The organism is Streptococcus sp. STC1396, from assembly GCF_058933875.1.
Map to the genome: position 1 here is coordinate 1 of NZ_JBZYCU010000019.1, position 42,174 is coordinate 42,174.

Below are 42,174 nucleotides of genomic sequence, written 5' to 3' on the forward strand. Positions count from 1 at the left end.
ACTCATGCTCAAGGCGATATTTTGGGGTACTCGTCGGTAGAGTGGATTAGTTTGTCCCGCGAAAGTGATATTCAAGAAATTATCAACCACAAAGCCCTCACTTAGATTATACTTCTAAATGAGGGCTGTTGTCTTTATTTTCGTGTTTCTGTGGGTGACGGCTATGTCGTCATGGCTGTCTGTCCCACTCTCACTTATATTGTACAAGGACTAAATGAATCTAAAATGAATTTTGAGGAAATTTAAAAAATAATTCGAAAAGTCTTTTATTTTTTCTCCAGCTGGAAAGTCAGGATAAAGCGACTTCCCTGGCCAAGCTCTGACACTAGCTCTATCTGGACCTGGTGCAAATCGGCGATTTTCCGAACCAAGGCTAGTCCCAGACCGCTTCCCTCTTGACTGTTTTTATTTCTAGCTTGGTCAACTTGATAAAACCGATTCCATATTTTATCAGTCTCGGCTGGAGCAATACCAGCACCATTATCCGCCACCGTCAGCTGACAGACACCATCTAGCTTGCACAAAGAGAACTCAATGCGGTCTTTGGTAGATTTCAAGGCATTGCTAATCAGATTGTCCAAAAGCCGGTGAAGCAGAAGCTCATCAGCAACAATCCAGCAATCTTCATCTATGGAAGCTTCTAAAACAAGCCTCTTATCTTGGCTAAGCTTTTGAAAATCGATCAGCTTGTCTGTCAGTAAAGCAGATAATGATATCTTCTGCATAACCAGAGCCGGCTGATTCTCAAGCCTGGACAAATCCAAGATATGGCTAATCATCTCCTTCATGCGCTTGGTCTGACGATTGATGATTTCAAAAGATTCCTTGGATTCATCCAAATTTTCTGCATAATGAAGGCCATATTCACTCTCAGACAAAACGACTGCTACCGGTGTCCGCAGCTCATGGGAGACGTCATGGTTAAACTGCTTTTCCCGCTGGAAGGAAGTCTCAAGCGAGTCCAGCATGAGATTAAAAGCCTTTCCCAGACGATGCAGCTCATCATCCTTATCTTTCAGAGCCAGCCGCTTAGAAAAGTCTCCGCTCTCGCGAATTTCCACTGCCGTCTGCGATAGCTGATCCACCGGCCTCAGGGCTTTCTTGAGAATCCCATAACCACCAGCAATAATCAAGATCAATAGAAAAGGAGAAATGAAGGCCAGAGCTGTTAGATAATCAATCCATTCATGATTGCTATGACTGCTCAGAGTTACCGCCCGCAGCCACTGACCGCCATTTTTCATCTCGATATCAAAGTAAAGATAGGTCTTTTGAGCAACTGTCACAGTCGTCACAACCGATTGGTTGAAGGGAAGGGTCTCATCAAAGCCTGATGGCAAACTTTTTCTAACAAGGCTTCCCGAACTATCATAGATAGAATAAAAAATTCCATCATCCATAGCCTCATACTCACTAGGCTGCTGGCTGATTTCCGTGGCTGACTCAATCAGCTCCCGCTTGGCTGCCGCATCTGCCAGATTGCTGGATAACAGAAAGGCTAGACCCAGCAGCACTAGAATAAAGACAAAGAGAAAACTGCTGTACCAAAGAGTAATGCGTAGAACAATGCTGCCTTTTTTCTCCTTATTCCGAGCTCCAGATAACATAGCCTACTCCCCTCTTGGTGTGAATAATGGACTGCTTCTTATCCTGATCGATCTTGCGGCGAATATTTTTAATCAGAACATCAATGATATTGGATTCTCCTTCATAATCAAAATCCCAGACATGGTCCCGAATCTGCTCCCGCGATAAAATATGATCTAGATTGCGTGCCAGGTATTCCAACACTTCGTATTCCTTGGCTGTCAGATCTAAGACTTGATCATCTTTCAGGACTGCCTTCTTAGTCAAATCCAGGACTAGATCGCCTAGGTCAATTTTCTGACTAACCAGCTCACGCTGCTGTCGCCGAAGAAGAGCCCGCAGCCGGGCCAAGAGTTCTTCAAACTCAAAAGGCTTGACCAAATAATCATCTACCCCCAAATCCAAGCCCTTAATCTTGTCTTCCAAGCTATCACGCGCCGTTAGGACCAAGACGATAACTTGCTGTCCGGCCTGTCGGATTTTCTCTAGAAAGGCAAAGCCGTCCATGCGAGGCATCATAATATCTAAAATAATCAAATCGTAGTTCATCATTTCCAAAAATTCTAAGGCTTCCTCCCCATCAAAAGTACTATCCACACTAAAATGCTCTTTCTTGAGAAGCTTTGTCAAACTGCGGTTCAGATCCGCTTCATCTTCCACCAATAATAACTTCATCAGGACTCCTTTCCAATCTTGGTCCTCTGTTTTTTCAGTGCGTCCAAAGAGTAACAATCACAGCTTTTAAAAAATACTAAGCCGATTGGGTTTCTAGCAGCTAGATAAAAATCTATCACAATGCTACTACATCTCCTCTGATTGTAACATAGATCCAGAAAAAGGAAAACTTCTGTCATCCTCGATTAGTCAACAAAAAACAGCTGCCTGTAAGCAGCTGTTGTTCTACTATTTAAAACTTAAAGCGGAGAGCTCTCACTCATTTCTACTTGCTCAGCCGCAAAAAATTGAGCTGCTGCAACGGCTTTTTTCCAGCCCTGATAGAGTTTTTCTTTCCGCGCCAGCTCCATCCGCGGAGCAAAACTCTGGCCGACAGCATTTAACTGTTTCAACTCTTCTAAGTCTTTCCAGTAGCCAACTGCCAGACCCGCTAAGAAAGCTGCTCCTAGAGCTGTCGTCTCCAGATTTTGAGCACGGGCAATTTCAATTCCTAAAATATCCGCCTGAAACTGCATGAGATACTGGTTCATGGCAGCACCACCATCTACTTTTAGGAGTTGAATAGGGGTCTGAGTGTCCTTTTCCATCGTCTCAATGATGTCTCTGACCTGATAAGCAATCGACTGGAGGGTCGCCTTGACAAAGTCTTCTTTAGAAGTTCCCCGAGTCAAGCCAAAGACAGCCCCTCGAGCATTCTGATCCCAGTAGGGAGCCCCAAGGCCAGTAAAGGCCGGCACCACATAGACCTCATCCTCATTCTGCGACTGCTGAGCACACTGCTCAGACTCTGCTGAAGTAGCAATCAGCCTCAAGCCATCTCTCAGCCACTGAACCGCACTGCCCGCAATGAAAATCGATCCCTCTAAAGCATAAGTGATTTTCCCATCAATACCATAACCGATGGTCGTCAGGAGATTATTCTGAGACAGACGCATATCGCTGCCAGTGTTGAGAATGATAAAAGATCCGGTTCCATAAGTGTTTTTGACCATACCCGGCTCAAAAGCCAGCTGCCCAAACAGGGCTGCTTGCTGATCTCCAGCCATGCCCGAAATGGGCACTGTTCCGCCATAGAAGTGATAAGGTTTGGTGTATCCGTAAATTTCTGAATTAGAGCGAACCTCCGGCAGCATCGCCAAAGGTACCCGGAGAAGCTCCAAAATTTCCTTATCCCAAGCCAGATCCTTAATATTATAGAGCATGGTTCTAGCTGCATTTGAATAATCTGTGACATGGGCTGCACCATCTGTCAACTTCCAGACCAGCCAGGAATCAATGGTGCCAAAGAGCAACTCACCTCGCTCTGCCCGCTCTTGAGCCCCCTCCACATGATCCAGTATCCAACGAACCTTGGTAGCTGAAAAGTATGCGTCGATGACTAGACCTGTCTTGGCATGAAAAAATTCCGTATAACCCTGCTGCTTAAGCTCTTCTGCCAGCGGAGCTGTCTGCCGTGACTGCCAAACGATAGCATTGTAAATGGGCAGACCCGTCTCCTTATCCCAAACCACGGTCGTTTCCCGCTGGTTTGTAATCCCAATAGCCTCAATCTGACTTGGCTTAATCCCGCTTTCAATAAAGGTATTCGCGATGACCGATTGAACCGAGTTCCAAATTTCATTGGCATTATGTTCCACCCAGCCCGGTTGAGGAAAAATCTGCCGAAATTCCTTTTGACTGGCACAGACCTGCTCACCCCGATGATTGAAAATAATAGCTCTGGAACTAGTCGTCCCCTGATCAATAGCCATAATGTATTTTTCTTGCAGCATAAAAAGCCTCCATTCTGTCTTTGCTTCCATTATACAAAATAAAGCGCTTTCTTGCTATTCTTTTAGAAGGTTTTTGTGAAGAAATCACAAAAAACCTCCCCGAAGGAAGGTTCCATGCTGCATTATAGGCGTGCATTCAATTCTGCACCAAGCTCTTCAAAGCCTGGTTTGCCCAGCAAAGCAAACATATTTTTCTTGTAAGCTTCAACACCTGGTTGGTCGAATGGGTTGATGGCATTCAAGTAGCCTGAAAGAGCGATGGCCAATTCGAAGAAGTAAATTGTGTAGCCAAGAGTAAAGGCATCTTGCTCAGGAAGGGTTATATACATGTTTGGTACGTCACCGTCTGTGTGGGCAAGAAGAACACCGTCAGTCGCTTTTTTGTTTACAAAGTCAACGTCTTTACCTTGAAGGTAACCGAGTCCGTCAAGGTCTTCTTCCAAAGTAGGAATAATCACGTTCTTACGTGGTTTGTCAACACGGACAACAGTTTCAAACATGATACGAGTTCCTTCTTGGATAAATTGACCAAGTGAGTGCAAGTCAGTTGAGAAGTTTGCTGAAGTTGGGTAGATCCCTTTTTGGTCTTTCCCTTCTGATTCACCAGCCAATTGTTTCCACCATTCTGAGAAGTATTGAAGTGATGGCTCGTAGTTTACCAAGATTTCAGTAGCATAGCCTTTGCGGTAAAGGATGTTACGAACGGCTGCGTATTGGTAAGCTTCATTTTCAGCAATCTTGTCTGAAGTATAATCTTTACGAGCTGCGTTAGCACCTTCCATAAGGGCTTTGATGTCAGCACCTGATGCAGCGATTGGAAGCAAACCAACTGCTGTCAAGACTGAGAAACGTCCACCGATGTCATCTGGAACCACAAATGTTTCCCAACCGTTGGCATCTGCTTCAACTTTCACAGCACCTTTGACGCGGTCAGTTGTTGCATAGATCCGTTTGTTGGCTTCTTCTTGGCCATATTTCTTAATCAAGAGTTCTTTGAAGACACGGAAAGCAATCGCTGGTTCAGTTGTTGTACCTGATTTAGAAATCACGTTTACTGAGAAGTCTTTGTCTGCTACGTACTCTACCAAGTCAGCAAGGTAAGTAGAGGAGATTGAGTTCCCAGCATAAAGGATTTGTGGGGCCTTGCGTTCTTCTTTTGTTTGCAAGTTAGCAAAGTGGTTGTTGAGGAAGTCAATAGCCGCCTTGGCACCCAGATAAGATCCACCGATACCGATCACGACCAAAACATCGCTCTCACCTTTAATCTTTTCTGCTGCTGCCAAAATACGGGCAAATTCTTCCTTATCATAGTTTTCTGGCAAATCCAGCCAACCCAAAAAGTCGCTGCCTGCTCCAGTTCCCTTACGAATCAACTCATCTGCTACAGTGACTTGAGACTGTAAGTAGTCTACCTCGTGTGGTGCAACAAACTTGTTCAACACCTTTGAGTAATCAAATTTAATATGTGTCATGGTGATCCTCCTTTATTCTTCACCTCTATCATATCGCTTTCATACTTTTTTAGCAAGTAATTCCTTCGATGAAAACGCTTTTAGTTGATATTTTGTTAAAATTTTTACAATTTTGCAAATCCTAGACCAGAAGCGAACGCAATCGTTTGCGCAATCTGCTATTTTTACCAGAAAATTCCTGCCCCCAATTTCATGAGCAAGTTGAGATTTTCAGCGTCCTTTAGGCTTGATTGATTCAACATTGGAACCTAGTTCTCGCTTCGCTCAAACTACGTCAATGTCTCTAAACTCATCTTCCTCCTTCGGAGTTGATTCGTTAAGAGGCATAGAAAAAGAGCACACAGTTCAAATCGCTTAGGGCTGCTGGATTCCTCCCCTGACCCGCTTCACGCAGAACTGTTGCTCCACTAACTAGTATAACACAAACTTTCTTTTTTGGCTAATTTTCTTCACTTTTTCCTGCGATTTCTGAAAAAGTTCTGCATAATCGCCGCGCATTCTTCCTCCAAAAGGCCGCTTTCAACCTCTACGCGATGATTCAACCGCTCATCCGTAAGAATATCGTAAAGACTACCCCCAGCTCCAAATTTCTGATTTTTCGCCCCATAGATCACCTTGGGAATGCGAGCCAGGCCGATGGCGCCACTGCACATGACGCAGGGCTCAATCGTGACAAAAAGCGTCGTATCTAGCAGGCGCCAGCTATTTTCCTGCTGATTGGCCTCCTCAATCGCCATGATTTCCGCATGCATGACCGCCCGCTGCAGCTCCTCACGCGCATTATGCCCGCGTCCGATAATCTGACCATCCTTGACCAAGACACAACCAATCGGTATTTCATCATTGGCGAGAGCAATCTCTGCCTCCTTCAGAGCCTCCCTCATAAATATCTCTTTTTCCTCTATCGTGTAATCCATCTCTTCCCTCTTCCTTTTAGTTTCTTTGTTCATTATACCACAGGCAGCTTATGACTCACAAAAAAAGCCGCCGATTGGGCGACTCTTATGGGAGATTATTATGAAAAAGTTTAGGAGGTTTAAACAAAGTTAGGAGGTCTTTGTTCATGCTTCTAGTATAGCTGGTCTATCTTAAATAAAGCTTAAGCTTTCTGAATATTGATGATTTTGGAAATATCGCCACTTAGAATCTCAAAAATATCAGACAAAGTGCTGGCTTACTACTCTTTGTCGCAGAAGCAACTATTGTGATCTCTCTCATTCTTTACGTAATTCAAGGATTTGGTCATAGCGCTCTTCTTCATCAATATGATGGGCTATTTCCAGCACAGTAATCGGTAAAGAAAAGATTAGGTCTCTAACCAGACGACTATTTTTTTCATCCAAAGCTGATGTAACTTCGTCTGCTAATAAAATATCCTTCTCACGTAAGAGAAAACGAGCTAACTCTAATCTGACACGTTGACCTCCTGAAATGTTTTCACCATTATTATGAATCTCTACATTCAAAATATCCTGGAATTCATCTATTAAGCCAACTCGGTCCAATACCTCCAATAATTCATGATCCTGAAAAGGCTGACCAAAAGTTAGATTATAGCGGATAGTATCGTTAAACAGGAAGGGATGCTGACTAATTAAACCGATATTCCCTTGGAAATGGCTCGTTACCTGATTTCCATCATACTGAACGAAAATGTCTCCCTCATCACATGCTTCTTCTCCTAAAATCAAGCGAAAAAGAGTCGTCTTCCCAGATCCACTCGGCCCTTTTATCAAGACCTTCTGACCTACTGAAATCGTCGCCGTCAAATCAGAAAAAAGTTGACGTCCAGCAAAGCTTTTTGAAATATGATTTAAGTGCAACGATTCAAGATTTTCGACAAATTGATCCTTTGTCTCTTCAAAATCAGGTTCTTCTTCGATAATTTTAAACAGACGGTTCGCAGTCGGCAGGGCACCTTGGAGATTGGCTGCACTGTACATCAGAGTTTGGATCGGTTCGACCAACATCCCCGCAGCCACATACATAGAGATGAGGCTTGTGATGGAAATAGATTTCCCCTGTAAACTCAAATAAAATCCTAAAGCAAGAGGAACAACCTGACTAAAAAAGACCATAAAACCATTAAAGAAAAAAATAGTATTATGTGTGAAACAAAATCTTTGGATGGCTTTTTGATATTCTCCGTTTACATCATTCACTCGCTCTTCATTCAGCTTCATGGCCTGATTAATCCGTAAGGTTTGACTGCCTTGCATACTATCTGAGACAAGCCCATGTAATTTTGTTCTAAGTTTGGACCAGCTGTCTCCTGAATCTTGTAAACGACGATTCATGATGAACTGCGGAATGGGTCTCATAATCGTAAAAATCACAAAAATAAGTCCTAAGAGAAAATTTTGTGAAACAATATAAATGGCTGTAACAAGGGCAACAAATCCCCAACTCACCATAACATTTATATTTTCTAAATAATTATCGCCCACATATTCCATATCTTGAGTTAGCAGACTAACTTTTTCATCATTGGAAAATTTAGGATTTAATATGACCTTCTTAAATAAAAGGGCACGGACACTTTTGTTAATTTCCCTTCGAAATGTATTGTGCGAATGGTTTGAAAATAGCATCAGACTATAGATAACAAGATAGACGGACAAACCAAATAAAGCAAAATTGAGAATCTTTTCATAAGAAAGGCCGTCTTGATCCAACTTCAAGGCCTTCGTTAAAATCAGAGGTTGCGCCAACACCAAACCACTATTCACAATACGCCCTAGAAAAATAGGAAAAAGGTACTTCTTATCTATGTACTTGTAAATATTTCTCATAATTATCACCTACCAAAATAGAAAAGTGCAAATTCTAATAGATATCGTGACAAATTCACATCATCACTTTTTTATATGTGCAATTTATTTATACTCATTATACATTTTTTGAAATAGTAAATCAAGAATATCTAAAAGATTAGCCGATAAAAGCTGCAATATCGCTAACTTCTTGGGCAATATAGGTGGCGCCAGCTTCTTCCAATTCTTCCCTGCTACCAAAGCCATAAAGGACACCGATAGAATCAAGCTTTTGCGCTTGAGCGCCAAGCACATCGTGCTCTCTGTCTCCAATCATGATGGTATGTGCCAAATCTGTAATCTGATTTTGCTCTAAGGCATACTGGATAACATCGCTTTTTTTACTACGTTTTCTGTCCATGGTCGCGCCAGCTACAAAGTCAAAATAGTCATACAAACCAAAGTGTTTGAGAATTTGAATGGAAAATTCTTCAGGTTTTGATGTAGCTACAATCAACTGTTTACCAGCCTGCTTCAAAGAAGCCAGCAAGTCTGGAATACCTGGATAGACCTCGTTTTCATAAAGGCCTTTTTCGGAAAAGTACTCATGATAGTAGTCAATGGCCTTTAAGCATTCTTCCTTAGAAAATCCATAAAAGCGCTCAAAAGAATCCTGCAAGGGCGGACCGATAAAAACTCTCAATGCTTTCTTGTCTGGCACCTCAATCCCGTATTTTCCTAAGGCATAGGCTACCGAGTTGGTAATCCCTAGTTCTGAATTGGTCAAGGTACCGTCTAGGTCAAATAAAATCGTTTGATACATTTTTTCCTCTTTCTGTTTTCCAAAAGAGGCTGGGACAGAAATCGGTAATTCGTTAGAATTCGATTTCGTCGTCCCACCTCCGCACAGTTGAGTAGGGCTGTAAAAGCTGATGAAATCAGCGTAGTAGAGCCCACTCAACCACTGCGTCTTGCTCGACAATCAAAAGACAATTGAGAGGCTAGGACTTTTGTCCCAGCCTCTGTCTTCATTTGCTTATAAACTAGACCAAACACTTTCCAAGATATTGGTTTGCTCGCGACCTGGTCCGACTGAGAAGGTCGAAATGCGGACTCCAACCAGTTCGCTGACACGGCGAACATAATTGCGGGCATTTTCTGGCAGGTCTTCTAGACTGCGAACACCTGTAATGTCTTCTGACCAGCCTGGCAATTCTTCATAGATTGGCTTGCAACGCTTAAGCTGCTCTAGACTTGCTGGGTAATGGTCGATTCTTTGACCGTCCAAATCGTAGGCCACACAGATTTTGACTGTATCCAGACCACTCAAAACGTCAATGGAGTTAAGGGAAAGGTTGGTAATTCCTGATACGCGGCGGCTGTGGCGCATAACAACTGAGTCAAACCAGCCCACACGACGCGGACGGCCAGTCGTTGTACCGTATTCATGACCCACTTCGCGGATGCGTTCGCCCACTTCATCAAAAAGCTCCGTTGGGAACGGTCCATCACCGACACGGCTCGTATAGGCCTTGCAGACACCAACTACCTTGTCAATCTTGCTTGGACCAACACCTGAACCAATCGTCACCCCACCAGCAACTGGGTTGGACGAAGTTACAAACGGATAGGTTCCCTGGTCAATATCCAGCATGACGCCTTGAGCCCCTTCAAAGAGGACACGCTTGCCTTGATCCAGAGCGTCATTGAGGATAACAGATGTGTCAGTCACATACTGCTTGATTTGCTGACCGTATTCATAGTACTCTTCAAAAATATCGTCAATGTTCATGGCTTGACCATCGTACAATTTCTCAAAGAGGCGGTTTTTCTCAGCTAGATTACGCTCCAAGCGCTCTCTGAAAATGTCTTTATCCAAGAGGTCTGCAATACGGATACCAACACGCGCAGCCTTGTCCATATAGGCAGGGCCGATTCCCTTGATCGTGGTACCGATTTTATTGTCACCTTTAGCTTCCTCTTGCAGGCGGTCCAGCTCGATATGATAAGGCAGGATGACATGGGCACGGTCTGAAATACGCAAATTATCTGTGGTAACACCTTCTTGGTGCAGATAAGCCAACTCCTTGACCAGAGATTTAGGATTGACCACCATCCCGTTTCCGATTACTGAAATTTTTTCTGGGAAGAAAATTCCTGACGGAATCAAGTGCAATTTATATTTTTTCCCGTCAATTACAATTGTATGGCCAGCATTGTCACCGCCCTGATAGCGAGCAATCACTTCAGCATTGGCCGAAAGGAAATCGGTGATTTTCCCTTTCCCTTCATCTCCCCATTGGGTTCCTACAACAACAACTGATGTCATAATTTCGTCTGAGCTGCGAGAGCTCTTCCTTTCTTAATCTACAAGGCAGGAGTTTCACCTGCAAACGTATCTTACACTTCATTATAAGAAAATTTTGAGTTTTTTTCAAGATTGAACAGTTTTTAAATTTGGATTTTCACTTTTGAAAGCGAATTACTAATTTTAAAAATTTCTATTTTCCCCAAATAAATAAAGCCGTTAAAAGGAAAAGTTCGGAAATTTCGTAGAAACGTAGCGAATAGTTGTTTTCTGACTTTTTTTATAATAGACTGAAGGTACTATATCAAGAACGGAAGAGAATGATGACAATTGATCGGTTATTAGAAAAGCTAGACCCAGCCAGCCCTATCTTACAAGCAACTTTTGGCCTGGAAAGAGAGTCGCTGCGCGTGACAGAAACAGGAAAAATGGCTCAGACTCCCCATCCTAACTGTTTGGGCTCTCGCAATTTTCATCCCTATATCCAGACGGATTTTAGCGAGCAACAGCTCGAATTGATTACCCCCATTGCCACTTCGACTCAGGAAGCTCGTCGTCTGCTGGGGGCCATCACAGATGTGGCTGGACGCTCCATTTCCAGAGAAGAACTCATGTGGCCCTTGTCCATGCCACCACAAATCCAAGAAGATGAGATTGATATCGCTCACCTTGAAAATGTCTACGAGCTCCGCTATCGCCAAGGTCTAGCAGAAAAATACGGCAAACGGCTCCAGACCATTTCCGGCATCCACTACAATATCGAGCTAGGGAAAGATTTGATGACTGCGCTATTTAAAGTTAGTGGCTTTGAATCACTAAAAGATTTCAAAAATGCTCTCTATCTCAAATTGGCTCGAAATTTCCTGCGTTTCCGCTGGTTGCTGACTTATCTTTACGGAGCGGCTCCTCTGGCAGAAGCTGGATTTTACGATAATTCGCCCGAGGCTCTTGTCCGTTCGCTCCGCAATAGCCATTACGGCTACGCCAATGAGGAACATATCCATGTGTCATTTCGCTCGCTGGAAAGCTATATCTCAGACATCGAGGCCTATGTCGAGTCTGGCGACTTAAGTGCTGAAAAGGAATTCTACTCGCCCGTACGCTTTCGCGGTCAAAAACGAAATCGAGATTATCTGGAACAAGGAATTACTTACTTGGAACTTCGCTGCTTCGACCTCAATCCATTTGATGCCTTGTGCATCAGTCAGGAAACTTTGGATACAGTCCATCTCTTTCTCTTGGCCCTGTTGTGGCTGGATGATGTGACGGATAGTGACGCGCAGCTACAAGCCGCCTATGCTCTCAACGATGCTATCGCTTTAGCTCACCCCTTGACTCCTCTACCTGCAGAGGCCGACAGCTCTGCTATTCTCCAAGCTATGGAAAATGTGATCCAGCATTTCAATCTGCCTGACGCCTACCGTCAATTGCTAGCGCAAGTCAAGGCTGCACTAGCTGATCCCAAACTGACTCTGGCAGGCCAATTATTGCCTCATATTGAGAAGAATTCCCTATCAACATTTGGACTTGCAAAAGCGCGAGAATATCGGGATTATACCTGGACTGCCCCCTACGCTCTCAAGGGCTATGAAAAGATGGAGCTTTCCACTCAAATGCTTATGTTTGACGCTCTCCAGAAAGGCCTCCATCTCGAAATCCTAGATGAAAACGACCAATTTCTCAAGCTCTGGCATGGTCCCCATGTAGAGTATGTCAAAAACGGCAACATGACCTCCAAGGATAACTATGTCATCCCTCTGGCCATGGCCAATAAAACAGTCACCAAAAAGATTTTGGCAGCAGCTGACTTTCCTGTCCCTGCTGGATCGGAGTTTTCTTCTCTGGAGGAAGGCTTGACCTATTACCCTTTGATTAAAGACCGACAAATTGTTGTCAAGCCCAAGTCAACCAACTTCGGACTGGGTATCTCCATCTTCCAAGAACCAGCTAACCTAGAAGCTTATGGCAAGGCTTTGGAGATTGCTTTTTCAGAAGACGCCGCCGTCTTGGTGGAGGAATTTATCTCTGGAACGGAATACCGCTTCTTTGTCTTAGACGGTCAATGTGAGGCGGTTCTCTTGCGCGTGGCGGCTAATGTGGTCGGAGACGGCCAGCATACCGTGAGAGAATTGGTTGCCATCAAAAATGACAATCCGCTGCGGGGTCGAGATCATCGCTCACCGCTTGAAATCATTGAACTAGGGGACATTGAACTGCTCATGCTGGATCAGCAAGGCTATGGACCAGACGATATCCTGCCTGCTGGAGTCAAGGTTGACTTGCGGCGCAATTCTAACATTTCTACTGGCGGAGACTCGATTGACGTCACAGACAGCATGCACTCATCTTATAAGGAACTCGCTGCGGACATGGCAAAGGCTATGGGAGCTTGGGCCTGTGGCGTTGATCTAATCATCCCTGACTGCTCTGCTATTTCCACCAAGGAAAAGCCCAACTGCACCTGCATCGAGCTCAACTTCAACCCCTCTATGTATATGCACACCTATTGTTCTGAGGGGCCGGGACAAAGCATTACTCCTAAAATACTGGCTAAACTTTTCCCAGAAATGGACTGATAAAACAAGAATCGCAGGGGATTCCTTGCGATTTTTGCTTGTCTACTTGCAATAAACAACGAACCTTTCGCTCGACAAACAAGGCTTGCTTTCGTGATAGGAAGCAAATCTCTTTCTTGATGAGGCAAGCATTCTCAATAAATCTAAAAACGTATCTGAATACATAAAATCATTGCACTCTTTATCCTTCAAAAATCAGCTTTTATGTTAAAATAGAGATAACATATTGAGTAGAAAGAGAAAGGTTCATGTCGAGGAGAAATGATGATTCTAACCAGCAACCGGAATGGTTTAGCTGGTTTTGGGTACTTATATTTGTATTTGGTTCTGGAATAGTGGCCAGTTATCTGCTCCCCATTGCTATTCTGGGAGCTGTTGGATATGGGATTTATCGTTACCATAACCAGAGAAAAGATCGTATTGAAGCTAAACAAAACAGCATCGGTCGTATTGAATATCTGAAATCAGAGATTGGGCAAGCCGACCGCCGCATTAAAAAATTGGAAAGCTACCAAAAAGATGGCGACCAAGAAAGCTATCAAGATTTAGCTCTACAAATTCTTCCCCAGCTCACCTATATCAAAAATACTGCTAACGACTTACGGGGAGAAATTCCTGCCTCTGTCTACCAGCGAATCCAGACAAAAATTCGTACTGTAACTGCTGAAATCGATGAGCAACTGCAAAAGATAGAACAAGAGAAGAGACAAAAGGAAGTACAACCCAAGAAAACTAGCCTAGAAGAGCTAGCTCCAGAATTGGTCGCTACGGTTCGCAATATTCAGATTGACCATGAGGCCATTCTGCAAAAAATCTCTCAATCCGAAAGCAATAATAAGGAGGAGCTGACTGCCATTCATCAGTCCCAGATGGAGCACTACGAAGATATTTTGGAAGGCTACCTCAAAATCAAAGCTTCTCCCAAAGATTTTTACAATGCTGAGGAGCGGCTAGCCAAGGCCAAAGTAGCTATAGAGCAGTTTGACTTGGACCTAGACGAAGCGTTGCGTCAGTTAAATGAAGCTGATTTGAGGGATTTTGACATTAGCCTGCGTATCTTAGACAAAGAAAAGCAAACAGACCCCGGCTTTTAAGCTAGATAAACCAAAGGAGAAACTATGAGCCAAGAATTTCATTTTGACATTGATAAAATTGCTAACAATGCCATCAGCAAAAGCGACAAAACAACGGAAATCATCGAAGCCAACACGACTCAAGGAAATGGTCAGCTCACTTTTCTAGAAAAGCTGACTCCTGAGCAACAGAGTGCGATTACGGCTAAAGCCCCTCAGCTTGTTGATAATTTCGTATCGGACCAAAATGCCTTGCTGGACTTTGGCCAATCTGCTGTCGAAGAAGTCAACGGTACTGTCAATCGTATCTTGGCCGAGCAGAAAAAATTACAAATTCCCCAGGTAGATGAGCTCTTAAAAAACACCAACAAAGAACTCAATGGCTTTGTCGCAAAATACAAGGATGCTCAAGTAGCAGAATTGGACAAAAAGCCTAATTTCCTGGAAAAACTCTTCAAACAGAGCAAAAACACTCTTCAAGAATTCTATTTCGACTCACAAAATATTGAGCAGAAAATGGACGGCATGGCTGCGACAGTCGTCAAACAAGAAGATGTCCTGGCTCGCAATATTGTTTCTGCTGAAATACTGATTGAGGATAATACCAAATCGATTGAAAACCTAGTCGGAGTTATTTCCTTTATCGAAGCTGCTCAGCAAGAATCTGGCAATCGAGCGCTCAAGCTGCAGGCTGAAGTCGCTCAGCTAGATATGACAACTGTTGACTATCAAGTCAAATCGCAAGAATTAGCCCGAATGACAGAGGTGGTCAATACCCTAGAGCAGCAACACACTGAATATGTCAGCCGTCTCTATGTGGCTTGGGCAACCACTCCTCAGATGCGCAATCTGGTCAAGGTTTCCTCTGATATGCGCCAAAAGCTTGGAATGCTCCGTCGAAATACTATTCCAACTATGAAACTGTCTATCGCCCAGTTAGGCATTCTCCAGCAATCCATGAAGTCTGGTCAGGTAGCTGACGCCATCTCGAATGCCAATAACGCTGCCCTGCAAATGCTCGCCGAAACGAGCAAGGAAGTCATTCCTCAGCTGGAGCGGATTTCCCAAAGCCCTACTATTGCTGTTGAGTCTGTCACTAAGCTGGCAGAAAGCCTTGTCGCACAAAACCAAGGCATTATCGAAGCTATTGATAAAGGGCGGGAAAAACGCGCTCTGCTAGAAGCCACTGTTATCCAGTCTGCAGAGACCATCAACAACTCTGTCAAACTGCGTGATCAAAAGATTATCCAAGCCTTGCTGGACCAAGGCAAGGAAGCCCAGAAAGAATTAACTACGGAATAAGTAAAAGAGCCTAGGTGGCTCTTTTAATGTTTTACTTTTTAAATGATAAATACAGTCCTGTCTTCCGATTGTCCCTTTAAAACAAGCAACTTTCCAACAGTTCTTTATTGCGCAGCTGGGCTAGCCAGTTGTCAGGAATCTCGTCCAAACCATAGATAATACCAGCCAAGCCGCCAGCAACTGCTGCTACTGTATCAGTGTCATCGCCCAAATTAACAGCTTTCAGGACAGTTCCCGGATAGGAAGCGCTAGTCAGTAAACACCAAAGTGCTGCTTCCAAGGTATCCACCACATAGCCACTAGAGCGAATGTCATCTTTGGTCAGCTCTGCTAAAGTTTGCAAACGAGCATAGGTCGTGCTAGTCTCTAAGTCTGATAGTATTTCCGATAGTTGCTGGCCTTTTAAGAGCCTACGAGCAATAGCCACATAAAGAAGGCAGGCCTCCACAGAAGTCGCATGGGCATGAGTAATACTGGAAACAGCTTCAATATCAGATGGACTGGCTTCCGTAAAGGCTAGGGGCAGAATCCGCATCAAAGAGCCATTTCCGTTGGAATATTCATCAGATAGACCGTGTCCTCTTGTCAAGGCTTCGCGAGTCGCATTTCCTACATCAAAAGTCCAACCATCTGGTGTATAAGCTCCCTCGAAGAGCCAATGTTTAAACCGCTGCTGCATATCGGCAGGGTCAATCTTGCCTTTTTCCCTGATAGAATCACAGGTCGCCAAAACAAGGCTGGTATCATCCGACCATGTCCCAGCCGGCTGCTGATGACTGCCGTATCCAGTCATACCGGTCGCTTCAAAGCTCCCTCTTTCTTGAAATTCATAGGGCACTCCCAAAGCATCCGCCACTGCTAGGCCATAAACTGCCGCTTTTAAGTCTTGATTCATCAACTCGCTCCTTTGTGTTTTAACTTGATTATACCATGATTAGAGAAGAAATCTTCGATAAAAACAAGCACAAAGGCTACGTTTGTTTTTATTTTTGTGTTAAAATAAAAGGTATGGACAAAATTATCAAAACTATATCAAAAAATGGGGCTTTTCGGGCTTATGTGCTGGATAGCACAGAGACGGTTCGGACCGCTCAAGAAAAACATCAAACTCAAGCAAGCTCTACCGTTGCACTTGGCCGCACACTGATTGCCAGTCAAATTTTAGCTGCAAATGAAAAAGGCCAGACCAAGATTACCGTCAAGGTCCTCGGGACCAGCTCACTAGGCGCGATCATCACAGTGGCAGATACCGAGGGCAATGTCAAAGGTTATGTACAGAATCCCGGTGTCGATATTAAAAAGACAGCCACTGGCGAAGTTCTAGTTGGCCCTTTTGTCGGCTCTGGTCAATTTTTGGTTATCACGGACTACGGCACTGGCAATCCCTATAATTCTATGACGCCACTCATCTCTGGTGAAATCGGCGAAGACCTAGCCTTCTACCTGACCGAAAGCCAGCAGACACCTTCCGCAGTTGGCCTCAACGTCCTTTTGGATGAGAATGATAAAGTCAAGGTTGCCGGCGGTTTCTTGTTACAAGTTCTGCCGGGTGCAAAAGAAGCTGAAATCGCACGCTTTGAAAAGCGGATTCAGGAAATGCCTGCTATCTCTAAGCTGTTAGAATCCGAAGACCATATCGAAGCTCTGCTGGCTGCTATCTATGGTGATGAGCCATACAAACGCCTGTCTGAAGAGGAAATCCGCTTCCAGTGCGACTGTAGCAAAGAGCGCTTCATGAATGCCTTGGCTACCCTGCCAAAGGCTGACTTAGAAGAGATGCGTGACCAAGACCACGGAGCTGAAATCATCTGTCAATTCTGCCAGACAGCCTACCACTTTGACCAAAATGACTTGGAGGAACTGATTCGTGACAAATCTTAATACCCCTTTTATGATTGGAAATGTTGAAATTCCCAATCGTACAGTTCTGGCGCCCATGGCTGGTGTAACCAACTCTGCTTTCCGAACCATTGCAAAAGAGCTGGGAGCAGGTCTCGTCGTTATGGAAATGGTCTCTGACAAGGGCATCCAGTACAACAACGAAAAAACCCTCCACATGCTCCACATTGATGAGGGCGAAAATCCTGTCTCTATCCAGCTTTTCGGCAGTGACGAAGACAGCCTAGCCCGCGCAGCGGAATTTATCCAAGAAAACACCAAGACAGATATCGTTGATATCAACATGGGCTGCCCAGTCAACAAAATCGTCAAAAACGAAGCTGGCGCTATGTGGCTCAAGGATCCTGAAAAAATCTATAAAATCATCAACAAGGTCCAGTCCGTTCTGGATATCCCTCTGACAGTCAAGATGCGGACTGGCTGGTCCGACAGCTCACTGGCTGTAGAAAATGCTCTAGCCGCCGAAGCGGCTGGCGTTTCAGCCTTGGCTATGCACGGCCGTACGCGTGAACAGATGTATACCGGTCATGCCGACCTTGAGATCTTGCACAACGTAGCCCAAGCCCTGACAAAGATTCCTTTCATCGCCAACGGTGATATCCGCAGCGTGCAAGACGCCAAGCAGCGTATCGAGGAAGTCGGTGCTGATGCTGTCATGATTGGCCGTGCAGCTATGGGAAATCCCTACCTCTTTAACCAAATCAACCACTACTTTGAAACAGGCGAAGTATTACCCGACTTGACATTTGAGGACAAGATGACGATTGCTTACGAGCATCTCAAACGTTTGATTGACCTTAAAGGAGAGCGCATCGCTGTCCGAGAATTTCGTGGTCTAGCGCCACACTACCTTCGTAGTACTGCTGGAGCAGCTAAGCTCCGAGGCGCTATTTCTCAGGCTGAAAGTCTAGCTGAAATTGAAGAACTCTTGCAAATTCAAAAATAAAAACAAAAGGAAGCCATTTGGACTTCCTTTTCATTATATTTAGTGCTGAGATACCACAACGCTTGTTACTGATCCATCTGCTCCTGTTGTAATCTGCAGATTGGCATTTCCTTGTCCACTTAACTGAGCATTGTATTTTCCGTCATCCAGAGTATAAGAGTAGGACGCAATGGAGTAATTACCAGTCTTTCCATCAGCAGACTGGACTGTAAACTGGCCGTTGCCTGAAACGGTCACCGTGTTTCCGTTGGCATCTTTCCAAGTACCAGCTGCTGCTGAGAAATCTCCATCTACCATGGTCAGAACTCCCTTGTAACGAGCGTTACTTTCTGCCTGTTTATTCTGAAGTTGGCGGTTACTTTCTGGTGCTTGGGCTGGCTGAGTCTGTTGAGTCTGAGTGCTTTGTCGGCCTGAAGCCTGCTGAGGCTGCACTTGTTGGGGCTGACTTACCTCGACAGCTGGCTGTTCTTGACTCGCAGGGATTTCAGCTTGGCCAGACTGGCCAACTGCTCCTGCTGAGGAAGCGCTACTGCTAATCTTAGGGGCACTGCTGATCTTGCTAGATGATGCAGTTTTCGAGCTAGAAGAGGTCTGAACGGTCTTGCTAGAGCTAGTACTTACAGTGCTTTCTTCTTTCTTACCACATGCTCCTAAAAGCAAACTGGAAGCCAGAACCGCAACAGTCATTAATTTTCTATAAGTCCTTGTTTTCATCTTTGTTCTCCTTGTAATAATTTGAAATCCTTTTGTAATATTATTGTAACATTCTAGGTTTGCTTTGTCAATTATTTAGATAAGAGTGTTCCAAATCTTTTCATCTATGCCGAATCACTTCCTTTCAACTTTCTATTCTTGGCATGGTTGATAGGCTTCTACTTATATATTCGTAATTAAAAACGAAAAACAGGACATTTCTATCCTGTCATTCAAATAAATAATCAGCATTCTTTTAGTCTGCTTTTTCTACTTTCAGCTGATCAACTTTTCTCGGTATTTTCTTGGGCACCCGCTTGACTCTAGTCTCCGCTAGGTATTCTCCAAATTTGACCAGAAAATGATAGCTAGTAGATGTCCAGCTTGTCTCTGTCCTTGACAGTGATCGGATTAGCTACCTTAGGAGCCATTTCTCCGTTAGCCTTGTACATCCAGTTGCCCCCCTGACTTCACCCATTAATGGAAGTAATAAATCATCTTTTCCTTCGACCTTGTCAACCTTCTAGCACAATGCGGATGCTGATTTGGCACTCTTTTTTGATAGAATCATTAGCCAAAACGGTTGACAAAAAATGGTTTGGATAAAATGACGAACAAACGCAGTCACGCTTTTTTGCTCAATATTCTCTGGAGCTGTCCCATATTCTTATAAGCTGAACAAACCCTTTAAATACCTGAATCTTGCTCAAGTATCCAGTCGAATCAGTTCTGTTAGTCCCTGATCTCGGTAAAGCAGGTCATTTCTGACTGAAAATCCCAGCTCCTGCCAAAAACGGTTGCCCTGTTGGTTTTTTTCAAAAACGACTAGCGATACTTTATGGATGCCAAGCCTTTTAACTGCTGATAAAGCCTGATTAACCAGCGTCTTTCCCACTCCTTTTCTACGAAAGTCTGGCTGGACAGCTGTATGATAAATGTAAGCCCGACGTCCGTCTGTTCCAACTAGAATAGCACCGATAAAGCGTTTGTCCTCCAAGGCAACTAAACAGGTCTCAGGATTACGCTTCAAAAAGCGGGCAATCCCTTCTTTAGAGTCATCCAAATTATTGAGCCCCAGACCGGCACAAGACAGCCACAGCTGATAGACAGAACCCTAATCCCCTTCTGTCATCACACGAATTTCTATTGCAAACATCCTTCCCTAGGCCACTTCAAACTTGAGCTGGCCAGCCTTGACTCCAACCTTAAGCGTTTGACCCGCCGCCAAATCTCCAGTCAGGAGCAACTCAGACAGCTTGTCCTCCACCTGCGTCTGCAGGGTGCGGCGCAGTGGTCGCGCTCCCATTTCCGGATCATAGCCTTCTTGAGCCAGTAGTTTCAGGGCATTAGCTTGGAATTTAAGAACGATGCCTTGCTCTGCCAGACTCCTAATCAACGGTTGCACCATAATCTTGACTACTTCCTGCATATCCTCAGCAGACAGACTGTGGAAGACCACTTTTTCGTCAATCCGGTTGATAAATTCAGGCCGATAGGTCTTTTTCAATTCTTCCAGAATGCGTTTTTCCATATTGGCCTGATCAAAGCGGATATCACGCGCCCCAAAACCAACCGTCTTATCATCCCTCAGGGCCGTAGCCCCCAGATTGCTGGTCATGATAATAATGGTATTGGAGAAGTCCACTTTACGCCCCTTGCTGTCAGTCAGCTGGCCATCATCCAAAACCTGCAAGAGGACATTGAAAATATCTGGATGGGCTTTTTCTACCTCGTCAAAGAGGAGGACAGAATATGGACGGTTGCGAACCTTCTCAGTCAACTCGCCCCCTTCCTCATAGCCTACATAACCCGGAGGCGCTCCGTTGAGGCGACTCGCAGCGAATTTCTCCATATATTCGCTCATGTCAAAGCGAATAAGGGCTGATTCATCATCAAAGAGAACTTCTGCCAAGGCCTTAGCCAACTCTGTCTTTCCGACACCCGTTGGTCCCAGAAACATAAAGGAACCTATTGGGCGTTTGCCAGTGCGGATGCCCGACTGATTGCGACGGATAGCTCGGCTGACAGCCGAAACGGCCGCATCCTGTCCGATGACCCGCTTGTGCAGTTCTTTTTCCAAATTGAGATATTTTTTAGCATCTGTCTGAGTCAATTTCTGCACAGGAATACCAGACAAGCGGCTAAGTGTTTCTAAGATATCTCCTTCTTCCACCTTCAGCTTGTAAACAGCCGGCTCCTGCTCTTTTGCCAGTAGCTGGCTGACTTTTTTCAGCTTTCCAGCCATCAAAGCCTGATCCACAGGCGTTAAATCAGACTGCTTATAATCCTGCGGTCCCTTATTTTGCACAGTTGCACTGGCCTCATCCAAAAGGTCAATGGCAGAGTCTGGCAAATGCTTGCTGGTCAGATAGCGATGAGCATACTTGACTGCTGTTTCAATCGCTTGATTGCTGATGACAACCTTGTGATGCTCTTCGTAGCTCTTTCTCAAGCCCTGCAAAATAGCAATGCTGTCAGCCACCGTAGGCTCTTCAATAGTGACCTTGGCGAAGCGACGAGATAAGGCGGCGTCTTTTTCGATATGTTTCTGATACTCTTCCTGGGTCGTAGCTCCAACTGTCCGCAAGGTTCCACGAGCTAAGGCTGGTTTTAAAATATTGGCCGCATCCAAGGTCGAATCAATCCCACTACCAGACCCCATGATGGTATGCAACTCATCGATAAAGAGAATGACATGCCCGTCTTCTTCGATATCATTGATGATGTTGTTCATCCGCTCCTCAAAGTCTCCGCGAAAACGAGTTCCAGCAACGACATTCATCAAGTCTAGTTCCAAGACGCGCATCTTAGCAAGTTCTGCCGGAACTTGACCAGCTGCCACGCGTTGAGCCAAGCCTAAAGCCAGAGCCGTCTTACCAACCCCAGCATCTCCAACCAGTACCGGATTGTTTTTAGTCTTGCGACTGAGAATCTGAATCATCCGAGAAATTTCCTCATCCCGTCCAATGACTGGTTCCAAGCGACCAGCCCGAGCCAGTTCTGTCAAATCCCGAGTATAGTCTTCCAGACCACCACTGGTTGAAGGAGGCATGCCCATCATATTCGCCATGGTTTGCTTGACCGCCATCATCCCCTTATTCAGACTGCGGATAGCCTTGATTTCTTCCTTGCCCCAGCCAGCACATTGTTCTAGGAGCTTGCGAAGATTACTGATTTTCGGACCATTGTTCTTATCATCATAGCTAAAACCAGTAGATTCTAGGACTCTAGCTGCCAATGTTCCCTGATCAAACAGAATAGCTAACAAAACATGCTCGGTCCCTAGACTTTTAGCATGAACAGCCTCGGCAATCTGAGTAGCTTGGGCAAATAGTTCTTCCATTCTGTGAGAAAATGGCAAAAGTTCCAAACGCCCATTCTCCTGATACTTCTGCCCAGTAATCTGCAAAGCAGCTTCCTCAAAATCATCAATCTCCATCGGAAATTCGTTTAAAACGGAACCTGCTACACTGTAAGGATTGTTGGCCAAAGCAATCAGCAAATGCCAAGACTCCAAATAATCCGTATCAAAATGGCCCGCTAAAATCTGAGCCGCCTCCAAACTTTCAATTAAGGCTTTTGAATATTTCATCTGTGGTTACATTCCCTTTCTGTCTAATTGCTGTAAAATTTTCTTCAACATGCGGGCTCGTATGGCTGGTGCATCATTCCCCAACACCAGATCCGAAGCAGTCGCAAGAAGAAGATTCCCCTCACGTTCCGTCATTATCTTCTCATCGAATAACAGCTGGATCACATCTGTAAAAATTTGCTGGCTGATCCGCTCTCCCACATTGTCAAATAAATCGCAGAACATTTGATGCCGATCTGAAAACTCTATCTTGCCAATCCGGATATAACCGCCACCACCGCGCTTGCTTTCCACAATGTAACCGCGACTTTCTGTAAAGCGAGTCTTGATAACGTAGTTGATCTGACTGGGAACCACCTGAAAAACATCAGCTAGTTCACTTCGCTTCAGCTCGACAATACCAGCCTGAGCCAGAATGGACTTGATATATTCTTCAATACTGTCTGATGTGTTTTTTGCGCTCATAGCTTGCCTTTCTAGTTTCTTCAGCCGATAAAACAGCTCATCTCAAAACCAAATGTCTAACATTGACTATCTTTGACTTTTATTATACCGAAAATGTTCGGATTTTAAAAGGAAAAGGGCTGAATGAACGTCTAAAAACATTTGATGATTCAAACTAGTAAAAAACGCAAAAAGTATGGGACTCTCAGCTTGCCCAGCCTCCTTACAGATACAGAGAACACAACTTTTACCTGCTCTTCATTACTTGACTTGGTTAGCCTTATCGGCCATATTTGTTGAGCAATGCAGTCAAATAAGCAAAAAGAAAAAACTCAAAAAGATTTTTAAAATCTCTTTGAGAATTTTTAATCTATGCTTGCCAATGTTTAGCAGGGTCAAAAGCCTCTCCTACAATTTCTGAGCTACCTAATTCAATAATCCCACGTTTCTGCGGTGCATTTGGCAACTGAAGCTCCCGCGGACTGCACATCATACCGAAACTCTTTTCGCCCCGAAGTTCACCAGGAAAAATGAGATTGCCTTTCGGCATCATAGCGCCAGGCAAAGCCACAATCGTCTTGAGACCAACCTTGGCATTAGGGGCACCAGCAACGATTTGAACCGTCTTGTCAGCTGCCACCTGCACCTGACAAATATTAAGGTGATCACTGTCAGGATGGGCCACCATTTCAAGGATTTCCCCAACAACAAACTTAGGCTCTGGGTCCTTAACCAGCTCAGCTGAGAAGCCTTCTTTGGTCAATTCTTGGTTGAGAACCGCGACTTGTTCGTCCGTCAGATAAACTTGGCCACAGCCTTCAATATTCATCCGATTAGACACCTGGAAAATATTCCAAGCCACTGTTTGGCCGTTATCCTCCCGATAAATACGCGCGACATTTCCTTTGCGCTCAGCGGTCAGTTTAGCTCCCTGATTGTTGGCAGCAATAACCATGAGGACATCTCCGACATGCTCTTTGTTGTATGTAAAAATCATTTGTTCCTCCAAAAATACTTTTAAAACTTCTTATAAATTCGCTAAAAAATCATTGATTTGACTCTTGGTCTTGCGGTCGCGATTGACATACCGACCAATTTCTTGCCCATTTTCCAAAACGATTAGACTCGGAATCCCGTAAACATCCCATTTTTGGGCGACAGCCATATACTGATCCCGATCCACCTCAACAAAAGTAAACTCAGGATTTTCAGCTTCAATTTCCGGCAGGAAGGGCTTGATAAATCGGCAGTCCCCACACCAGTCAGTCGTAAAAAAGAAGACAGTCTTCCCCCTATGCTCTACATAAGAAGCCAGTTCCTCTATGTTTTGGGGAATAATCATCACTCTTCCTCGTAAGTTAGCTGCCCATTCTCATAGACGAAGGTAAAATGGCGGTCATCTTCTAGAACAACTCCTCCGACCATACGACTGTCGGTTGACTCATAAAGCTCCACATAGACTGTTGCGATTGGTCCACGGCTAGAAAAAAAGTCCCGTACAGTCCGAACAATTTCTTCTCTATTGCGTAATCTTTTCTGCTCCTGCACGACCTTAGCAGCTCCAAAAGCCAAGGCGCTAGCTCCCAAAAGGGCTGTTGTGGTTAAAATAATTTTTTTAGCTTTCATGTAGAATATTTTAACACAAAAGAGCAGAGGCGACAAACAATATTATAGATTTCTCATCTTCTTTTAATCCGACCTGTTATTCTCTTTGAAAAAGTGATAAAATAGGGAACAGAAAGAAGGTAAGTTTATGACAACATTATTTTCAAAAATCAAGGAAGTAACGGAGCTTTCTGCTATTTCTGGGCACGAAGGACCTATTCGCAACTATCTGCGGGAAAAAATCACTCCTCACGTTGATGAGGTTGTTACCGACGGTCTAGGCGGCATCTTCGGGGTGCGCCATGCAGAAGCTGAGAATGCTCCCCGCCTTCTGGTTGCGGCTCACATGGACGAGGTTGGCTTTATGATCAGCGAGATTAAGCCGGACGGAACCTTCCGCGTAGTAGAAATCGGTGGCTGGAATCCATTGGTCGTGAGTAGCCAACGCTTCAAACTCTTTACCCGTGAAGGTCGGGAAATCCCTCTTATCTCAGGCTCTGTCCCTCCTCATCTGACGCGTGGTGCTGGCGGACCTGTCATGCCACAGATTGGCGATATTGTCTTTGACGGCGGCTTTGCGGACAAGGCAGAAGCCGAAAGCTATGGTATCCGTCCGGGAGACACGATCGTGCCAGACAGCAAGGCTATTCTCACAGCTAACGGTAAAAATATCATCTCCAAAGCCTGGGACAACCGCTATGGCGTCCTTATGGTCAGCGAATTAGCTCAAGCCTTGTCTGGACAAGAACTAGGTAACCAACTCTATGTCGGCGCCAATGTTCAAGAAGAGGTTGGCCTGCGTGGTGCCCATGCTTCAACAACAAAATTTGCCCCTGAGGTCTTTCTCGCTGTGGATTGCTCCCCAGCAGGCGACATCTATGGCGGTCAAGGAGCTATTGGCGACGGAACGCTGATTCGCTTCTTTGACCCTGGTCATCTCATGCTACCAGCCATGAAGGACTTCCTCCTGACAACCGCAGAGGAAGCTGGTATCAAATATCAATACTACTGCGGCAAAGGTGGAACCGATGCTGGCGCTGCACATCTCCAAAGCGGTGGTGTGCCGTCTACTACGATCGGTGTCTGCGCCCGCTATATCCATTCCCACCAAACTCTCTATGCCATGGATGATTTACTGCAAGCCCAAGCCTTCCTGCAAGCGCTGGTCAAAAAGCTGGATCGCTCAACCGTGGACACGATTACCAACTATTAACGATTGATCACCCATTCGGGTGATTTTTCTATAAACTGAAGATCATCTTTGCAAGTTTTCTACCTTCAAAACCCAAAAATCTCTAATCTTTTGTTATAATTTTTAGCGGAGGTAAAAACAAACATGGAAAAAATTGCTTTTGATTCTGAGAAATACTTAAACCTGCAGCGCGACCATATCTTGGAGCGCATTAATCAATTTGAGGGCAAATTGTACATGGAATTCGGTGGTAAAATGCTGGAAGACTTCCATGCTGCCCGCGTCCTGCCAGGCTATGAGCCGGACAATAAAATCAGACTGCTCAAAGAACTCAAGGACCAAGTGGAGATTGTCATTGCTATCAATGCTAATAATATTGAGCACTCGAAAGCCCGTGGTGACTTGGGCATTTCCTATGATCAGGAAGTTCTGCGCCTCATTGATACCTTTAATGAGCTGGATATTTATGTAGGCTCAGTGGTCATCACCCAGTATGCCGGCCAGCCAGCAGCCGACCTCTTCCGCAGTCAGCTAGAAAGGAACGGAGTTGACTCCTACATCCACTACCCAATCAAAGGCTATCCTACCGATATAGACCATATCATCTCGCCTGAAGGTATGGGCAAGAACGACTATATCAAGACCAGTCGTAATCTGGTCGTGGTGACCGCACCTGGTCCTGGTTCTGGTAAATTGGCTACTTGCTTGTCCAATATGTACCACGACCAAATCAACGGTATCAAGTCAGGCTATGCCAAGTTTGAAACCTTCCCAGTTTGGAATCTGCCCCTGCATCATCCAGTCAACTTAGCATACGAAGCCGCTACAGCCGACCTCGACGACGTCAACATGATTGACCCTTTCCACCTGCAAACCTACGGAAAAACCACCGTCAACTACAACCGTGATATCGAAATTTTCCCAGTCCTTAAGCGCATGCTAGAACGTATCCTTGGAAAATCACCTTATGCATCCCCAACGGATATGGGCGTCAATATGCTCGGCTTTGCCATTGTAGATAATGATGCTGCTATCGAGGCTTCCCAGCAGGAAATCATCCGCCGCTACTACCAGACTATTCTGGACTTCAAGGCGGAGCGGGTCTCTGAATCTGCTATCAAGAAAATCCAACTCTTGATGAATGATTTGGGCATCACACCGCTGGATCGGAAAGTAACCGTGGCTGCGCGTGCCAAGGCTGAAAGCACTGGTGACCCCGCTCTGGCTTTAGAATTGCCAAACGGTGAAATCGTAACCGGTAAGACCTCTGAGCTCTTTGGCCCTACAGCTGCTGTCTTGATTAATGCCATTAAGAAATTAGCCAACATCTCTAAAGAGACCAAGCTGATTGAGCCTGAGTATGTCAAACCAATCCAAGGCCTGAAAATCAATCATTTGGGCAGCCGCAATCCACGCCTCCACTCCAATGAAATCTTGATGGCTCTGGCTATCACAGCCATGGAAAATCAAGATGCCGCACACGCTATGCAGCAGTTGGGCAACCTCAAGGGCAGCGAAGCTCATTCGACCGTGATGCTGACGGATGAAGACAAGAATGTCCTGCGCAAACTGGGCATCCATATCACCATGGATCCAGTTTATCAGTATGACCGTCTCTATAGAAAATAAGAATAGGCACTCGCCAAACAGGTGCCCCGCACAAGAATCATCAATCCTATGAAAACCAGCGCCTCAAAACGCTGGTTTTTTTACTGCATTTAACTGGTAATCACTCCATTTATATGTTAAGTGCTTCTATGCTTTTAGTGACGAAAGCACCTCCTAAAGCATTGCGGTCTATCATCTGAAAACAAAAGCAGTCTACATAATCGGAGAAAAAACAAAAACTACAGAATGATTGTCAAATCTTGATCTCTTTCAAGTTTTACATTCTTCTGTAGTTTTATGTATACTATTTTAAAAAATTATTTTTATAGATTACATCATGCCGCCCATCATGCTTGGATCCATAGCTGGTGCTGCTGGCGCAGGTTCTGGTTTGTTGGCCACAACAGCTTCTGTCGTCAAAATCAAGCTAGCTACTGAAGCGGCATTTTGCAAGGCTGAGCGCGTCACCTTGACTGGGTCAATAATCCCAGCTTCAATCATGTTGACCCATTCGCCAGTCGCGGCATTAAAGCCTGTACCTGCTTCAGAGTTTTTCAGGCGGTCAATGACGATTGAACCTTCAAAGCCTGCATTCAGAGCGATTTGACGGACAGGTTCTTCCAAAGCGCGGAGGACGATGTTACGGCCAGTCGCTTCATCACCTGTTAATTCAAGGGCAGCTACTGCACCCAATACGCTGACAAAGGCTGTACCCCCACCAGACACGATTCCTTCTTCCACTGCGGCACGGGTTGCGTTAAGGGCATCTTCAATGCGGAGTTTCATTTCTTTGAGTTCGGTTTCGGTTGCAGCTCCAACCTTAATCACAGCTACACCACCGGACAATTTAGCCAGGCGCTCTTGCAGTTTTTCACGGTCAAACTCAGAAGTGCTGCTTTCAATCTGTGACTTAATGACTGCCACACGGTTAGCAATGGCTTCTGGATTGCCGGAGCCTTCCACAATCACAGTGCTGTCCTTATCAACAGTGACTTTAGAAGCTTGTCCAAGCGCTTCAATCGTAGCATCTTTGAGCTCCAGGCCAAGATCATCTGTAATCACTGTTCCACCAGTCAAGATGGCAATATCTTCCAACATAGCCTTACGACGATCGCCAAAGCCAGGTGCCTTGACAGCTACGACATTAAAGGTTCCGCGAATCTTGTTAAGAACCAGCGTTGGCAGAGCTTCTCCGTCCACATCATCTGCAACAATCAAAAGCGGACGGTTGGTTTTCAAGATATTTTCCAATAATGGCAGAATCTCTTGAATGTTAGAAATTTTCTTGTCTGTAATCAGGATGTAAGGATTGTCCAGTTCGGCTACCATTTTTTCATTGTCAGTTACCATATATTGAGACAAGTAGCCACGGTCAAACTGCATTCCCTCAACTACATCCAGCTCAGTTTCCATTCCTTTGGACTCTTCAATGGTAATGACGCCATCATTTCCAACTTTTTCCATAGCTTCAGAGATATATTCACCGACTTTCTCGCTGCGAGAAGATACGGCAGCAACCTGAGCAATAGCTTCCTTGTTAGAAACTGGAACTGAGTTAGATTTCAGGGCTTCAACAGCTGTCGTAACGGCTGCTTCAATCCCGCGGCGGATACCGATTGGGTTGGCACCAGCAGTTACGTTTTTGATTCCTTCGCGGACAATAGCTTGGGTCAAAACGGTTGCAGTCGTTGTTCCGTCCCCAGCAATATCATTGGTTTTTGAAGCGACTTCTGATACCAACTTAGCACCCATATTTTCAAAATGGTCTTCCAATTCGATTTCCTTGGCAATGGTCACACCGTCATTGGTGATGAGGGGTGAGCCAAAAGATTTTTCCAAAACAACATTGCGACCTTTAGGACCCAAGGTTACCTTGACAGTATCTGCTAAAATATCCACACCACGAACCATTGCACTGCGTGCATCTGATGAAAATTTAATATCTTTTGCCATTTTTAAACCTCTTTCTTAGATTTTTACTCCACAATTGCAAGAATGCTTGCCTCTCCAACGACCAAGAATTTCTCATCCCGATCTTTGACTTCAATGCCAGCATGGCTTTCAACTAAAACCTTATCACCTGGCTTGACACTCGGTGCGACCAGGTCTCCGTTTAGCGTACGGATCCCTTGGCCGACTGCGATGACTGTCGCTTCTTTTGTCGCTTCTTGCCCTGCACCAGCAATGACAAAGCCACCAACTTTCTGTTCTTTTTCTTCTACTTTTAAGACCACACGGTCACCTAACGGTTTTAACATGATTTTCCTCCAAAGATTGAATTTTAGCACTCTATCTATATGAGTGCTAATCTATAGTTAATATTGTATCACTTGGTCAGAAATAGTCAAGAAAAAAACTTTACCGAATGGCAAAGTTTTTTTTGGGGGGGAAAGTTAAATGGAAACCTTATTGAGCTAACTTCAGTTTCTCTTCAAAATCATCAATAACCTTTTGTAAATTCAGTCTACCCTTGTAGATGCCATAGCCAAAAACTAGCATGGCAAGGATTCCCAAAATAGCCAAGATAACACCGATGATGAACAGAAGCAGATTGGTTCGATGAAAGAGATAGATCAGGACAAAACCGATACTGGCAATGGTGAAGAAGAGACTAAACCAGCGTCCGAGATTTTCAATCATATGCTTTTGGTATCGAATTTCTGTTTCATAGCCTTGAATCAATTCCTGTTCTGTCATGATTTTTCCTCTTTTTCTTAATATTGGAGACCTGGGTTAAAGAAGCCTGCCAGTACTCCAAGGAAGGCGATAACAACTAGAATGAGCATCACTTTGATTGGAGAAAGGTTCTTCTTAGCCATGAGCCACCAGCAAAATACGATAAAGACAGCTGTCAAGAGGCCTGGATAAACACCGTCCAATTTATCTTGCAGGACAAGGTAAGGCTCTTTTTCACCCGGATTGGTCAATTGAAAGGCAGTTTTGATTGGTACCCAAGTTGCTGCAACGGCACCGATAACCATCCCGCCGACAATCCCAACAGATTTACGGATAGCTTGGCCCTGTTCTCCCACTAGGAATTCAACGGCCTTATCTCCCAACTCATAACCTTTAAAGTAGGCGAAACGCATACCGAAATAAGCCAGCAGGTTCCAAACTAGGATATAGAAGATGGCACCGACAGGTGAGCCTCCATTTGAAAGCCCCATTGAGATCCCCAAAATAACTGGAATCAGGGTCCCAACGACCAGAGAGTCACCGATACCGGCAACCGGCCCCATCAAGCCAGCCCGAAGTCCGTTGATGGTTTCGTCATTTACTGCTTCTGCACCATTAGCACGCGCTTCTTCCAAACCAGCTGTGATCCCAACGACCAGAGTACCCAGCTGAGGTTCTGTGTTGAAGAAGGCTGTATAAGTGTGCATAGAACGTGCTTGCTCTTCTTTCGTATCGTACAATTCTTCCACGATTGGCAGCATAGAGGTCAAGTAACCAAAAGTCTGCATGTGCTCTTGAGAGAAGCAGGTCAGGTGACCATAGTACCAGTGGTGGAATGATTTGGTCAATGTTTTTTTAGATATTTTTTTAGTTGCCATCTTAGATATCCTCCTCGTCATCATCGTCAAAATCACCTACTGCCACAGCACCGGCTTTGGCATTTTTCGCCATCTGTACTTCATAGAAGAGCAGAGCAAAGATTAGTGATACAACTGCACTAGACACAAGGTTGAGGCCAAGTGAGGCAGCCAAGGTAAAGCCAACGAAGAATGGGACAAAGTCTGTCACCTTTTCAACGATTTGTTTCAAGAGAATCGCAATACCGACACATGGAAGGAGAGAACCTACTGTAAAGAGGGTTTTCATTGGCAGACCATCCATTGGGAGGGCATCTTTCAGAGCTGTAACGGCATCAGCACCGTAACGGCAAAGAATCAGAGTTGGCAAGAAAGAGAAGAGGAAGTGGGAAACCCATGGAAGGTACCAGTCAACTGCATACAATTTTTTGTATTCTCCCTGTTCGACTGCTTTCCAGCCCATGTGTTGCCATACCAAGTTCATTGTCGCTGTTCCGTAGAAGAGAACCGTTCCTAGTGTACCAACCAGCACACCCATTGATTTCGCAAAGTCAGCAGCCTGCTGCGCATCTGAAATCCCTTGTGACTTGATCGCAACCATTGCCAAAGGAATACCAATATAAGAAACTGCACGGACATCAGCCGAAACAGTACCGCCAGGCGTTACCAGCGCGATATACACCAACTGCATGGCCACCCCACAAACGATCCCTAGACTAACATCTCCTAAAATCAAACCACAGACGAGCCCTCCGACAAGCGGACGTCCAAGTGTATAGTTACCAATACTTGAGCCACCCATACCCGGCATAGAAGACAAACTAGCAAAGATACCGAGTATTGCGGCTTGCAACCAAGAAATTGTCATAATCTTTCTCCTTTAAGTAAGATTGAGCAGTCGCAGGCACATAGTTCAAACTCCCTCAAACAGACCTTGTTGCCTAGCAAGGCTATAGAAAGCCAAAAACTTTGTCCTGCTTAGTCTCTGCTCCTGTTTAAAAACCAAATTTAGCTTTAAAATCGCTCCAGTAACCGATGGAAACGTCTGGAAGCAGCTGGAATTTTACCTTGTAGCCTGCTTTTTCAATCGCTTCAATCGCTTCAGCTTCTTCTTGTGTGATGGATTGATTGTTGCCCAGCTTGACAGCTCCTGGACGGTCATTGGCTGGTCCGACGATGATTTCTTTGACATTGCCCGGCACATAGCCTTGGTCCACCAAGATTTCTTTCATATCAATCGGATTTTTGGTAATCAAGAAATAGCGGCTGTCAGATTCAGTTACCTTGCCAGATTTTTCTTTGAAGGCTTCCTTAGTCCAAACGAAAGTTTTCTTGTCAGAAGCCCCTTTATAGGCTTGGATCAAAACTTTGTTACTTGCCGCTGCATCATTGACTGCGATCAGCCCATCGCAAGGATATTCCTTAGCCCAACGAGTGACAGTTTGACCGTGGATCATGCGGTCGTCAATCCGTACAAATGTTACTACCATTTTGAATCTCCTATCTAATTTAGTAAATGAATAACCCTTTTAAATGTCGTCGTCTTCCTCATCATCGTCTGATGAGACTTCAAACTCCTGCAAGGCTGCCGTCGCTTCTGAAAGAATCGTCTGAGCAAGGTCTTTGCCTTCCAGCATATCCTTCATCACAAGCCCAGTGAGCCCCATCGTCAGATTCAGCCCTCCAAGAATGACTGCCGAATCCAATTTGCCTAATTCTGCTAGAACACTAGCCGCTGTTGTCAGAGGACTTCCTCCCACAATATCGGCCAAAACCAAAACAGAATCATCTGCTTCCAAACCTGCCAAGGCTTGACGGAAATCAAGAGCAAAATCATCGACTGATTTTCCCTCTTTCAGACCCACGGCGATGATTTGGTCTGTTTTATCCCCGGCAAACATCTTCAAGGAGCTCTGTACGCCTTCAGCTAGCCCCCCATGACTGACCAGTACAAGATATTTCATGCTTCTTGCCTCCTTATTTTCTTGATTCTATTTTACAAAAAACGAAACCGCTTTCCCATTGTCAAATGTCACTTTGAAAAGATGACAAATGTTAGTTTAGATATGACAAATGTCATATTGGTCTAGGCAACTTAGAAAATAGGTTCTTTATATTTATTAACGGATTACAAGCGAGCACAGGTTAGGCTGAAATCAAAGCCAACTTGCTACAAATAAAAAAAGCAGAAAACTATCTGCTTTCAATTTCTTTTTGAATACTTGGAAGGGCACTGTCAATTTCTTGATTTCCTGAGGCTTCCTTAATCAAATAATCAATCCTTTCCAAGGTCTGACGATCAACTTCTTGTCCGATATCCATGATGGAACGCTCCATCATGTGATCCAGCCTCTCAGAAGTCAGAGAATCCAAGCCGAAGTCATCTGCCTGCAAGATTTCTCTGGTCTGCTGGCTTTTCACCACAGTTGGTAAGACTGAGGTTCCTTGCGATTTTTCAAACAAGGCCTGCTGACTTTTTTCATTTTGCGACAGGAGCAACATGAACTCCCAAGCCAGTTTTTCCTGCTTGGTGTTGGAAGACATAGCAAAGAGAGAAGTCTTTACTTGAGTGCCATAAACTTCTGGACTCGCTGTCGGCATGGAAATACAGGTCCAAGAAAAGCTAGAATATTTGGCGACATGATAAGGATAAGGTTTGTAGGTTCGATACTGAGCCAGACTCATAGGATAAAAGGCCACCTTCCCCTCATCAAAATCATTAGAAGTAACTTGATAATGCTGATTGAGAGTCTCTAGTTTACTCATAAAGGACAGAGCCTGGTGCATCTCAACACTGTCTACATTGATACCGGATTTATCGGTAAGATGGCCACCGTAAGCTACCAGAGCCTGCTGCCAAGTGTAATCCGTAATACCGAACTGATCCACCACACCATCGCCATTGGTATCCTTGGTTACTTTCTTGCAAATCTCATAGAAATCCGCCAACGTCCAGCCTGACTCCGGAATGCTAATTCCTTCTTTTTCAAGCAAGTCTTTATTGACACACATCATGATGGGATTGCTCTCAACTGGAAGGGCATAGCTGACTCTCTGGTATTGCCCAGCCTCATAAGCCACCGGATAAAATGCCTCTTTCTGCTCATCCGCTATCAGGGAGTCTAGTGTTTTAAGCGCTCCAGTTGAGGCCAACATGGAGAAATCATTTTCTGGCACCATAAAGAGATCCGGCTGCTCGCCCTCAAGAATCTTCTCTGCCAGCCAATCGCCGTAGTCTTTTTTAGGGATACCGCTCTCATAAACCACTTTCACATGAGGGTGATTTTTCTCAAATTCTTCTATCAAATCGTCCAGCACTCTATTTTCCCTACTGTTGGGTACATCCCAGTTGGAACCGGCATAAACACCGATGCGCAGGATTTTTTCCTGACTAGACGACCAGAGAGCAAAGCTTAAAATAGCAGAAACAATAATCAAAACAAGAACAATCAAATACCTGAATCGCCACTTCATTTGTCATTTCCCTTGCTAAAATCCCGCTGGGTCACTCCTGTCTGAACCGCCCAAATAGCCAACTGAGTTCGATCACGCAAATTCAGTTTAGACAGAATCCCTGATAGGTAGTTGCGCACTGTTCCTTCCGACAGATAAAGCTTGGCCGCGATCTCCTTATTAGAAATCCCAAAGCCTATCTGCTGGATAATCTTCCACTCCGTCCGGCTCATGTCCTCTACATTTTCCTCCGACACTGTGATAGCAAAGTTGGACTGGGCCATCTGTGAAAAGATTTTGAAGACCTTGGTAGCAATATTGGGATTGATCATGGCTCCGCCTCGATAGACTGTCTGAATGGCTTCGTGAAGCTCTTCTGTCGAAACCCCTTTGAGAATATAGCCAGACGCGCCGTATTTAAGAGCAGAGAAGATAAATTCATCGTCGTCAAAGGTTGTCAGGATGATAATCCTAACGTCCGGATACTGCTCCTTGACAGCCTTGGTACAGAGCACACCATCCATGACTGGCATGCGGATATCCATCAGAATCACATCTGGACGAAGCCGCTGAAGTTTCTCCAACACTTCTTTTCCATCACTGGCTGTTCCCACCACTTCGATATCTGTATGAGCTGACAGAATAATCTGCAGCGATTCTCGGATTAGAGCTTGATCATCTGCAATTAAAACTTTAATCATTCCAACCTCCTATTTTGGGGATTTCAATGTAGGTATAAAAACCTTCACGGTTTTCAAAATGAACCTTGCCACCAATAATAGCCAACCGTTCCTGCATTTGTTTCAAACCATAGCCATAGTGTAATTCATCAAAACCTACACCATCATCTCGAATAATCATAATATAATTTTCTTTTTCTAACAACTCAATCCAAATAGTCCTGGCATGGCCATGACGCACCGAATTCGTAATTGACTCTTGAATGATGCGAAAAACAATATCTTCTTTGGCAATATCTAAATCGATAGTATCCCATTCATAGAGAAAATGAATATCCAAATTGGAAATTGCCTCATACTCTCGGATAATCTTTAGCAAAGCCTCTTTCAGACTATTATTCTCCAGAGTTCCCGGCCGCATTTTATTGAGCGAGCCTCGGACATCCCGAATCCCGTCACGAACGACAACCGAGACATTGTTAAGTTGCTCCTTGGCCCGCTCGGTGTCAATGTCCACTAGAACCTTGATGGCATCAATTCCAGCTGAGATACCCGTTAGGGCATGTCCTAGTGTATCATGAATTTCACGGGCAATCCGCTTTCTTTCTCGGTCTTCAGCAATTTTTTCTGACAAGGCTAGATAGCTGTTCAGCTCCCGATTGGCCTGGGAAGCCATGCGGAGCTCCTCCTCAATCCGATGCCGCTCTGTAATCGCCGACATGATATAAAAGAGAAGAGAAATCATAAAGACGACAATATTGAGGGAGAAAAGAAAATTCTTGCCAAAAAGCAGCAGCAAGCGAGTAGATTCTGGATAGAAACGAATATAGGTATCCAATGAAGGCAGTTTGACAAAGAGCGACAGCAGGTCGTAGTTTGACAATAGCAACATACTAAAACTCAAAATAATAAAGGAGAACCAGTATTTTTTATCCTTGGAAGCATTGAATTCTTTAGAGCCATAGAAAATATCTGCAAAGACGAGGAGAATCAGCCCATTGTATGACGAATGCAGGGCAGTAAAGATGACCAGCATCAGCAAAATTTCAATCATGGTCACCTTATCGTAAACAGATAGCTGATCGGGATGCTTTTCCCGATAGTACATCACCAGCAGCAGGCAGGCATAAAAGATAATAGAAATCAGGAAAGTGAAACTAGGCGATCCTGGAATGGCATCCAAACGCTCCAAAAGCGAGTGACTGAACCCTTTTGTTACGACATAATTGGTTGCAAAGAGGTAAATCGAAGCATTATAGACAATGGCTATAAAATTGATGACCATTAGAGCTATTTTACTGTAAAAAATGCTTTTTTTTGCTTTCATCACTGCCACCCTGTAATTGGATACTCACCAATATTGTCCTTGTTAATCAAGCGGACTGGTATTAGATACTGGCTGTCACAGGATTTCTTTTCCCGCATCAGCTCAATCACTTCTGCCACCTTTCGTCCCATCTGAATAGGCGACTGAGCCACCGTTCCTTGAATATCATTCGTATTGGCCAAAAAATTCTTAATATCTGGGGAACCGTCAACTCCATAAATATAAATTTTTTCTGCCACTCCTTGTTCCTTGATTGCAGCCAAAGCACCGATTGCAGCGCGGTCATTGAGAGCCATAACGACATTAAGTTCTAATCCATTAGCCAAGGCACTTTTGACCTGAGGCATGCTTTCTTCAGTCTGCCCCAAAGTTTCCAGCTGAGAAACAATCCGATAGGTTGGATGTCCTTTGATGGTATCAAGAAACCCCTGTACGCGATCCATGGCTGAGATGGCATTCCGGTGTTCAAGCAAAAGAATATCAGCCTCGGAAAGCCGACTCATCATATCTCTAGCAATCAAAACTCCCGCTTGATAGTTATCCGATACGATGGTCGTGTCAACAACTACCTGCTTATTCATCGGCGCATCTACCACGATAATGCGAATGCCAGCTTTTTTAGCTTCATTCAAAGCCCTGATAATATCTGGGCTGTCGCTCCTTACTGGATTGATAACGATAACATCAACCTTTTCTTTGATAAAATAAGCAATTTGCTGGCTTTGCTTCCCCTCATCCAACTCCGAATCACGAACATAGAGCCTGCTCCCCTGCTGATTGGTTTTTTTCTCCAATTCGGCATTCAAGGTTTTATAAAAATCATTATTCATGGTCATATAGGTTGCCCCGATTTTAACTTGACTGCTGTCGGGCATGCTTCCTTTAAAGTAGATGAAAGCAAGACAACAGATTGCCAGCACAAAAACAGACCAGAGAGCACATTTCTGGCAAGTCTGAATCCTCTTTTTTCCCTTACTTAATACCATTTCTATCTCCTAGTCACCTGTGCTCATTTAACACTTCACTTACATTCATTATATTATAATCAAACGAAAAAGCAAAACGTTTCCTGGTCCCTATAATAAATAAAGAGACAGAGGGTTCCTCTATCTCTTTGTATTCTTAAAAGGGTAATTCCTCTTCCTCTAGGACAAGATCTGCTAAATCAGCGCTGCTATTATTTTCACGAAGAGCTCGCTGAGCCCGACTTTCTAGAAGTTGGAAACTTTGACAGAGCACTTCTGTCACATAGTGGTTGCTGCCATTTTTCTCATAACGGCGGGTACGCAATTCCCCATCAATCGAAATCAAACTGCCCTTTGTTGCATAGCTAGCCAAAGTTTCTGCCAATTTCCCCCAAACGACGATATTAACAAAATCGGCTTCCCTTTCACCATTTTGACCTTTATAGCGACGATTAATCGCTACTGTTGCCCGAGCAACTGATTTCTCATTAGCCGTTTTATGCAATTCAGGTGTGGCCGTCAAACGGCCGATAACAATAACTTTGTTGTACATTTTAATTCCTCCTATCTTAATATTCGTAAAAAACATTAAAAAATCATAAAATCAGCAATTTCTTGAGAAATTCGATAGTTGCACGTTCAAGATTTATCATAGTTCGTTTTTTAGTTTAGAATTAAAACGTCAGTAGGTCATATCAACAAGCACTGCTTGGAGTTGGAAATTGAAGATCAAACTAGCGAAATTGCTAAAAAATAGCAGGAAAATTTGACAAAGAGTCCATTTAAAAAACTAGGCTTCGCCTCTTCTAGAAGCAAAGCCTGATTTTATTCATTTTACAATATAGTATATTTCTCTGTTTTATGACTCATAGCAAGGAAACTTCATCCCTAGCAGCAGAGTTTTATTTTTTATTTGCTGCATATTCTGCATTCCGTTTGATCATTTGCTTTCTGTACCAAGCAAAGATTCCAACATAAGCACCGAGGAAGATAACGGCACCAATGATTGCTTTAATATCACCAGTTGTGGTATTACCGATAGTCCAGCCCAACAGCTTTTCAATCGGTCCTTCTAGTGTAGAGTGAGTGATTAATTGAGATTGGCTCACTCCTTCAGGGAAGGCACCAACACCTTTAGCAAGTTCTGTTGCAAATGGTGCAATGAGAGTCCCTGATAACAGGAAGAGCGGCAGCAAAAGACTTCCAAAGACAATCATACGCAAGAGCTTACCACGAGTAACCACCAGAAGGGCTGGTGTTACACCCATAGCAATGATACCAGCCAGTGGCAGGATACCATTTCCTACTTTAGAAAGCAAAACTGCTTCGATCAGCATGATTGGAGCAAGCACGTTAGCGCAGGCCCAGATTTCTGCACGACCAGCGATAAACGGCCAGTCCAAACCGATATTAAATTTACGACCTTGCAAACGTTTGGTTGCAACGTTTGTAATCCCTTGTGACAAAGGCTCTACAGCGGCGATAAACCAAGAACCAATCAAAGAGAAGAGTTCCAAGCAGACACCAGCAGTCAAACCAAGAGACAACCATCCTTTGATGACTAATTGCCAGGTATCACCATCTTCTACACCTGCTACTGGATGCGGAGTTCCCATGATACCGATGACCACACCGAGAAGGAAACCGATAAAGAATTTAGAACCCCAGAAACCGATTTTCTTGTTCAAGGCTGCAGCATCGAAGTCATATTTGTCCAACCAAGGGAAGAATTTATCAAAAATCTTATCCAAAACCATGATGACAGGGTTCATCATATAGTTCATGTGAGTAGAAGTCATCGGAGAAGAACTTGGTGCATTCAGCAGATCATCAAAGGTAGGCTTCATCAAGTCTGAGTTGATGATTTTCAAAACACCGACCAAGACAACCGCCGCCGTCGCAATCAGCAATGATACAGCCGGACTGACATGATTGTTATCCGCATACCACTTGATAAGCAAGCCAGTGATAGACAAATGCCAAATGTCAAAGATATCGACATCCAGAGTGTCTGTTTTCTTCAGCGCCAACATCACGACATTGACAATCAGCATGATGAGCAAGAAGTACAAGGTCCATGGAGAACCCCAAGTAATCGTTGCCAAAGGAGCCCAGCCGACATCCGTGATATTAAGCTGAATCCCTGTGTTTTCAACGAATTTTGCGAGCGAAGCTGAGAAAGCTCCATTCAGCATGCCGATGATAGCTCCGATACCAGTCAAAGCGATGGCCAGCTTAATTCCACCCTCCAGCGCTTTGGAAAATTTCACACCAAATAAAAGTGCAAGAACTGTCAAGATAATCAACATGACAATTGGGCCACCCATTTTGATAATGGGATCGAAGAACTTATTCGCTATATCAATGATAGCATTCATAAAAAACCTCCCGATTTATTTTTATTTTAATCCTTTAACTTAAGCCATGTTCTTTAATAGCCGCTTCGATATTATCATAGACCGGCGCACTCATAGCTGGAATTCTAAAAAGAATTGGGCCTGCTTCAATCACTGGAATTTCTGGTGTGAATCCTAAATCAGTCGCTGCAATCGGCGTAAAGATGTCATAACCTTGCATCAGGTCTTCATTGACATCCTTGACCATAACCGCATCACAATGAACATCATAACCACGGTTTGACAACTCTTCCTCAAGGGCACTTTTGATTTGGTGGCTTGAGTTTACTCCTGCTCCGCAGGCTGCTAAAATTTTAATCATAATAAAATCCTCCGATTTATTTATTTAATGACATTTGAAATATATTGAAACAACTCTTCCTCAGAGTTTAAATGAGCTAAACCAGCTAAATTTCCATCACTAGTGAAGAAATCCATCAGCTGTGCTAAAATATTAGTTTGACTCGAGCTCGAATGGTTGATAATGAAGAACAAGAGCGACACTTCAACGGTCTGTGCAGGAGCAATCATATTATGAAAAGTCACTGGTCGGTCTAGCTTCGCGACCACCACATTTTCAGTTAAGTTGTGCTCAATATCTGTATGAGGAATGGCCACATTTGGCAAATCTTTACCTAAAAACTCCATATCCAATCCCGTCGGAAATGACTTTTCCCTATCCAGAAGCGCTTCACGATAGGAAGACTTTACGATTTTTCTTTCTTCCAGTAAATCCGCCACCTGATGAAAAAGTTCTTCTTGACTCTCTGCAGTTAGGCAAAAAATCAACTCTTTATCAAACAATTGAGCAAGTTCCATTAGACCACCTCACCTTGTTTCTTTTTGTTTGTGAATTCATTATATCATTATGATATAATGGTGTCAATGGTTTATTGTGTTTTTTTTATATTATTTGTTTGCATATTCTGTTTGAATTCAGACTTTATTGTTTGATGACAAAAGATATGTCTATTGGGTGTTGTGATTTAACAAGTAATTTACAACACTTGCTTCAGGTTTCTTATATAAAAAACAAACGTCACAGAATCGTGACGTTTGTTTTCGTAGAGAAACTACTAAAGAGGCTAATCTAAGCCCCTTTACAAAAGGCTGGTATAGGAATTGTACTTCTCTCTAACTTTGGGTGAGAGATTTTCATCCGTTATCACCGCATCTATATTATCCAAGCGGTAAAAAGTATAGAAGGAGTAGCTGTCAAACTTGCTGTTGTCAGCAACGATATATTTTTCAATCGCATTATTGAGAATAATGGCATTCCCATTTCCTTCTTCTTCGTTGGCTGTGGTTACATTGTAGCCATCAATACCATTCACCCCGATAAAGGCTTTGGAAACCTTAATTTCCCGCAAAAGATTATTGGCAAACTGACCGACAAAAGTCTGGGTTTTAACTCGGTATCGCCCGCCAATTAGAATCAAATCAAAATTCGGATTGTCCTTCAACTTCTCAAAAATGGGTAGGGAATTGGTGACAATGCTGATATCTTTACCGTCCAGATAGTCGCCAATAAAGTCTGTAGTCGTCCCAGAACCAATAAAAACAGTATCGCCATTGACAATTAGTCCTGCACATTTTTGGGCAATAGTCTTCTTTTCTTCAATGTTCAGCATGGTTTTTTCCGAGTGAGACACCTCGTTGAGACCATCTCGAACCTTTTTATGTGCCCCACCATGGACTCTAGTCAGCAAGCCCTGCTTTTCCAAATCAATCAAATCGCGCCGAATAGTCATATCCGTGACATGGAGCAATTCTTTCAAGTTCTTTACCGAGACAACGCCTGACTGATCAAGCTCTTGCAAAATAATTCTTTGACGGCTTTCTTTCATAACAATTCTCCTTTAATGACTGTTCCGCATGTAGTCGAAGCTACCAGCTCGCTTATAGATAAAGAAAACAGCCGAGCTGCTGCTTCTGAAGTTTTCAAACAGTTATCTTTCCCTTATTATACTATATTTTTCCGATATAAACAAAAGAAGGTTGATATTTTTTTATAAAAATTATATCATTTTCTTTTTTGTTTGTTTATAATTGTCATTTTTAAACAATTGGTGTAAGAATCAAATCAACCCTTACGACTATGATGCTGCAAATATGAGAACTAAGTGGTAAAGACTTGTTTTCGCCTAAACTCAACTATGTCTTAATGACATTTAAACAAAAGATATAAAAAAGAGTCTGGGACAAAAGTCCTAGCCTCTCAATTGTTTTTGGATTGTCGAGCAAGACGCAGTGGTTGAGTGGGCTCTACTACGCTGATTTCATCAGCTTTTACAGCCCTACTCAACTGTGCGGAGGTGGGACG

The 42,174-nt window shown here is 44.0% G+C and carries 40 protein-coding genes, 1 other RNA gene and 1 pseudogene; 7 read left to right on the plus strand and 35 right to left on the minus strand.

Features of this window, described 5'->3' with window-relative positions; genetic code table 11:
* Positions 1 to 266: 266 nt before the first annotated feature.
* From AC5FEC_RS07510 to AC5FEC_RS07550, 9 genes are all read right to left on the minus strand, one after another.
* Entirely contained in the window at positions 267 to 1,607 is a 1,341-nt protein-coding gene (locus AC5FEC_RS07510; protein ID WP_493661798.1) for a sensor histidine kinase, read from the minus strand.
* Entirely contained in the window at positions 1,585 to 2,262 is a 678-nt protein-coding gene (locus AC5FEC_RS07515) for a response regulator transcription factor (protein WP_493661799.1), read from the minus strand. Before AC5FEC_RS07515 ends, AC5FEC_RS07510 begins: the two co-directional genes overlap by 23 nt.
* A gap of 239 nt (positions 2,263 to 2,501) precedes the next feature.
* Entirely contained in the window at positions 2,502 to 4,034 is a 1,533-nt protein-coding gene (glpK, locus tag AC5FEC_RS07520; protein ID WP_493661800.1) for a glycerol kinase GlpK, read from the minus strand.
* Positions 4,035 to 4,156: 122 nt separating this feature from the next.
* Positions 4,157 to 5,506: a glucose-6-phosphate isomerase gene (locus AC5FEC_RS07525; protein WP_062201283.1), complete on the minus strand. Its 1,350-nt coding sequence runs from the start codon at positions 5,504 to 5,506 to the stop codon at positions 4,157 to 4,159.
* A gap of 325 nt (positions 5,507 to 5,831) precedes the next feature.
* Positions 5,832 to 5,917: signal recognition particle sRNA small type (ffs, locus tag AC5FEC_RS07530), an RNA gene on the minus strand.
* 38 nt (positions 5,918 to 5,955) lie between these two features.
* The gene (gene tadA, locus AC5FEC_RS07535) at positions 5,956 to 6,423 is read right to left on the minus strand and encodes a tRNA adenosine(34) deaminase TadA (RefSeq protein WP_447450873.1); all 468 of its coding nucleotides are present in this window, start codon (positions 6,421 to 6,423) and stop codon (positions 5,956 to 5,958) included.
* 297 nt (positions 6,424 to 6,720) lie between these two features.
* A complete protein-coding gene (locus tag AC5FEC_RS07540) occupies positions 6,721 to 8,298 on the minus strand; it encodes an ATP-binding cassette domain-containing protein (RefSeq protein ID WP_493661801.1) in 1,578 nt (525 codons plus the stop codon).
* 139 nt (positions 8,299 to 8,437) lie between these two features.
* Positions 8,438 to 9,082, minus strand: a complete 645-nt coding sequence (locus tag AC5FEC_RS07545; protein WP_037614577.1) for an HAD family hydrolase — start codon at positions 9,080 to 9,082, stop codon at positions 8,438 to 8,440.
* A gap of 213 nt (positions 9,083 to 9,295) precedes the next feature.
* Positions 9,296 to 10,588, minus strand: a complete 1,293-nt coding sequence (locus tag AC5FEC_RS07550) for an adenylosuccinate synthase (protein ID WP_493661802.1) — start codon at positions 10,586 to 10,588, stop codon at positions 9,296 to 9,298.
* A 302-nt stretch (positions 10,589 to 10,890) separates the two neighbouring features.
* Between AC5FEC_RS07550 and gshAB the strand changes: the two genes are divergently transcribed.
* From gshAB to AC5FEC_RS07565, 3 genes are all read left to right on the plus strand, one after another.
* Positions 10,891 to 13,143: a bifunctional glutamate--cysteine ligase GshA/glutathione synthetase GshB gene (gshAB, locus tag AC5FEC_RS07555; RefSeq protein ID WP_493661818.1), complete on the plus strand. Its 2,253-nt coding sequence runs from the start codon at positions 10,891 to 10,893 to the stop codon at positions 13,141 to 13,143.
* A gap of 248 nt (positions 13,144 to 13,391) precedes the next feature.
* Entirely contained in the window at positions 13,392 to 14,237 is an 846-nt protein-coding gene (locus AC5FEC_RS07560; protein WP_493661803.1) for a hypothetical protein, read from the plus strand.
* A 24-nt stretch (positions 14,238 to 14,261) separates the two neighbouring features.
* Positions 14,262 to 15,518, plus strand: a complete 1,257-nt coding sequence (locus AC5FEC_RS07565; protein WP_493661804.1) for a toxic anion resistance protein — start codon at positions 14,262 to 14,264, stop codon at positions 15,516 to 15,518.
* Between the two features lie 76 nt (positions 15,519 to 15,594).
* Here AC5FEC_RS07565 and AC5FEC_RS07570 read toward each other — a convergent pair whose 3' ends face one another.
* On the minus strand, positions 15,595 to 16,413 hold the full coding sequence (locus AC5FEC_RS07570; RefSeq protein WP_493661805.1) for an ADP-ribosylglycohydrolase family protein: 819 nt from the start codon (positions 16,411 to 16,413) through the stop codon (positions 15,595 to 15,597).
* A 113-nt stretch (positions 16,414 to 16,526) separates the two neighbouring features.
* Here AC5FEC_RS07570 and hslO point away from each other — a divergent pair, with 113 nt between their 5' ends.
* Both hslO and dusB read left to right on the plus strand, forming a co-directional pair.
* A complete protein-coding gene (hslO, locus tag AC5FEC_RS07575) occupies positions 16,527 to 17,399 on the plus strand; it encodes an Hsp33 family molecular chaperone HslO (RefSeq protein WP_493661806.1) in 873 nt (290 codons plus the stop codon).
* Positions 17,386 to 18,363 carry a tRNA dihydrouridine synthase DusB gene (dusB, locus tag AC5FEC_RS07580; RefSeq protein ID WP_493661807.1) on the plus strand — a complete coding sequence of 326 codons (978 nt, stop codon included), beginning with the start codon at positions 17,386 to 17,388 and terminating at the stop codon, positions 18,361 to 18,363. The genes hslO and dusB overlap by 14 nt, the downstream gene beginning before the upstream one ends.
* A gap of 39 nt (positions 18,364 to 18,402) precedes the next feature.
* Here the strand turns inward: dusB and AC5FEC_RS07585 are convergent, their stop codons facing one another.
* From AC5FEC_RS07585 to AC5FEC_RS07625, 9 genes and pseudogenes are all read right to left on the minus strand, one after another.
* Entirely contained in the window at positions 18,403 to 19,077 is a 675-nt protein-coding gene (locus tag AC5FEC_RS07585) for a DUF6287 domain-containing protein (RefSeq protein ID WP_037615701.1), read from the minus strand.
* A 235-nt stretch (positions 19,078 to 19,312) separates the two neighbouring features.
* Positions 19,313 to 19,426: pseudogene (locus AC5FEC_RS07590) on the minus strand (NUDIX domain-containing protein); the annotation flags it as partial.
* Positions 19,425 to 19,508 carry a hypothetical protein gene (locus AC5FEC_RS07595; protein ID WP_493661819.1) on the minus strand — a complete coding sequence of 28 codons (84 nt, stop codon included), beginning with the start codon at positions 19,506 to 19,508 and terminating at the stop codon, positions 19,425 to 19,427. The pseudogene AC5FEC_RS07590 and the gene AC5FEC_RS07595, both read right to left, overlap by 2 nt.
* Before the next feature lie 254 nt (positions 19,509 to 19,762).
* Entirely contained in the window at positions 19,763 to 20,155 is a 393-nt protein-coding gene (locus tag AC5FEC_RS07600; protein ID WP_493661820.1) for a GNAT family N-acetyltransferase, read from the minus strand.
* 63 nt (positions 20,156 to 20,218) lie between these two features.
* Positions 20,219 to 22,648 (minus strand): ATP-dependent Clp protease ATP-binding subunit, encoded by a 2,430-nt coding sequence (locus AC5FEC_RS07605; protein ID WP_493661808.1) that lies wholly within the window; start codon positions 22,646 to 22,648, stop codon positions 20,219 to 20,221.
* Between the two features lie 6 nt (positions 22,649 to 22,654).
* The gene (locus tag AC5FEC_RS07610) at positions 22,655 to 23,113 is read right to left on the minus strand and encodes a CtsR family transcriptional regulator (protein ID WP_037615706.1); all 459 of its coding nucleotides are present in this window, start codon (positions 23,111 to 23,113) and stop codon (positions 22,655 to 22,657) included.
* 349 nt (positions 23,114 to 23,462) lie between these two features.
* Positions 23,463 to 24,089, minus strand: coding sequence for a YtpR family tRNA-binding protein (gene ytpR, locus AC5FEC_RS07615; RefSeq protein ID WP_493661809.1), 627 nt, complete (start codon positions 24,087 to 24,089; stop codon positions 23,463 to 23,465).
* Between the two features lie 30 nt (positions 24,090 to 24,119).
* Complete coding sequence (locus AC5FEC_RS07620; RefSeq protein ID WP_493661810.1) at positions 24,120 to 24,434, minus strand: thioredoxin family protein; 315 nt, start codon at positions 24,432 to 24,434, stop codon at positions 24,120 to 24,122.
* Positions 24,434 to 24,718: a DUF4651 domain-containing protein gene (locus AC5FEC_RS07625; protein WP_037615715.1), complete on the minus strand. Its 285-nt coding sequence runs from the start codon at positions 24,716 to 24,718 to the stop codon at positions 24,434 to 24,436. The genes AC5FEC_RS07620 and AC5FEC_RS07625 overlap by 1 nt, the downstream gene beginning before the upstream one ends.
* A 127-nt stretch (positions 24,719 to 24,845) precedes the next feature.
* Here AC5FEC_RS07625 and pepA point away from each other — a divergent pair, with 127 nt between their 5' ends.
* Both pepA and AC5FEC_RS07635 read left to right on the plus strand, forming a co-directional pair.
* Positions 24,846 to 25,910, plus strand: a complete 1,065-nt coding sequence (gene pepA, locus AC5FEC_RS07630) for a glutamyl aminopeptidase (protein ID WP_493661811.1) — start codon at positions 24,846 to 24,848, stop codon at positions 25,908 to 25,910.
* A gap of 123 nt (positions 25,911 to 26,033) precedes the next feature.
* Positions 26,034 to 27,518 (plus strand): DUF1846 domain-containing protein, encoded by a 1,485-nt coding sequence (locus AC5FEC_RS07635; protein WP_037615720.1) that lies wholly within the window; start codon positions 26,034 to 26,036, stop codon positions 27,516 to 27,518.
* Between the two features lie 309 nt (positions 27,519 to 27,827).
* Here AC5FEC_RS07635 and groL read toward each other — a convergent pair whose 3' ends face one another.
* The 16 genes from groL to AC5FEC_RS07715 form a co-directional block, all read right to left on the minus strand.
* The gene (groL, locus tag AC5FEC_RS07640; RefSeq protein WP_493661812.1) at positions 27,828 to 29,450 is read right to left on the minus strand and encodes a chaperonin GroEL; all 1,623 of its coding nucleotides are present in this window, start codon (positions 29,448 to 29,450) and stop codon (positions 27,828 to 27,830) included.
* A gap of 23 nt (positions 29,451 to 29,473) precedes the next feature.
* Positions 29,474 to 29,755: a co-chaperone GroES gene (groES, locus tag AC5FEC_RS07645; protein WP_493661813.1), complete on the minus strand. Its 282-nt coding sequence runs from the start codon at positions 29,753 to 29,755 to the stop codon at positions 29,474 to 29,476.
* 148 nt (positions 29,756 to 29,903) lie between these two features.
* The gene (locus tag AC5FEC_RS07650) at positions 29,904 to 30,194 is read right to left on the minus strand and encodes a DUF202 domain-containing protein (RefSeq protein WP_217473484.1); all 291 of its coding nucleotides are present in this window, start codon (positions 30,192 to 30,194) and stop codon (positions 29,904 to 29,906) included.
* 17 nt (positions 30,195 to 30,211) lie between these two features.
* Positions 30,212 to 31,051 (minus strand): PTS system mannose/fructose/sorbose family transporter subunit IID, encoded by an 840-nt coding sequence (locus AC5FEC_RS07655; RefSeq protein ID WP_217473485.1) that lies wholly within the window; start codon positions 31,049 to 31,051, stop codon positions 30,212 to 30,214.
* Between the two features lies 1 nt (position 31,052).
* The gene (locus AC5FEC_RS07660; protein ID WP_217473486.1) at positions 31,053 to 31,898 is read right to left on the minus strand and encodes a PTS mannose/fructose/sorbose/N-acetylgalactosamine transporter subunit IIC; all 846 of its coding nucleotides are present in this window, start codon (positions 31,896 to 31,898) and stop codon (positions 31,053 to 31,055) included.
* Positions 31,899 to 32,025: 127 nt separating this feature from the next.
* Positions 32,026 to 32,520 (minus strand): PTS sugar transporter subunit IIB, encoded by a 495-nt coding sequence (locus AC5FEC_RS07665; RefSeq protein ID WP_304949126.1) that lies wholly within the window; start codon positions 32,518 to 32,520, stop codon positions 32,026 to 32,028.
* 39 nt (positions 32,521 to 32,559) lie between these two features.
* Positions 32,560 to 32,994, minus strand: a complete 435-nt coding sequence (locus AC5FEC_RS07670; protein ID WP_037615755.1) for a PTS sugar transporter subunit IIA — start codon at positions 32,992 to 32,994, stop codon at positions 32,560 to 32,562.
* Between the two features lie 229 nt (positions 32,995 to 33,223).
* The gene (locus tag AC5FEC_RS07675) at positions 33,224 to 34,504 is read right to left on the minus strand and encodes an ABC transporter substrate-binding protein (protein WP_493661814.1); all 1,281 of its coding nucleotides are present in this window, start codon (positions 34,502 to 34,504) and stop codon (positions 33,224 to 33,226) included.
* A complete protein-coding gene (locus AC5FEC_RS07680; RefSeq protein ID WP_493661815.1) occupies positions 34,501 to 35,184 on the minus strand; it encodes a response regulator in 684 nt (227 codons plus the stop codon). The genes AC5FEC_RS07675 and AC5FEC_RS07680 overlap by 4 nt, the downstream gene beginning before the upstream one ends.
* Positions 35,177 to 36,490 carry a sensor histidine kinase gene (locus AC5FEC_RS07685; RefSeq protein ID WP_037615764.1) on the minus strand — a complete coding sequence of 438 codons (1,314 nt, stop codon included), beginning with the start codon at positions 36,488 to 36,490 and terminating at the stop codon, positions 35,177 to 35,179. The genes AC5FEC_RS07680 and AC5FEC_RS07685 overlap by 8 nt, the downstream gene beginning before the upstream one ends.
* Positions 36,490 to 37,476, minus strand: a complete 987-nt coding sequence (locus AC5FEC_RS07690; RefSeq protein ID WP_493661816.1) for a substrate-binding domain-containing protein — start codon at positions 37,474 to 37,476, stop codon at positions 36,490 to 36,492. Before AC5FEC_RS07690 ends, AC5FEC_RS07685 begins: the two co-directional genes overlap by 1 nt.
* Positions 37,477 to 37,612: 136 nt before the next feature.
* Positions 37,613 to 38,008 carry a single-stranded DNA-binding protein gene (locus AC5FEC_RS07695; RefSeq protein WP_062201347.1) on the minus strand — a complete coding sequence of 132 codons (396 nt, stop codon included), beginning with the start codon at positions 38,006 to 38,008 and terminating at the stop codon, positions 37,613 to 37,615.
* Between the two features lie 349 nt (positions 38,009 to 38,357).
* A complete protein-coding gene (locus AC5FEC_RS07700; RefSeq protein WP_037615905.1) occupies positions 38,358 to 39,833 on the minus strand; it encodes a PTS galactitol transporter subunit IIC in 1,476 nt (491 codons plus the stop codon).
* A gap of 34 nt (positions 39,834 to 39,867) precedes the next feature.
* Entirely contained in the window at positions 39,868 to 40,173 is a 306-nt protein-coding gene (locus tag AC5FEC_RS07705; protein WP_037615903.1) for a PTS sugar transporter subunit IIB, read from the minus strand.
* A 20-nt stretch (positions 40,174 to 40,193) separates the two neighbouring features.
* Positions 40,194 to 40,670, minus strand: coding sequence for a PTS sugar transporter subunit IIA (locus tag AC5FEC_RS07710; protein ID WP_493661817.1), 477 nt, complete (start codon positions 40,668 to 40,670; stop codon positions 40,194 to 40,196).
* Positions 40,671 to 40,951: 281 nt separating this feature from the next.
* Positions 40,952 to 41,698 carry a DeoR/GlpR family DNA-binding transcription regulator gene (locus tag AC5FEC_RS07715; RefSeq protein ID WP_037615897.1) on the minus strand — a complete coding sequence of 249 codons (747 nt, stop codon included), beginning with the start codon at positions 41,696 to 41,698 and terminating at the stop codon, positions 40,952 to 40,954.
* Positions 41,699 to 42,174 lie beyond the last annotated feature (476 nt).

Bases quoted from the DNA above. Each gene is read 5' to 3' on its own strand.
- AC5FEC_RS07700 (WP_037615905.1), bottom strand. From the start codon at position 39,833: ATGAATGCTATCATTGATATAGCGAATAAGTTCTTCGATCCCATTATC.
- AC5FEC_RS07525 (WP_062201283.1), bottom strand. From the start codon at position 5,506: ATGACACATATTAAATTTGATTACTCAAAGGTGTTGAACAAGTTTGTT.
- AC5FEC_RS07690 (WP_493661816.1), bottom strand. From the start codon at position 37,476: ATGGTATTAAGTAAGGGAAAAAAGAGGATTCAGACTTGCCAGAAATGT.
- AC5FEC_RS07595 (WP_493661819.1), bottom strand. From the start codon at position 19,508: ATGTACAAGGCTAACGGAGAAATGGCTCCTAAGGTAGCTAATCCGATC.
- AC5FEC_RS07565 (WP_493661804.1), top strand. From the start codon at position 14,262: ATGAGCCAAGAATTTCATTTTGACATTGATAAAATTGCTAACAATGCC.
- AC5FEC_RS07655 (WP_217473485.1), bottom strand. From the start codon at position 31,051: ATGGCAACTAAAAAAATATCTAAAAAAACATTGACCAAATCATTCCAC.
- AC5FEC_RS07650 (WP_217473484.1), bottom strand. From the start codon at position 30,194: ATGACAGAACAGGAATTGATTCAAGGCTATGAAACAGAAATTCGATAC.
- AC5FEC_RS07545 (WP_037614577.1), bottom strand. From the start codon at position 9,082: ATGTATCAAACGATTTTATTTGACCTAGACGGTACCTTGACCAATTCA.
- glpK (WP_493661800.1), bottom strand. From the start codon at position 4,034: ATGCTGCAAGAAAAATACATTATGGCTATTGATCAGGGGACGACTAGT.
- AC5FEC_RS07540 (WP_493661801.1), bottom strand. From the start codon at position 8,298: ATGAGAAATATTTACAAGTACATAGATAAGAAGTACCTTTTTCCTATT.
- AC5FEC_RS07660 (WP_217473486.1), bottom strand. From the start codon at position 31,898: ATGACAATTTCTTGGTTGCAAGCCGCAATACTCGGTATCTTTGCTAGT.
- AC5FEC_RS07675 (WP_493661814.1), bottom strand. From the start codon at position 34,504: ATGAAGTGGCGATTCAGGTATTTGATTGTTCTTGTTTTGATTATTGTT.
- groL (WP_493661812.1), bottom strand. From the start codon at position 29,450: ATGGCAAAAGATATTAAATTTTCATCAGATGCACGCAGTGCAATGGTT.
- tadA (WP_447450873.1), bottom strand. From the start codon at position 6,423: ATGGATTACACGATAGAGGAAAAAGAGATATTTATGAGGGAGGCTCTG.
- groES (WP_493661813.1), bottom strand. From the start codon at position 29,755: ATGTTAAAACCGTTAGGTGACCGTGTGGTCTTAAAAGTAGAAGAAAAA.
- AC5FEC_RS07515 (WP_493661799.1), bottom strand. From the start codon at position 2,262: ATGAAGTTATTATTGGTGGAAGATGAAGCGGATCTGAACCGCAGTTTG.
- AC5FEC_RS07510 (WP_493661798.1), bottom strand. From the start codon at position 1,607: ATGTTATCTGGAGCTCGGAATAAGGAGAAAAAAGGCAGCATTGTTCTA.
- AC5FEC_RS07685 (WP_037615764.1), bottom strand. From the start codon at position 36,490: ATGAAAGCAAAAAAAAGCATTTTTTACAGTAAAATAGCTCTAATGGTC.
- AC5FEC_RS07605 (WP_493661808.1), bottom strand. From the start codon at position 22,648: ATGAAATATTCAAAAGCCTTAATTGAAAGTTTGGAGGCGGCTCAGATT.
- AC5FEC_RS07635 (WP_037615720.1), top strand. From the start codon at position 26,034: ATGGAAAAAATTGCTTTTGATTCTGAGAAATACTTAAACCTGCAGCGC.
- AC5FEC_RS07680 (WP_493661815.1), bottom strand. From the start codon at position 35,184: ATGATTAAAGTTTTAATTGCAGATGATCAAGCTCTAATCCGAGAATCG.
- hslO (WP_493661806.1), top strand. From the start codon at position 16,527: ATGGACAAAATTATCAAAACTATATCAAAAAATGGGGCTTTTCGGGCT.
- AC5FEC_RS07570 (WP_493661805.1), bottom strand. From the start codon at position 16,413: ATGAATCAAGACTTAAAAGCGGCAGTTTATGGCCTAGCAGTGGCGGAT.
- AC5FEC_RS07695 (WP_062201347.1), bottom strand. From the start codon at position 38,008: ATGTACAACAAAGTTATTGTTATCGGCCGTTTGACGGCCACACCTGAA.
- AC5FEC_RS07610 (WP_037615706.1), bottom strand. From the start codon at position 23,113: ATGAGCGCAAAAAACACATCAGACAGTATTGAAGAATATATCAAGTCC.
- AC5FEC_RS07550 (WP_493661802.1), bottom strand. From the start codon at position 10,588: ATGACATCAGTTGTTGTTGTAGGAACCCAATGGGGAGATGAAGGGAAA.
- AC5FEC_RS07715 (WP_037615897.1), bottom strand. From the start codon at position 41,698: ATGAAAGAAAGCCGTCAAAGAATTATTTTGCAAGAGCTTGATCAGTCA.
- ytpR (WP_493661809.1), bottom strand. From the start codon at position 24,089: ATGATTTTTACATACAACAAAGAGCATGTCGGAGATGTCCTCATGGTT.
- AC5FEC_RS07585 (WP_037615701.1), bottom strand. From the start codon at position 19,077: ATGAAAACAAGGACTTATAGAAAATTAATGACTGTTGCGGTTCTGGCT.
- AC5FEC_RS07620 (WP_493661810.1), bottom strand. From the start codon at position 24,434: ATGATTATTCCCCAAAACATAGAGGAACTGGCTTCTTATGTAGAGCAT.
- pepA (WP_493661811.1), top strand. From the start codon at position 24,846: ATGACAACATTATTTTCAAAAATCAAGGAAGTAACGGAGCTTTCTGCT.
- AC5FEC_RS07625 (WP_037615715.1), bottom strand. From the start codon at position 24,718: ATGAAAGCTAAAAAAATTATTTTAACCACAACAGCCCTTTTGGGAGCT.
- AC5FEC_RS07665 (WP_304949126.1), bottom strand. From the start codon at position 32,520: ATGGTAGTAACATTTGTACGGATTGACGACCGCATGATCCACGGTCAA.
- AC5FEC_RS07670 (WP_037615755.1), bottom strand. From the start codon at position 32,994: ATGAAATATCTTGTACTGGTCAGTCATGGGGGGCTAGCTGAAGGCGTA.
- AC5FEC_RS07560 (WP_493661803.1), top strand. From the start codon at position 13,392: ATGTCGAGGAGAAATGATGATTCTAACCAGCAACCGGAATGGTTTAGC.
- AC5FEC_RS07710 (WP_493661817.1), bottom strand. From the start codon at position 40,670: ATGGAACTTGCTCAATTGTTTGATAAAGAGTTGATTTTTTGCCTAACT.
- AC5FEC_RS07705 (WP_037615903.1), bottom strand. From the start codon at position 40,173: ATGATTAAAATTTTAGCAGCCTGCGGAGCAGGAGTAAACTCAAGCCAC.
- gshAB (WP_493661818.1), top strand. From the start codon at position 10,891: ATGACAATTGATCGGTTATTAGAAAAGCTAGACCCAGCCAGCCCTATC.